Source organism: Marinomonas phaeophyticola, assembly GCF_026966905.1.
Classification (GTDB): Bacteria; Pseudomonadota; Gammaproteobacteria; order Pseudomonadales; family Marinomonadaceae; genus Marinomonas; species Marinomonas phaeophyticola.
Genome location: NZ_JAPUBN010000015.1, coordinates 173014 through 230684 on the forward strand (window position 1 = coordinate 173014; position 57671 = coordinate 230684).

Consider the following 57671-nt stretch of genomic DNA (forward strand, 5'->3'; position numbering starts at 1 on the left):
TTGAAGAATGCCCTATGATGATTGAGCACGTGGATGCGATTGTCGACATGCGTCGTTACCTTACAATGGAAAAAGGCCGTACTCCCAATAAAGGCGCAGAAATACTCGATAACATCATAGCGACAGATAATCCTAATGGCTATGCCCCGGCCAATCGTATGAATTGGGCGGCGGATCAGAATTTAACCTTGTTGAGTGATTGCCAAGAAACAGACGTGCTATTTTGGGTCTCAGACGGGGCTTTTGATATGCGTAGTCAGCGGATTCTTCGATCTTTCGTTACCTTACTTAAAGCGGCGAAAGTTGAGTTTGCGGTTTTGGGGGTGAGGAATTGGATTGTGGCGATGTGGCCCGTCGTTTAGGCGACGATGCCACCTTTCAGAATTTAGCAAAACGTAACCTAGAAACGTTATCTAAGTACAAATTCAAACGCATCGTTACAACAGACCCTCATGCCTTCCATTGTTTGAAAAATGAATATAATGATCTTGGTTATGATGTGCTTAAAGATGTGCAGGTGATGCACCATACCACTTATCTAAATGAGCTGGTACAGCAAGGTCGTTTTACCCTAGATTCATTCAAGGGCGGTACAGTGACTTACCATGATCCGTGTTATTTAGGTCGATACAATGGTGAATACGAAGCACCTCGGGAACTGTTGCGCTCATTAGGCATCGAGATTGCTGAGATGGAGCGTTCTGGTTATCGATCTCGATGTTGTGGCGGTGGCGGTGGCGCTCCAATTACCGACATTCCTGGCGAGCGTCGAATTGCTGACATGCGTGTTGAGGATGCCAAAGCGACAAATGCCGATTTAATTGCCGTTGGTTGTCAACAATGTACCGCTATGCTTGAAGGGGTTGTTGAACCAAGACCTGAAATTAAAGACATTGCTGAGATTTTGGTCAATCAATTGGTTGAGGAGGTGCACTGATGTCAAATCAAGAGGACGACACTATTGTAAGGCGTGATCCACGAGCCGAATGGATCGCTCGAAATCGTCTGCATCCATTACATACGACGATTACGCATTCGCAAACAGCCGATGTCCGTGGACCGTCAGGATTGATGCGTAAAAATCCACATAATGTTGGCTTTATGGGGCCAAATGGCATTAAGCGCATTGATCGTCTGAAAGGTAATGGTCATCAAGTTAAAGGACGAGCAAGCAAAGGTGGTGGATCTAAAGAGGTGCAACTACCTTTGCATCAAGTTACTCAACCAGACTTTTACATTGTGGTGGTGGCTGACATGGTCGGTGGCCGTTTAACCGGTCATGATAAAGACGTTATTGGTCAGGCACATAAGCTAGTTCGAGAGACCCAACTTAATGTTTCTGATCAATCAGGTGCCGTGTTGGTGGTAGGCTTTGGTGAGTCGAAAGAAAACCACTTTGATTTATCTGGTGCTGACCGAGTATTAATTTTAGATACTGAAGCATATCAAGGCTATTGCCCAGAACAGCAAATAGCGGCTTTAGAACGAGTAGAACAAACCTATCAGCCTAAATATTGGTTATTTCCTGATAGTGTTCAAGGGGGGCTGAAATAGGTTCTCGATTAGCGGCTCGTATTGGTGAACGTCCCGTGGTACAGGCATGGCAAGTGGATACTCAGACGACGATTAGCCGTGGTGCGGGTGGTAGCGTGGATATTACACGTAAAACACCAAGAGTATTATTGTTAGCGGAAGAGTGTGCCGATCAAATTGATGAAACACGACATGAAGCATTAGCGATAGCACTGGATTCGGTCGGGCAAATCACCCGTCAAATACACGATGGCGGTCGAGTGGAAGTTGATCCAAATGCTATTCCTTTGGCGGAAGCCGAATTTATTCTGTCAGCAGGTAATGGTATACACAATTGGGATCAATTCCATCTTGTTGCCAAAGCGCTAGGGGCTACAGAAGGGGCTAGTCGTGTTGCCGTAGATGATGGCTTTATGCCGCGGTTTAGACAAGTTGGTGCGACGGGAACCTGGGTTACCGCAAGAGTTTACATCGCTGTCGGAATTTCCGGTGCGGTGCAGCATATGCAAGGTATTGGTCAATGTGACAAGGTGATCGCGATTAACACGGACGCGGGTTGTGACATGGTGAAACGTGCCGCCCTCAGTACCATAGGTGACAGTGAAGCCATATTAGAACATTTGCTTGTCTTGGTACATAACTATAAAGAACAGCAAGCAATAGAGGAGGATAATCAAGATGCCGCCTGATTCCAGCACGCAATCCTTAGCGATCGTTTCATTAATCTCGATCGGTAAACACCCTCAGTCTGGCCGCGAACGTAGAGCAGATCAAGATGCGCGAGCGGTTGAACTGGGTTTATCCTTATCACCAAATAATTTAACTGTCTTGCATGTGGGAGATGCGAAACAACAAGCATTACGACAGTACGCAGGTATGGGGGTAGGTGAAATTCATGTACTGGAAGCACCCGTTCAGGCGGATGCAGTGGCATCATTAACGGATTATTTTCAAGAAAATGCACCAAGTATTATTTTGACAGGCGTTCGCGCAGAAAGTGGAGAATCTTCCGGAATGGTACCGTATCTTTTGGCTGAAAAAATGGGTTGGCCTATGGTGTCGCGTATTGCCAATATCGTTTCCATTCAAGAGGGCGTTGCTGAAGTATTACAAGCACTACCACGGGGGCAGCGTCGAGTCATAAAAGTCTCTCTACCCTTTGTTGCTAGTGTTGACAGTGCGGCACCAGAAGCACGTCAAAGTGCCTTTGGACCGGCCTCTCGAGCCGCATTATCGATACAAACTTGCGCAATAGAAAAGGATGACGTGTCGGAAAACTGGACTGAAACCCCAGCTCGAAAACGACCAAAGCGTCTAAAGATTATTAAAGCTAAAACAGCTGCAGAACGGTTTAAAGCAGCAACAGCTAAGCCTCAAGGAGAATCTGGAAAAGTGATGGTAAAAGAAAGTAACCAAGAGAAAGCAGAGGAAATTTTTAACTTACTTATTGAAGAAAAAGTGATTCGATAAGGTTCAGTTAAATGCAAACTAAAAGGCGAAATGTAGAATAATAAGTTTCGCCTTTTAATTTTACTAACATGAAAGGATTCATTAAACGACAGGATCTCGAGACATATCGGAGTAAGGGTAATGGTTAGCATCGTTTAGCTTGGTGATGAGCTCTGAGATACCAAACTCTTGTGCATAGTCCATTTCTACTGGAAATATTTGGATGGGAGACATGATTCCAAACTTATTATCGGCACCGCCTGTCATTGCAAGAACGATGAAATATTCGCCCTCTTGATCTGCCTCTTCAGCTGGAAACTCGATAATGGCTCCAGAATCGATTTGTGTATGGGATGAATATTGTGCAATTTTATTAAGTGTATTGGCTATATTGACAACTTCTTGCTGCTCCATGGCGATTACCGCTTCTGGGTCTAGATTAGTATACATAGCTAATTCAAAACTTTTGTATTCGTTATTACTGACGCAGGGTTTCGTTACTTGAGATAGCTGTTTAGTAACAATGGCGGTACCAAAAGGGCTATCTGGGTAATAAAATAAATTTAAATTACCTCCAATTTCATAAGGTATTAGAGAAAAATAGCTTATTGAATGGGGTTTTCCCAGCATGTCTTCTAAAATGGTGTCTTTTTCCTTAGACCAGTTTTCTTCTATTTCATTTTCATCGAAAGTATTGTCTTTTGTGAGCTCTGCTTTTGAATATTCGTCTGTCGTAGGCTCCTCTTGCTCCTTTTTAGGCGTATGTTTCGATTTTGGTTGTTGCTGGAATGGCGGTGCGTCAGTTTTTGAATCATCTAAAAACGCGTTAGTCATTTCACGTTGTTTCTCGATTAATTCTCTTTCTAGTGTGTCATCCTCTTCTTGATCTACGGCTTTTTTAGGAAACAATTTGTCTAATATTCTTCGCACTTTAACGCCTCTAAGTTCATCCTGACTAATTTAGTAACCATGGTGGCTGATTAACATGGAGTAGCAGTATATTAAATTGCTTAGGCAAACTCTATAAACAGAGATTACAGGGGTGATTGAATGACTTTTAGATGAAAATGCTGATTGGGTTAGAGTAAAGTTATTGCTGTTATCGCTATCGCAATACAAGGTTATAAAAAAGCCAGATTACATCTTTCGATAATCTGGCTAAAAAAGGAACCTTGGAAAAGAGGGAGCGCTTTTGCTAATTTAATTAGTTAGCAAAATGGGCGGCATTAAATATAGTTTGAAGTTCTTCGTACTTGTCGTTGTAAGCATCGGCTTTCTTAGTGAAAGTGTTTGCGCCTTTTAGGTTAACGTCAGCATTATATTGAATGCCTTTTGCATCAAGAGTATTAGACAAGGCTTCTACACTAGAGATGCTGTTACGGTAAGTTTCGTAAGCCGAATCATCTGAAGAACCTGATGCGGCAAAAGCAGACGTTGCGATTGCAGAAGAAGTCAAAAGAACCAATGTTGCTTTAGTAAATGTGTTCATAATAAATCTCCAAAACGTATTACGTTTAATAAGTAGGTGAACCGCTGTTGCGTTTCGATGGAGTGATTATTACCTAAGTTTTATATTAAGAATAGCCTTTGGGAGCCGCTTCCGCGGTTGTTACTTTATGTGGGCTTTATTAGTAGAAATTAAGAATTTTAAGGATGGAATGTGCATCTAAGCAATTATTTTCTGACGTTTTTATTTGATAAAATATACAAAAATCATTATTTTTTTAAATGGCATCATTACTGGCTAGAGCGCTAATGCTAGATAGTAGATATACAAAAAGTGATAACATGATTGAAGCTGTGATTTTTTATATGGATGAAATTTTGAGTGGCTCTGAACTTATGTGGAAAGCAGTACTTTCTTCCTTAGGTGCTGATGTAACACAAGCATTTATGGATAACAAGTTTGACATTGTTCATATGACAATTGGAAGCTTATAGGGGTTCACCGAAGAGCACCTTTCAACGTTAGTGGAAGAACAATGTAATACCATTCTTCCACCCTGATTTTACTTATTTTAGTAGTTGCTGTGTGGCCGCCTTTAGCAATGCCCGACTGTATATTTGATGAAATTTACTGAGTAAATGAAATACAGCACCAAATGACACTTGGCCATTTTTTGTAATTGTTTTAGGTATAACGACAGAGCCAAAATACAGTCGAGTCATGGGTGTTTTAGTCGATGTTAACCTTTGTACCATAAGCCAGGATTTGGTCTTGCCAGTAAAGTCGGCCAATAGGATTTGATTATCTCGTCTGCTCTCAACGGACCAAATGGAATACTTATCTGCTAGACCCAATGACAATTCAACAGCATCTTTATCTGAAGCAGATTTTAACGTGGCAATAGATAAAACAGTTCGTTCCAGTTTAAACAAAGTCGTCGTATAAAAGGACTGAATATATTGTTCTAATGAAATATCCTTTGGAAGGTCTATGCAGTAACAGTCAATAAAAGCGCCGCGCTCTCGATACTTTGCGGATAACGCGGTCACTGGAACTTCAATTTCATTGATATTCATCATCCACGTTTCCTTAATTCAAACTAATCAGTAGGGTAGGCTAGCGCTGCTCAGGTTTGATCTCTTTCGTCTTCATGGAGAAAGTTTGTAATTCGTTGATTTGGTATTTTGTATTAACCCTTTTTGTTGATGCAGGCTGATACTCAAGGCTTAAACCCGGGCGTCTTGCTATTTTCGGTCTAATTGGTCTTGGTGCAAAATTGCCTCCACAATTAGGGCACACATTTTCTAGAACATCGCTTACACATGTCGTGCAAAACGTGCATTCATACGTACATATCATGGCTTCTAATGAGTCGGGAGCTAGGTCTTTATCACAATACTCACAATTAGGTCTAATTTCTAACATTATGCGGGCTTCTACTCTAATGATGTTGAGCTTTAATAATAGAGCATTACGTTGATTAGACTAATGATTATTTTCAATAAAAAAACCAGAGTATCTTTCGATAATCTGGTTAAAAAAGGAACCTTGGAAAAAAGGGAGCGCTTTTGCTAATTTAATTAGTTAGCAAAATGGGCGGCATTAAATATAGTTTGAAGTTCTTCGTACTTGTCGTTGTAAGCATCGGCTTTCTTAGTGAAAGTGTTTGCGCCTTTTAGGTTAACGTCAGCATTATATTGAATGCCTTTTGCATCAAGAGTATTAGACAAGGCTTCTACACTAGAGATGCTGTTACGGTAAGTTTCGTAAGCCGAATCATCTGAAGAACCTGATGCGGCAAAAGCAGACGTTGCGATTGCAGAAGAAGTCAAAAGAGCCAATGTTGCTTTAGTAAATGTGTTCATAATAAATCTCCAAAACGTATTACGTTTAATAAGTAGGTGAACCGCTGTTGCGTTTCGATGGAGTGATTATTACCTAAGTTTTATATTAAGAATAGCCTTTGGGAGCCGCTTCCGCGGTTGTTACTTTATGTGGGCTTTATTAGTAGAAATTAAGAATTTTAAGGATGGAATGTGCATTTAGTTATGTATTTCAGCCACATTTAAGGTCCTCTTTCCTTTAATTCTTATGACACTTTTTTATTAAAGGTAATAATATACGAGGATTATATTTATTAGGTTATTATGAATTTTATATTATTTTTATACGAAGTTTAAAAATGAAATTAAACAGTCTATAGGTTACTTTCTAGAATGAAGTTTGTATTATCGAAAATAGTCCACCTTTATGAATAATAATGTAAGTCGAGATAAATCCAGACTTACATTTAGTGTTAGATGAGGTTTATGTGCAGGCAAGTTTGCATTAAATGGTTGAGCTGTTGTTTAATAGTGGGCAGCTTATCAGCGTCCAATTGATATTGGCTTTGTTTTGCGAGGTTATCGTCAAGGTAGGTCGCTTGAGACAATTCCAACTGAATGGCGTGAATGCCCTTTTCTGGTTGCCCAAAATGACGAGTAATATAACCCCCTTTGAAGCGCCCATTAGTGACTTGGCGGTAACGAGAGTCTACCGTATGCTCCAGGGCTTGAACCAATCTTGTATCACAAGACTCACCTGCGTTGCTGCCCCAGTTAAAATCAGCCAGAGTCCCTTCGAACAACATAGGCACTTCGGCCGCTATACTGTGGGCATCAAATAAAATGGCGTAGCCAAACTTTGCTTTTAAACGAGCTAATTCGGTGGCTATGGTTGAATGGTAGGCGTGCCAAATTTGTCGTTTATACTGTGCTTTATAGTCTTGGTTTGGTTGCTTTCCTGTTTTGAAAACGTCACTTTCATCAAATAAAATATCTGGAAACAACCCTGTCGTTTTACTTTGATAAAGTGGTTTATCGTCGACAGGACGATTTAAGTCAATGACATAACGGGAGTAGTTCGCTTGAATACAGCCTACACCTAGGGTATCTAAGCAATCATACAGTTCTGGAATGTACCAGTCTGTATCTGGCAGCTTTTTTGCTTGATCTGTTAATCCTTGTTCAACTTCGCTTGTCAGTAGCAATCCAGAGTGCGGCATACTGACCAAAAGTGGTGTATCGCCCTGATGAAAATGAAAAGGATTTGCAATATCTTGCACTATCAGCGCTGTCATTTGCTTATTTCTCCATGTTGAACGCGTTGCTTCATTAATTGTCCACCTAACCAGTAGCTGAGTTCTCCAGGGCTTTCTACATCCCAACAAACGAAGTCCGCTACCTTACCTACTTCCAAGGTACCATGAGATTCTGATATCCCCAATGCTTTAGCCGCGTAAATTGTGGTGCCTGCCAATGTTTCCTCTGGGGTTAAACCAAATAAAGTACATCCCATGTTCATCATCAAACGCAATGATAATGCCGGCGAGGTACCTGGATTTGAATCCGTTGCAATGGCCATGGGTACTTGATGCAGGCGTAATAAATCAATAGGGGGCCTTTGCGTTTCTTTGAGAGTATAAAATGCGCCTGGTAATAACACGGCTACCGTACCGGATTCTTTCATCGCGATCACATCCGCTTCTTCTATAAACTCGATGTGATCAGCTGATAAGGCTTTATAAGAGGCCGCCATACGCGTTCCTCCTAGGGAGGAAAGCTGCTCGGCGTGAATTTTTATATCCAAACCTAATGCTTGGGCTTTTTCGAAATAACGCTGTACCTGTGCGGTGCTAAAGGCAATACCTTCACAAAATGCGTCTACCGCATCGGCCATACCTAACATGGCGACTTTTGGCAGCACTGTGTCACATAGGAAATCAATATAGGCATCTTTATCGTCGAATTCTGGCGGCATGGCGTGTGCGGCTAAGCAGGTGCGCTTTATAGTCACGGCTAAATCGTTGCTTAACGCGGTGGCTACTCGCAGCATTTTGAGTTCACTTTCTAACGATAATCCATAGCCAGATTTGATCTCAACGGTAGTGACGCCATCGTTCATCAAATGGATGAGTCGACGCCTAGCGCTGGCCACTAAATCGGCTTCGGAAGCCTCTCGGGTTGATCTAACGGAAGACGCAATACCACCACCTTGTTTGGCTATTTCTTGGTAGCTAATACCATTAAGGCGCTGCTCAAACTCTCCCGCACGATTACCACCAAACACGAGGTGAGTATGGCTATCGATGAGTCCTGGTGTGATCCAACCACCACCAAGATCGTGCTCAGATGTGGTTTGATAAACGGGTAGATCACAGGCTTTACCTAGCCATGCGATCCGTCCCCCTAAGACACCGATGGCGGCGTCTTTGATCACGTTATAATGACCATTGATCATGGTTGCTACATGAGCACCGTACCAAAGGCTATCGAGTATAAGAGGAGAGTTTAAGCGAGTCATATATTACTCCGCGAAACTGGGTAGTAAGTTCTCTGGCATAATGCTGTTGTGTACCGCTTCCATTAAAAGCGTATTGGCTTTTTCAATGTCAGTCGCAAAGTAGCGATCTTTATCATAGAAAGGCACACGAGCACGTAACTCTGCACGGACTTGTTCCAGTAGTTCGCTGGATTTAAGCGGTGCACGGAAATCCAAGCCTTGAACCGCTGATAAAATTTCGACAGCCAAAATGCCACGCGTATTCTCGGCCATGTCTTTTAACCGACGAGCAGCAAAGGTCGCCATAGATACGTGATCTTCTTGGTTAGCTGAAGTGGGTAAACTGTCAACTGACGCTGGATGCGCGTAGGTTTTGTTTTCACTGGCTAGTGCGGCGGCCGTTACTTGCGCAATCATAAAACCAGAGTTTACACCGCCATTATCCACAAGGAATGGCGGTAATTTGCTTAGATTACTGTCAATCAATAGCGCCATACGACGTTCAGAAAGGCTACCGATTTCTGCAATCGCTAAGGCTAAGTTATCGGCGGCCATTGCAACAGGTTCAGCGTGGAAGTTACCGCCTGAAATGATGTCTCCGGACTCTGCAAAGACTAATGGGTTATCGGAAACCGCATTGGCTTCAACGCATAACACACTGGCTGTATTACGAATTTGAGCAAGACAAGCGCCCATTACTTGAGGTTGACAACGAAGAGAGTAAGGGTCTTGAACTTTTTCACAACCTTCGTGGGAATTACCTAATTCACTGGTTGGGCCTAATAGATGACGGTAAGCGGCGGCGGCATCGATTTGGGTCTGATGGCCACGAACTTCATGAATACGAGCATCAAAAGGACTGCGGCTGCCTAATGCGGCTTCTACAGAAAGTGCGCCACAGGTTACCGCTGATGCGAATAAATCTTCGGCTTCAAATAATCCCTCTAACGCAAATGCAGTAGAAGCTTGAGTGCCGTTAAGCAGTGCTAAACCCTCTTTTGGTGCTAAGGTTATCGGTGCTAATCCTGCAATGGCTAGAGCCGCTTGGCCGGATAACACTTCACCTTTATAGCGAGCTTGACCTTCACCTAGTAATACCGCACTCATGTGGGCTAATGGTGCTAAATCACCAGAGGCACCGACAGAACCTTTTTGCGGAATACATGGGTAGACTTCTTTATTAATCAAGGTGATGAGCGCTTCAATGACTTGTAAACGAATGCCGGAAAAACCACGAGCTAGACTGTTTACTTTCAATGCCATGATGAGCTTAACGGTTTTGTCTGTCATCAAGGCGCCGATGCCCGCGGAATGCGATAGTACGATACTGCGCTGAAGCTCTTCTAGATCTTCTGCGGCAATACGCGTATTGGCTAATAATCCAAAACCGGTATTAATGCCATAAACCGTACGATCTTCTGCAATTACCTCGTTTACCACATCCGTGCTGGCTTGAATCGCAGGGATCGCGCGCTTATCCAGGCTCAGCTGTACGGGTTGACGACTAATTTGACGTAGGTCGTTTAATGTTAATTGACCTGGTTTGATGATTAATTTAAACATGGTTAGCCTCTAATTAACGGTCTTTAGGACCGAAGCACTCTCTGGTAGAGGGTGCTTTTTGTCATGGTTTATAATGGTAGTTTATCGTTGCACTTAGGCGGTAAATCTACTTACTTTTTTGTGGTAATCATAGGTAAATGCAGATTTTGCTCTTTCGCACAGTCAATCGCAATTTGGTAACCCGCATCCGCGTGACGCATCACTCCTGTCGCTGGATCATTATGAAGCACTCGAGCGATACGTTCAGCCGCATCATCACTACCATCACATACTATGACCATACCAGAGTGCTGAGAGAAGCCCATGCCTACTCCGCCACCGTGGTGAAGTGATACCCAAGTTGCACCTGAAGCTGTGTTCAATAAAGCATTCAATAACGGCCAATCGGAAACGGCATCGGAACCGTCTTGCATGGACTCTGTCTCACGATTGGGACTGGCTACCGAACCGGAATCCAGGTGATCTCGGCCGATCACAATCGGTGCTGACAATTCACCACTACGAACCATTTCGTTAAAGGCCAGCCCCAGTTTTGCTCGCTGGCCAAGACCGACCCAACAAATACGGGCAGGTAGACCTTGAAATTGAATACGTTCACGGGCCATATCTAACCAATGATGTAAATGAGCATCATCAGGGATCAACTCTTTTACCTTAGCATCGGTTTTGTAAATGTCTTCAGGGTCTCCAGATAAGGCGGCCCAACGGAATGGGCCAATGCCGCGGCAGAATAATGGGCGAATGTAAGCGGGTACAAATCCAGGGAAGTCGAATGCATTTTCAACCCCTTCTTCCATCGCCATTTGACGAATGTTGTTACCGTAATCAAATGTTGGAATGCCCATTTTTTGGAAAGCTAACATGGCTTCAACGTGTTTTGCCATGGATTGCTTTGCTGCCTTGACGATTTCAGCTGGATGCGTTTTGCCTTTCTCTCGGTATTCTTCCCAACTCATACCTGTTGGTAGATAGCCATTCAGTGGGTCATGGGCCGAGGTTTGGTCGGTTACCATGTCAGGACGAATACCACGACGAACCATTTCCGGTAGGATGTCGGCGGCATTACCACAAAGGCCAATGGAAATCGCTTTGCCTTCTTGCGTGTATTTTTCGATGCGAGCTAATGCGTCATCCAAATCCGTTGCTTGCTCGTCTAGGTAACGGGTTTTTAAGCGAAAATCGATACTGGTTTGCTGACATTCGATATTTAAAGAGCAGGCACCGGCTAAAGTCGCCGCCAATGGTTGTGCGCCACCCATACCACCTAAGCCGGCAGTTAATACCCAACGGCCAGTAAGATTACCATCAAAATGTTGACGGCCCGCTTCAACGAAGGTTTCGTATGTACCTTGAACGATGCCTTGGCTACCAATGTAGATCCAAGATCCTGCTGTCATTTGGCCATACATAGCCAAGCCTTTCGCATCGAGTTCGTTAAAATGTTCCCAATTGGCCCAATGAGGTACAAGGTTGGAGTTAGCAATCAAGACACGCGGTGCATTACTGTGTGTTTTAAATACTCCTACAGGTTTGCCCGATTGCACTAAGAGGGTTTCATCTTCTTCTAGGTTAGTCAGGGTTTCAACGATTTTGTCATAGCTTTCCCAATCCCGTGCCGCACGACCAATACCACCATAAACCACCAATTCTTCAGGGTTTTCTGCCACTTCTGGGTCAAGGTTATTCATCAACATGCGCATTGGGGCTTCGGTAAACCAAGATTTTGCGGTCAGTTTTGTGCCCGTTGCCGCTTTAACAACACCTTGACGATAACGTTTTTGAGCGAGAGTTTGTTTTGACATTGAAATCACCTGTATTGAAATTGGTTATTGGTACATGTATATACAACCTAAAGATAAATTCTCATTTCTTCTTTTGCAAGCCTTAAATAAAATTTTTTGAATTTTCTGCCTTTTAATTAGTAAGAAAGTCTTTGCAAGAAAGCGGATGATCTTTAGGTTATCACCAAAAATAAAGCGAAATAAATGAAACTGAAGTAGTAAAATCGACTTGTATATACAATGTGTATTCTATTACACTCAAGCCTTCTTTATGACTTTTGGAACGGATAGATGAGCTCATATAACGCGTCTTTTTATTTTGCGAAACAGGCTTTGCTTGATACTGGTTGGGAAGATAATGTGTTGTTTGAAGTGCGTAATGGCGCGTTTACCTCTATTCAGCCGAATTGCACTGTTTCTGATGACCTTCCTGAAACGACGGCCATTTTAAATGGCCCTATGCTGCCAACACTGGCGAATGTTCACTCCCATGCATTTCAGCGAATTATGGCCGGAGCGGCCGAAGTCAGTTTGAATCCGAACGACAGTTTTTGGAGTTGGCGTGATCTGATGTATAAGACTGTGCAAAAGCTTTCCCCAGAAGACGCGCAAGTGATCGCGACGCAACTCTACATTGATATGCTAAAAGCGGGTTATACTCAGGTTGGTGAGTTTCACTATTTGCATCATGCTCAGCAAGGAAAGCCTTACACGCAAAAAGCAGAAATGTCTTTACGTTTACTCGATGCTGCTAATCAATCTGGCATAGGGTTAACCCTACTCCCCGTGTTGTACTCTTATTCAGGGTTTGGGGGTCAGTCTCCGAATATAGGACAAGCACGTTTTATTCATACAACAGACTCCTATTTAGCGCTTCAACAGGAATGTAAAACGGCGTTTGCTTCTCGCCGTTTGAATGAAGATAACAAACACAAACTGGGAATTTGTTTCCACTCTTTAAGAGCTGTCACTAAACCGCAAATTGAGACGGTTTTGCAAGTGCTTGAGCAAAACAAAGTCGTGCATATTCACATCGCTGAACAGCAAAAAGAAGTACAAGACTGCTTAAGTTGGAGTAGACAAAGACCGGTGGAATGGTTGCATAATGAAATCGGATTGAGTGATCGTTGGTGCTTGATACACGCGACTCACCTAGATTCACAGGAACTCGCGACGATTGCATCTAGTCAAGCCATTGCTGGTTTATGCCCAACCACGGAAGCGAACTTAGGGGATGGTATTTTTCCTGCTGTAGATTTCGAACAGGCTCATGGTCGCTGGGGTATTGGTTCTGACAGTCATGTGAGCTTATCTATTGTAGAAGAGTTACGGACTTTAGAGTATGGTCAGCGTTTGCGTGATCAACAGCGAAATAGATTACACCGACCAGAACAAAATAGGATAGGGGATAACCTCTTTACGCAAGCCCTTTTAGGCGGCAACCAAGCCTGTGATGTATCGCTTGGTTTAAAAGTAGGCTGTCGTGCCGACTTTATGTTGTTGGATGACTCCCATCCTTTTATCGCGGCCAGTCAGACGGCTGATGTACTGAATCGCTGGTTATTTGCGTGTAATGAAAACTTAGTTAAAGATGTGTTTGTAGCTGGAGCCCCCGTCATTACGAATTTCCGCCATCGTTTAGAAGAGAGCAGCCGACAAGCATTCACACAGGTTATTAAAAAGGTTATGTACGATGAGTAGCTCCACGGGATACCGCATTCTAAATCAACCTCAATATCTACGTATGCCATGGAAAAATGGCCTTGGTGAGACTTTAGAAATAGCCTCGGCTAGAGATGAAGCGGGTTTACGATTTCGAATCAGCCAAGCCGCCGTCGTAGAAAATGGGGTTTTTTCCGATTTCACTGGACTGCACCGCACCTTGGTTTTATTAAGCCATACTGGCATGAATTTAACTCATGAAAGCCAGGGTGAGAAAACGCAGAATCAGCTTCTTCATGCGTTGGATATGGCTCGCTTCGATGGCGGCGCATTCACTCGGGCAAGCTTAATAGATGGACCTATTGAAGATCTAAATATAATGGTTCGGCATGAAGATGCTCATGCTAACGTAATGGCTCTTAACCATAATCAATCAGTAGATATAACGCTAAGTGAAGACTCTTTTCTCTCTGCTTTTTATGCCAATCAAATGAGCCATATCACGTTACTTATTGAAGGAGAAACGCATCAAATTGAGATGCTGGATAATAGCTTTTTGATATTCGAGCAAGGCGGTATTCTTTCGATAGAGTGCGGCAGCGGTATTTTTATTGATATTAGGGCACGGTGAGACGACGGTTAGCGCCCAAAGTGCCCAAAAAGTTGGAATCTAGAGCCTGGATAGACTAAGCGAGCGGCGGTGACGATGTCATCACCAGACCAAGTACGGCGCTTTATTTGTAGGCAAGGTTCTTGTGTTGTAATTTGGAGCCGTTCGCATTCCTGTGTAGAGGGCATAACGGCTTCGACTAGATGTTCGCCTTCTGTCATTGGTGCAACGCTCATTAGGTATTCATAAGGCGTATGCTGAGTGAAATCTTGTTGGTTGTACTCCGGAGCCAAGACGGCGTTGACGATACGTTCTTCTATTTGAATGGGTAGGTCATTTTCAAAATGTAGGACGACAGAGCGAAAAATAGTATGGCTGGTTCGAATACCCAGCATCATGGCTTCTTCTACGGTCGCTCGGCCGGATTCAATGATCAACAACTCCGCTTTATGTTGATGCCCTCGAGCGGCAATTTCATCGGCAATATTGTGTACCTCGAACAAAGCTGAATGTGCTTTTTTCTTAGCAACGAATGTTCCTAGTCCCTGTTGTCGAACCAGTAAACCTTCTGCTGTTAGCTCTCGCAGCGCACGATTTACCGTCATCCGACTGACGCCTAATGTCTTGACGATTTCAGACTCAGAAGGCACGCGTTGATTTTCTTTCCATTCATCCGAAGCAATTTTTTGGCTAATGGCTTGCTTTAACTTTGCGTAGATAGGTTGTGGTGTGCTCGACAAATCATTAAATAAATTGTGCAGCATTGAGATTTTTTTATCGGTCACGGACATACCATTAATGAAAAGATGTGGCGAAATTATACAGTGAGTCAGGTTTTTTAAACAACTGCTAGGCTATTTTCCTTGAATAATGAACTCTATGAAGAATGGCGTGTCTCAATTGAGTTAACCTATTTTTGTTCGTTACCCTATTCAATTCAAGGAGATATTTATGAAAAAAATCATACCAGCGGCATTGCTTGCTCTGTCTATTTCGGCACCCGCTCTGGCGGTAGATGGCATGATCAATGTTCAAAGTAACCACTCAGTGAAAGAGACGGCTGATCGTATGGAAGGTGTCTTAAAAGAGAAAGGCATGACGGTGTTTAATAGAATAAAGCACTCTGAAGGGGCAAAAAATGTGGGTATTGAATTAAGAGACACGGAATTGGTTTTATTTGGTAATCCAAAAGTCGGTAGTCCTTTGATGCAATGTGCTCAGAGTATTGCGATTGAATTGCCTCAAAAAGCATTAATTTGGGAAGATGAAGCCCAAAATGTTTGGATTTCCTATAATGATCCAAAATACTTAGAGCAAAAGCACAATCTAGTTGGCTGTGAAGCGGTTATTGAAAAGGTCGGCAATGCATTAGCTGGTATTACGAAAGCGGTTGCCTCTTAACGCCTTCATGATTAGAGGGTAATCAAAGCCCAATAAGTGCGGTGGTTGCCGTAGTGAGGGCTTTGATTTTGACAAAGTCGGCTAAAGGTCGCTTTTGTTGCTAAGCGTTGGTGCCCAATCTTTAGCCCAATCCCCTAGAGGCTCTAAATGCTTAAAGAGGGCTCTACCATCCTCGGTTAGACTATAGCCATCCGCGGCTTTTTCAATTAAATGTGCGGCCCTTAACTCCTTTAACCGCGTATTGAGTACACTCGGGGAAGCCGAGCCGCAATGAGTTTGCAGGTCTCTAAAAGTACGATTGCTTCCACTTAAGCCCCATAATATTCCCATAGCCCAGCGACGCCCCAATAAATCAAATAAGACCATGATAGGCTGACCGCTTTCGGAGCCTCGAACTGGACTGCCCACCGTCGGTAATGCCGTTTTCTCTTTCATGGTATTCGAGTTCTGACTATTGGCCATAATGTCTCTTTTTGAAAGTACGTTCTTTGAAGCAGGGTAGTCTAAAATTTGCTACTAAATTAGTAGCAAAAGTAGTGATCAATATGTATGCTACTAATTTAATAGCGCTCTAAAGGACTACTATGTCAAACAAATCATCACTAATCAACGTCTTACTGTGGGTGATACTGGCCTCTATGTGGGGTTCTTCCTTCGCGATGATTAAACTTGGTGTGGCCAGTTTAGACCCCGTTGTGATTGTGGCTGGCAGAATGTTGATTGGCGCCGTGTTGATTTTTTGTGTCTTGATATGGGCTGGGCAAAGGCTCTCTTCTAATGCAAAAGTATGGCTTTCTTATACCATAGCTGGATTGTTAGGAAGTACGATTCCTTTTGTCATGATTACTTATGGCGAGCAATCTGTAGACAGCGCCTTAGCGTCTATTTTAATGGGGGTTGCTCCTGTTGCCACGGTTGTATTAGCGGCGACGGTATTGCCAGATGAAAAGTTAACCAAACGAGTCGTAACTGGGCTGGTGTTTGCCGTGATGGGAGTGGTGATTTTGGTCGGCCCAAGTGCATTACACTCTTTAGGAGATGACTTTATTGGCCAACTATCGATTATCTGTGCGGCACTTTGCTACGCCGCGAACACGGTTTATGTGAAGTGTTGTGTTAGGCGTCCGGCATTAGAAATGGCGTCTGGTTCTACCTTGGTTGGTGCGTTCTCCATTCTTCTTGTCACTTTTTTCATGGGGAAACATGAATTTATTATTGAGCCTACTATGATGTCCATTGGTGCCGTTGTGTATTTAGGTGTGTTTTCCACTGGTTGCGCCAATCTGATCTATTTTTATCTGGTACCTCGAATTGGTGCTACCCGCATGTCACAAATTAATTTTGCCGTACCTGTTATGGGGAGTTTAATTGGTTTCTTCTTTCTTAATGAAATGTTAACCCTGCGACATCTGCTTGCTTTAGCTGTTATTGTGTTTGCGGTTTATCTCGTATTATCAGGCGCTAAACCCTCAGCGGGGAAAGCGCACGCTTCTCAGTGAATGTTTAGATAATCGAGCCTAATTCAACTAATAGAAACAGCACATTGCATAAAACGGATCGTTTGAAGAGTGAACGTTCTGTTTATTTATCGGAAAAACTGTCCGCAATCGGTTTTGTACTGACCCCGTGAATAAAGACACTGAACAAAATCGTTGTCATTGCTACGGTCGCAATGAACGATTTACCTTCTATTTGAGTATCAATCACCATTAAAGTAAAAACGATAGAGGCCAGTCCCCGTGGTCCAAACCAAGCAAATGTGAACCTTTCTTTTAGGTCTAAAGCCGTAAAACTTAAAGAAAGCATAACCGGAATGATGCGAATTAAGGTCGTGCTTAATAATGCATAAAGCACAATGGTCAGATTGATTTCTGGAATAACAAGGTAAGCAACCACAAAACCAAATAAGCACCAGATGAGTAAAGAAATAAAGTTCGCGATATGCTCACTGTCTTCGATCAAGGGCTTACTCATGTGCTTGGGTGCAAATTTATCAAACAATAAGCCAGCAACAAAAGCGGCGATAAAACCGCTACTATGCAACGTTTGAGCTAATGAAAAGACCAAGACCGCAAAGCCTAGTAAAAGGTAAGGGCTAGAATGATTCGCAAAATAGCGATGGGTCATAGCGAAGCGCAAAAGTGCAATAAAAGCAAAGGTGCTGATTAGGGCAATAATGACGGCGCCCCCTAACTCTCTGGCAAAAATGGTAGCGATTTCTAAAGAGCTTAGCGTCGTGTCTGGATGGTTGGCGAGCAGAATAAAAATTAGGAAAAGCGGTACACATAAGCCATCGTTTAGCCCGCTTTCGGTATTAATGCCTTCACGAATTTTGGCTGGCACGGACATGTTTTCTAGCAGACCTTTGCTTAATGCCGCATCTGTCGGAGTCAGAATAATGGCGATGAGCGCCGCTTGAATTAAGGTCAAATCAACAAATAAGAGTAAGGCGGTGCCTATGCCTAATAACAGGGTGAGTGGTAAAGCAACAAAGAGTAATAAGCTCGGATATTGAATACTGTGCTTAAGGACGCTCAGTTTCGCCTTCGCCGCATCGGTAAACAAAAAGACGCTCAAAGTCATCTCGATTAAAGGCAAAGCATAATCCAATCCACCCGCCAAATTAGCCCCTTCATTAGGGACAAAATACGCAATCAAGACTCCGCCGAGCACAAAAAACATCGGCCCGCTGATGTCTTTTCTAGACAAAGGTCGAATCGAAATGGAATAGATTAAAAACAATCCACTAACAACGGCCAATACCGCGTATAACATCTTTACCTTCTCCCTAAATAGTATGTGTTTTACTGAGTCAAATTGAAGGAGAGTATTAAAACAGAATACAGTAAAGGATGCTTCGGTTGTTTGTTGACTGTGTGATTTTAGATCTCGTAACAGAGATGCCATGTAACCAATAGGTCAACGGCTGAACGCTTGCACTGATTTTTTCGGTGGTACGAAACTCATGGAAGCCATTGTATCTAATGAAAAGTAGGTCTTTCGATGGATGACTTACTATAAGGGTTGAATGATATTCTCTCTTACCCCCAAATCACTTGATTGCGGCCAGCGGCTTTTGCTTCGTACATGGCTTTATCGGCTCGTTGGAAGCATTTTTTAAAGGATTCATTGAGCCTAATTGTGGCTATGCCTGCACTAAAGGTTAGGCGTTTGATAGGAGGAAATTCTGTTTTCGATATTTGTTGGCGTAATGTTTCCATATAACTGTAAGCCGTATCGGGTTCGACGTCAGGAATTAGGATGACAAATTCTTCACCACCCCATCGGCAAACAATATTATCATTATCACTCGTTAGTTCATTTGCGAGGCTACACAACACATCATCGCCAATTTCGTGCCCGAACTGGTCGTTTACTTCTTTGAAATGGTCGATATCTAACACAACGAGAGAGACTGGGCGTTTGTTTTTCTTGGCGCGAGAGGTTTCTTTGTCGACCAAGGTGTTGAATGCTCTGCGGTTGTAAAGTTTGGTGAGAGGGTCTTGAGAGGCAATTTTTTCGAGCTTGTTATTTTGCTCTTTGAGTATGATGTTCTTCTCGGAAACTTCCTGTGTGCGTTGATCCACCATTTCCTCTAAAAAAGTAGTATGAGTTTGTATGGTTTTAATCGTATCGTAGAAAGCCTTAGAAAGTTGGCCTATTTCATCTTTAGAATCAATGACTTTGACGTTATTGTGATCACTCTTAACGAAGGCTTTTACTTCCTTGGTAAGCTGTCTTAGTGGCGAGGTGATTTTGTTTGATAACTTGATGATTAATAATAAAAAAACCACCATTAATATCAGTGCAGTGATGAGCACGTTGTATAATATTTCATAAATGTTATGGAATATTTCAGACTCTTTGGTGGTGACGAATAAAGTCCAATCTGGCAGGTTTTTTATCTTAGAGAAGGTCACTATTTTTGACTCATCGATACTGGCATCTTCGTAATGGCCATATCCATTATCCTGTACCTTGGTTTGTTTCACTATGTCCCCAAAACCTGGATAGCTTTCGCTGTTCTCTGTGGACAATTGCACCGTCATAATAAAGTCCTTATTCGGATGGGAGACAACGGTTCTATTGGAATCAGCGAGCCATGCATAACTGCCTTTCGTGAGTTTAATAGCAGAGAGTTTTTCATTGAGAACGTTCAGAGGAACGGCCACGGCGATGGTGCCAGCCCAAGCTTTCTGATCATTCCAAATAGGGACGGCGACTATGATCACGGGTTCTTTTTCAAACTTACTTAATACAGGGACTGTAATATTGTGCTCTTTGCCTACCCACTGTTCACCTTGAATAAAGGAAGGATGGGTGACCTTGTTAGTATTGCCTTTTGAGTCGGTTAAGATGAGGTTTTGATCTATATATATGGCATTGATAAAGTCGCCATCTCCTACCTCCATTAATCTATTTAACTGTGCATTAATGCTTTGCTTATTTCCTTGTCTTATTAAAGGGTTGTCACTAAGCATTTTTAACATGGCAATGTATTGACTGAATTCTTGACTCAGTATTTCCGCATGCATGGTTGATATTTCAGCGGATTTTACTAGCTCCAACTCCAGCACACGGTTACGCTCATTTAGAAAGGTCGTGAGCAGTAGGGTAGAAATAAAAGCGATTATCACTAAAGAGTATGTGGTGATGATCTTGGTTTTTATTGTTTTTAACATGCCACTCCTCAATAAATAATAGCCAAAAATATAGGAATAAGTCGCGCCTGTTGCATCGCCTTGTATGAGTATGTTTCTAACGTCCTCTACTAGAGACCTGACGGCAAGCGTTACTTTACGTGATGCGTTTAGCTTTAAAGATATGGTGTCAGTATAAAGCTAAAGGAGGTATTAATTTGTTGTTTTTTGTATGTTTGGCAACTCAACATAGTCAGTCTGAATACAAGCTGCACTAACTAGACTCATTATATTGTCTTATTTTAATACATTTTTGCTTCAAGATGGGAGAATTAAAGGCATTTTTGTCGATTGGCATGTAATTGCTCTGTTTTCAGACTTTTATGCATCAGAGCGTTATAAACCTGCTTTATAAGAGGGTTTTTAATAACGAATGAAGCAAGGTAATGCTTTGGAAGTTATTTCTATCACAACCTAATAGTCTCATCATTAAAAATAAAACATCGTTCTAAAAAAAATGATTTACCGTGTCTGATTATTGTTATGAAGGAGGAGATCGTTTAAAGTGCGTCTTCTATAGGAGGAATCATGACAAGAAAGACGTCAGCTTTTTTAATCATTAAAGTGAGTGATATGTATGCAAAATATGTTTGATTTGAGCAATAAAGTTGCCATTGTGACTGGGTGTAATACCGGACTAGGTCAAGGTATGGCATTAGCTCTTGCGAAGGCGGGCGCCAATGTTGTTGGAGTGAATCGAAGAGTGCCGGCAGAAACCATGGAGCTGATGGAAAAAAGAGGATACCAGTTTCATAGTGTGATTGCGGACATGAGCAAAATAGCAAGTGTAAACCTCGTTATTAAAGAGGCGGTCGCGGCGTTTGGTAAAGTGGATATCTTGGTCAATAATGCTGGCATTATTCGTCGTAATGATTCGATTGATTTTACAGAAAAGGATTGGGACGATGTGATGGACCTCAATGTTAAAGCGGTTTTCTTTATGTCTCAGGGTTTTGCTAAACAGGTGATCGCTCAAGGCACGGCGGGTAACATTATTAACATCGCCTCTATGTTGTCTTATCAAGGCGGTATTCGAGTGCCTTCTTACACCGCATCCAAAAGTGGTGTCATGGGAGTGACTCGTCTACTGGCAAATGAGTGGGCCCAAAAGGGAATTAATGTGAATGCCATTGCTCCAGGTTATATGGCGACAGACAATACTACCGCGTTACGAGAAGATGAAGTTCGTTCTAATGAAATACTGGGTCGTATACCCTGTGGTCGTTGGGGAACGCCCGATGATATGGCTGGACCGATTGTGTTTTTGGCCAGTGAAGCGTCTCGCTATGTGAATGGGTATACTATTGCGGTGGATGGCGGTTGGCTAGCTCGGTAGCAATAGCCAGATATTGTCGCTACATGAAGAGCGATCGTTAATATAACGACGGTTTCTTCTTTTGTGAGGGCTGCGGTCTCGCATTATCTCTTTGTTTATTACTTTCTCTCAGACTGACTTTTATGATGTTGGGATGTATCTCATTAAGAAATTATTCTACAATTACAAAATAACATTTCAAAAAAAATGAAACTTATTATGAATGAAGAAAATAACCAACAAATTGAGCCAGTATCATCGGTGATGAAAGTGTTTGCCATATTGAATGCATTGGCAGAGAAAAAATCTTTAGGTGTTACCGAGTTATCTCAAATTGTCATGACATCCAAGAGTACGGTGTATCGCTTTTTGCAAACGATGAAAATGCTCGGGTTTGTCCGTCAAGAAGGAGATGACGATCGCTATTCCCTGACCTTGAAATTGTTTGAGCTGAGCTCTCATTCACTGGAACATGTGGATTTAGTTTCTTTAGCCGAGCCTTACATGGCGACGATAGGGGAACAGACAAAAGAAGCGCTTCATCTTGGAATTCGTGATGGCGATAATATTGTTTATATTTTTAAAGTAGACGCTCAATATAATTTACGTATGCAATCCCGTATTGGTGGTCGCAATCCACTCTATTCAACGGCCATAGGTAAGGTATTGTTGGCGGAAAGGTCTGAAGAGTATGTACGAGAAGTGCTCGCGCAGACGGATTTTTTGCCCTCAACAGCCAAAACACATCTTTCTATAGACTCTTTTTTAGCAGAGTTAATCGAAGTAAAAGCCAAGGGCTACGGCGTTGATAACGAAGAGCAAGAAGAGGGTCTTCGTTGTATTGCGGCACCCATTTATGATCGCTTAGGTAATGTTATTGCTGGGCTCAGCTTGTCTTTTCCGACACTACGTTACACTCCTGAAAAGTTTGAAAACTATGTTGCTCTATTGCAGGATGCCGCCGGAAAGATATCCAGAAAACTCGGTTGTATGAATTCATAGCTTGTTCACCTCTCTTATGAAGCTGGGAGGATTACCCTCCTAGCTTTTCCTCTCTTGTCTCCTTTGAGTGTTCAATGTACTTGGCAGCCGCCGCTTCTTAAGTGGGGTGGCCATCTAGATGGCTATCTCTAAAAGAGGTTCTTTTTACATATAAAATAAATGAAACGCTTTTTCATAAAGTATTGAACGGTGTTTTTAAATACTGCTATACTGTGAATCTCTAAAATAATAATGCAAAGAGTTGTCTTATGTTTGTCTACAGTAACGAAGTTCCTCTGGAAAACCTGGGTGGTGGTGTATCACGTAAAATCATGGCGTACTCAGATAATATTATGGCCGTGGAAGTGCACTTTGAAAAAGGCGCTATTGGTCCGTTGCATAATCATCCGCATGAACAATTAACCTATGTGTTATCTGGAAAATTCGAATTCACCATTGGTGATGAAACCAAAATAGTAGGCCCAGGGGATACTCTATACAAAGAGCCAAATGTGATGCATGGCTGCGTGTGCTTAGAGCCAGGTATCTTACTAGACAACTTCACTCCTGTGCGCAAAGACTTTTTATAATGCGTCTAACTTTTATTTAGCACCAATAAAATTACTTGAATTTCGATAATAAAACTCTGGAGAGCATTATGAAAATTGCACTAATGATGGAAAACAGCCAGGCGAGCAAAAATGCCATGATTCTTGAGCAGTTAAATGCCGTTGCCGTACCTCTTAAACATGACGTTTATAATGTGGGGATGAGCGACGATAACGATCACCATTTAACCTACATTCACCTAGGTATCATGGCCAGTCTGCTGTTGAATTCAAAAGCCGTCGATTTTGTTGTGGCTGGTTGTGGCACAGGCCAAGGCGCGATGATGTCGTTAAATCTCCATCCAGGTGTTTTATGTGGTTATTGTCTTGAGCCTTCCGACGCCTTTTTGTTTAATCAAATCAATAACGGCAATGCGATTGCTATGGCCTTTGCTAAAGGTTTTGGCTGGGCAGCTGAATTAAATGCCCGTTACATTTTTGAAAAAGCCTTTACCGGTCCACGTGGTGAAGGCTATCCCGCTGAGCGTAAAGAACCTCAAGTGCGTAACGCCGATATTTTAAATCAAGTGAAAGCCGCGATTACAAAAGACAATTACCTCGATACACTGAAAGGCATTGACCAAGAATTAGTCAAAACAGCCGTGACAGGCGAGCGCTTCCAGAAGTGCTTTTTTGACAACAGTCAGAGCCCTGAAATAGAAGCGTACGTGCGTTCGTTACTATAAGCGTTATTGGATCAAGTGGTGCCACCGTTCGTGTGGCATTATTTGTTTTGCCAGTCTGCGAACGCAAAAGCAGACTGGTCTAAGGATGATTAAAAGAAGTCAATTATGTGGATTATTTATGCTCTATTAGCTGCTCTATTTTTCGGAATGAGAGGGATCATGTATCAATGGACATCCCAAAAAAATCTCAATCGCAATTTAATGCTATTTGGTGTTTTTTTTGTGGGTTTTGTTATCAGCGCTCTGGCTATGTATGTATTAGGGCAACAATGGTACGCCTGGACAGATATTTGCGTCGGGCTCGCATTAGGTTTTGGTTCCTTCGCTGCCAATGCGGCTTTACATAAGGGCTTTTCAGTAGGTAAAGCCTCTCTTATTAGCATCTTGTCTGGTCTACCTCCCTTGTTTGTTGTGTTGCTGGCTTTTTTATTCTGGAACGAGACCTTAACCACTCAGCAATTAATTGGGTTTATTGTTATTTTTGTTGGGCTTTACACTATTCGCTATTCCAATGATATTTCGTTTCGTAATCTACAAGGGGCGCAATGGGGGTTATTGGCCGCGCTGTTTTTTGCGTTCAATGACTTATTAGGCAAACAATCAACTCGTCTTGATGCGGATATGTTTGCCACGCTCACATTGATGTTTGGGTTTGGCAGCGGCTTGTTTGCATTTAGCTGGCTTAAAAATCGTCAGGTTGTCTCTCATGATGATGAGGGTACCCATCCGCGCTGGTCAGAGATGAGAACCTTCGTTTGTGGATTAGCAGTTGGTTTAACAAATGTGGCTGGCATGATGGCTATCTTATCTGCCTTTGCTCTGGGCGCAGCGGGATTGGTTTCGGCTGTCACCGCGATGAATATTTTAATCATTTTATTGTATTCACGTATCTTTCTAAAAGAGTCCTTTAGTCGACAAGAAATTTTGGGGCTTACCGCTGCTTTAGTGGGTATTCTTATTTTGCGCTTAAGTCAGTGAGACGCTTCATTAAATTACCTATGAAAGCCTAGTAGTGATCAGCGGAGAGCGTCCTTTATCATGCAAGATGATCAGGACGGAACCGCTGTTTTTTTATACTTTCTTCAATAGTGCCATACACTTCTACCGTACTTTCCTCTATCTACGATGACTTTTCTCTCTCTCATTCGTATGAGTAACCACTAGCTACGCCAATAAAGATGATGTGGGTTGTCGACGAAGATAGTCTGGCGTATTTTTTCATCTGGCATCCAGCTCATGACAGTATCAAGCAATTCCACATCATTGGGTGCGGCTTCTGGAGAGCCTGAGACATGTGGCCAGTTACTTCCCCAAATGACCCGCTCTGGGGCATGCTCAATGACTCGTTTGGATAATTCTGCAAGGTCACTGTAATCCGGCCCTCCGGTGACAGAGCTCTCATAGCAGGCCGCTATTTTATAGTAACAATTACCCTTATCTATCAGCTTGAGTAATTGTGAAAATGCTTTTGAATCCGGTGACACAGGAGGTAAAAACTTACCATGATGGTCAATGACATAGTCACCTTGTACTTGTTTTAATAGGGGCGCGCGGTCGAGCATTTCACGACCATTAAATTGCACTATACAAGTCCAATTAAGAGATCGGACTTTGGCATTAACTTCCAATAGATCTTTAATTCGTACTGCGCCTAACGTGAGCTCCATAATGCGAGCGCCACGAGCGCCTTTTTCATGCCATTCTTGCAGGCTGGCTTCATCGGTACTGGTGGTGACGGCGACGACACCACGCCCCCGATCGCCTAATGTACTGAGAGCGTCCAACATCACTGTGTTGTCTGTTTGATAGGCATTAGGTTGTGTAATCACCACTTTTTCTAAGCCTAGCCACTGTTGTACTTGGTGATAATCGATAATATTAGCGGCATCGGCTGGAAGGTTAGGTCCACCAGGTAAGGCAGGATGCTTTGCATCGTAGACATGAATATGAGTATCCACACTGCCTTTCGGTAAGGCAATACGTGGTGCTTTTCCGGTTAATATGCGAGCCATGTTTTTTCCTAATCTATTGCTGAGGGGCGTGTTTAGCTAATTCTTCTCGGATGATGTTAATGCCTAGTCCGTGTCCATTCGGTACGTTTAAATACCCATGATCTAATGTAAATGGCGTTGTTACTATGCTGGAACGGAAAGGGTTATGAGTTTGGTCAAACTCAAAGCGAGGAGATGCACTACCAGGTGATGGCGGGCTAGGTGGAATAATGGCGTGAAAATGTAAGGAGGCCGCGAGTGCAATACTGGTGCCCCAAACATGAGGTACACAGCGAACACCGTGTACGTCGCAGAGGGTCAGAATTTTCTTCGCCTCACTTAAACCACCGACACCACAGACGTCGGGTTGTAGAATATCTACGGTGTTTTGCTTCAGTGCTTCATTAATTCCCCAGCGGGAATGCCAGGTTTCTCCTCCTGCTAGAGGGATTGGCTGCGTGGTACGTAACTTGTTATAGCTAGAAAGGGCTTCAGGTACGACCGGTTCTTCAAACCACAGAATATTGCAATCGCCAACTTGATTGGCCACTCTGGCGGCGTCAATATGATCGTAGCCATGATTGGCGTCTATCATCAGTTCAATATCAGGACCTAGAGATTGGCGAACGGCTTTGATGGATGCTACGTCTAGATCCACACCAAAACCGATCTTGATTTTGACCGCTTCGAAACCTTGATTTTTATAACCAGAGACCTCGTTTATCAGACTTTCTATACGGTCTTCTCCGATCATTCGAAAACCGCCAGTCGCGTAGGCAGGAATGCGGGTACGGAAGGCACCGCCCATTAGTTGATACGTTGGGCATTGGTGGAATTTACCAGCAAGATCCCAAAGCGCGATATCAATACCACTGATGGCGTTGATGGTGGCTCCTCGTTGACCTTGATCCCGAAAAGTGTGGTAAAGCATTAGCCAAATGGGCTCGATATCGAGGGCATTTTTACCTATTAACAAGGGCGTCATGGCCTTGATGAAAGCGTCATTTACAATACGATTACCTAGGCATTCACCCCAGCCGATGAGGCCATTGTCACAATGTATTTCAACTAAGAGATGCTCTCGAGAAGTAAATGTCATTGAGGCTGACTCAAATGGCTTTTCGAGAGTGTGGGATAGGTGATGTGTTGTGATTTGCGTGATTTTCATCGTGACTACCTTTTGTTTGCTTTTATTATTGTGACTAAAAAGAACATATCATAAGTAGTAGGATAAAAACCACAAATTCATACTATGACTTCCCGCGCTCTATTTCCCGCATCAATTTTCTATAGCGTTCACTGCCATTATTTAAATGCACTCTTATCGCGTGTTGGGCCGCATTGGTATCACGTGCTTCGATGGCGTCTAAGATGGCTCTATGCTCATTGTTGAGAGACGTTTCTACTTCGGGGTCTCTTGGTAACCCGGCTTCTTCTCTAAGTCTTGCCCGTGGAATAGTGCGGCGCCCCAACACTTCTAAAAAATCAATAAAATGTTGGTTATTAGTGGCTTTGGCAATGGCAAGGTGAAACTCAAAATCTTCTTGTTCTGCGTTTTCTCCCTTATGCACTTTTTTCTCGTAGGCGTCGAAGCAGCGATATATTTCCGCCTCTTGTGCAGGTGAGCAGCGAGCAACGGCAAGGGCTATGGCTTCTAGCTCTACAGCGGTTCTAAGCTCTAGAGATTCTATGGTGTCTGTCAGGGTTCGAGTGTTTTTTCTGAGAGACGATAATATGTCTTGTTTTGGCTCTGAAACAAACACCCCTATGCCTTGTTTGGCTTCGACTAAACCCTCAGCCTTCAATGTGGCAATGGCTTCTCGTAATACGGTTCGGCTGACAGAAAGTTCCTCCATCAAATTAGGTTCTGTGGGGAGTTTATCTCCTGGCTGTAAGCCTTGATCGTGAATCCGATCGCGCAGTTTTTTTGCTGTTTTCTGCGGTAGGCTGGTTTTCGTTTTTTTCGGTGCCGACATGTTTTTGGGCCTATTTCCTTACACTCTGTGTGCTGAAATGATCATTCTTCCGCTAATATAGCACATACTATGACCTCTAATTAATAGGCGTTTTTACTAACTAAATAATGTTTTTTATGATATTCATAGTATGACTGTTGTCATTGTGTCTTGTTGTATGGTACAAATAAAAAACGTTAAGCCTGTTCAATTTTTTTGAAAAGCTGTTTCTTAATGTAAAATCGAGCAAAAATATAAAAATCTGGAGAGATAACAATGATAATAAAAAATTCTACCAAAAAGCTTGGAAAAACCCTCGCTCTTGCCACTGCCGTGTCCGCTGCTGTCTTTGCCTCTACGGCTCAGGCTGATTGGAAAGGCTGGAATATACATAACACAGGTTACCCCGTTACTGTGGCGATGGAGTCGTTTGTTAAAGAAGTGGATAAGATAACAGATGGCCGTGTGAGCGGACGAGTTTATAACGGTGCTGTGCTTGGCAGTCAATCGGATGCGATTCAAATGCTGCAGGTGGGTGGGATTCAATTTGCTGGATTCAATTTGGGCCCAATGGGTGAAGCGGTACCCGAAGTCAACGTTGTGTCTCTGCCTTTTATTTTTAAAAACCTCGACCATATGCATCGTGTGATGGATGGCACGGTTGGCGATCAATTAAGTGATGCGATGGCGGAAAAAGGCATTATTTCCCTGGCTTGGTATGATGGTGGTGCTCGTTCTTTTTACAATACCTCTAAACCCATTCAAACGCCTGCGGATATGAAGGGCGAAAAATTTCGTGTGATGAATAATGAGCTTTACGTTGGTATGGTAGAAGCGCTTGGAGGCAATGCAACACCGATGGCGTATTCTGAAGTCTACCAGTCGTTGAAAACCGGTGTTGTTGATGGTGCGGAAAACAATTGGCCATCGTATGATTCCAGCAACCATTTCGAAGTGGCGTCTTATTATTCTTTGACTGAGCATTTGATTTTACCTGAGTGTTTATGTGTCAGTGTGAAAGCGTGGAATGATTTGTCTGAAAACGATCAAAAGGCCGTTAAAAAAGCCGCTCGTGATAGCTCAACATTACAGCGCAAATTGTGGGCTGAGCGTGATACTGAGAGCCGTAAAAAAGTGCTGGCTTCTGGCGTCAAGTTTAATGAAATCAAAGACAAGTCGGCTTTCCAAAACGCGATGAAACCTGTATATGAAAAAGCGGTGAAAGACAATCCATCTCTTAAAACCTTTATCGATCAAATCCAGAATACTCAGTAGTTTTCCCTGTATTTTAGGTAGTGTTTACTTGGCTAGGGTCGTTAGGTAAACACTCTTCGACAACTGTTAAATAATGGGTAGCTTGATGGATTCTTCCTCTTCTAAACAAATGGCTGTAAAGAAATTTCTGGATGTGCTGGCGTATGCTACAACGGCTCTATCTGGGGTTTTTATGGTCGTTCTTGTGGCGAGTTTTGGTTGGTTAGTGTTTGGCCGTTACGTACTGAACGATACACCAACTTGGGTAGAGCAAATGGCATTGCTTTTAGTGACCAATATTACGTTTTTAGCGGCGGCCGTAGGGATTCATGAACGTAGCCATTTAAGTGTGGATATATTATCGCTGTGTGTGCCGAAGCGAGCGAGTCAATGTATTAACATTATTATTGATATGACGCTTTTTGCATTTGGTTTGACCATGGCAATTTATGGTATGGAATTAGTCGATTTTGCCTGGTTTCGGGTGATATCTCTATTAGGTATATCCGATGGCATTCGCTATTTCCCTGTTGTGGCTTCGGGTGTGCTGATGTGTCTGTTTTCAGGTTATCGAATTGTCACTGACATAATGGCGTTGTTTATCTATGAATCCGTATCGGCTGATTCGATTTCTTCTGATGTAAAAGGGGACCAATGATATGGGATTAGCCATTTTACTTGGGTTATTTGCTCTGTTGACGTTTGTAGGTGTCCCTGTCGCTTTTGCTCTGGGTATGGCCGCGATTTCTGCTTTTTGGTTTGAAGGCATGCCTTTAATGATTGGCTTCCAACGTATTGTAGCAGGTACGTCTACTTTTTCTTTATTGGCCATTCCATTCTTTATTTTTGCTGGGGAGCTGATGTTGCATGGCGGGATTGCCGCTCGCTTAATTCGTCTTGCCTCTTCGGCTGTAGGTTGGATGCGTGGTGGTTTAGGTCAGGTAAATGTGTTCTCTAGCATGTTGTTTGGAGGCATTTCAGGGTCCGCCGTCGCCGATGTTTCTGCTCTTGGTTCATTACTGATCCCTGTCATGAAAGAGAAAGGATACGATGACGATTATGCGGTGAATATCACGGTAACGTCATCGATAGCCGGCATTATGATTCCACCTAGCCATAATATGATTTTGTATGTAGTGGCCGCTGGCGGAGGTATGTCTGTTGCTAGCTTGTTTATGGCGGGTGTTGTTCCTGGTATTTTGATGTGTCTCTTGTTGGGGGTGGTTGCGCGCTGGATTGCGATTCGCAAAAATTTTCCAACAGAAGAGTTTGCCGGTTTTAAGGTGATTTTCTTTGCTTTCTTAGCGTCATTTCCAGGTTTAGTGACGGCTATTATTGTTGTTGGTGGAGCCTTATCTGGCGTCTTTACTGTTACCGAGTCCGGCGCCATTGGAGCGATCTACGCTATTTTTATTACTGGATTAGTGTATCGATCTTTAAGTTTAAGAGATTTTTGGATCGCGGTGATTCGTTCTGTCAAAACGACGGGTCTAGTCATGATACTTGTGGGGTGCGCTTCGGCTTTTGGCTATATGTTAGCGCTATATGAAGTGCCCAAAGTTTTAGCGGTTGCTCTAACGTCGATGTCAGATAATCCGATCGTGATCTTGTTGATGATGAATCTGATCTTGCTGGTTTTAGGTATGATCATGGATATGGCCGCGTTAATTTTAATTTGTACGCCGATTTTCTTACCTGTTGCGGTTGGCCTTGGTATGGATCCGATTCATTTTGGTGTAATGCTGATGATGAACTTAGGCTTAGGATTATGTACCCCACCTGTTGGCGGCTGCTTATTTGTTGGTTGTGCTATTGGTGGTGTGTCGATACAAAAGGCGGTGAAAAGTATATGGCCGTTTTATTTAGCGATTTTGGCCGCCTTGATGCTAGTGACTTTTGTCCCTGCCGTATCAATGGCTCTGCCTAATTGGATTAACGGCTAAGCTGTATGATACCTCGATAAAAATGTTAAGGGGAAACGAATGAAACGAGTTTTATTAACAGGCGCGGCTGGAACACTCGGTACGGCCATGCGAAAAGCGTTAGCCGGTTGGGCTGATGAGCTTTTATTGTCAGACTTGATCCCTGTTGACGACGTAAATGCAGGAGAATCATTTGTCGCATGTGATTTAGGGGACTTGGACTCCGTTATAGAACTTGTACGTGGCTGTGACGGCATCATCCATTTAGGAGGGCAGTCGGTTGAAGGCACCTTCGATAGCATCCTGAATGGCAACCTTAAAGGCACTTATCATATTTATGAAGCGGCTCGTCAAATGGGTGTGAAGCGTGTCTTTTTTGCGAGTTCGAATCACGTTGTCGGTTTCCATTCTCGTGAAGAGCGTTTAGATGCGAAAAGCCCAATGCGCCCAGACAGTTTATATGGTGTATCAAAAGGCTTTGGCGAGCTGATGGCGCAGTACTATTTTGACAAGTTTGGCGTCGAGTCCGCGTTAGTCAGAATCGGCAGTTGTTTACCTAAGCCGATTGATCGGCGCATGTTATCCACTTGGTTAAGTGAAGGCGATATGGCGGACTTGATTAAGAAAGTGTTCATGGTTAATCGTTTAGGTTGCACTGTGATTTACGGTGCGTCTAATAATCCTTGGTCGTGGTGGGATAATCGCCATGCGAACTTTGTTGGTTGGCAGCCAAAAGAATCGTCGGCCACCTTTGAGCAAGAGGTGTTAGCAAACGACCCCCTTTTGGATGACGACAACCCTCTACTGTTATTTCAAGGTGGTGTTTTCGCGACAGCTGGCCATTTTGAAGACAAGTAACGGCATATCATCTAAGTGATGAATTAATTCCTAGGTCCTAGTTCGACTCGGGCCATTTTTTACGAACAACATTGAAATTCATACTCAATTTTTGGGTAGGGATTTCTTTTGCCCAAATTTGGGTATTTTGACAAAATGAGGACCATCCTATGGCACTTTCTATTGATAATATCCGATCGTCTTTGAGCGACGGTTTGCTTTCATTCCCTATTACGGATTTTGATGAAAACGGTAAATTCCAAGCGGATACTTACAAGCAACGAATTGAATGGTTTATTGAGCACGATGTGTCATCGGTTTTTGTAGCCGGTGGAACAGGGGAGTTCTTTTCACTTGATCTAGAAGAATATAAGCAAATTTGTAAAATTGCCGTAGACACTGTAGCTGGACGAGTGCCGGTGATTGCCAGTGCCGGTCGCAGTGTCGCTGAGGCGAAAACCTTTGTTAAAGCGGCTGAAGAAGCGGGTTGTGATGGTATTTTATTGATGCCTCCATTTCTAACCGAATGTCCAGAAGATGGCATAGTGGAATACGCTTCGCAAATTATGCAAAGTAGCCCCATCCAGTTTATCTACTATAACCGCGGTAATGGCATTTTAAGGGCGGAAAGAGTGAAGCAGTTAGCGGCTCAAAATCCGAATTTGATTGCCTTAAAAGACGGTGTAGGTAACATCGCCGCGCTGAATGACATCGTTAAAACAGTGGGTGATCGCTTAGTGTATATTGGTGGGGTTCCTACTGCAGAAATCTTTGCAGAAGCGTACATTTCAATAGGGGTAAACACTTACTCTTCAGCTGTATTTAACTTTATGCCAGATATGGCAAACCGTTTTTATAAGGCATTACGAGCTGGTGAAAAAGAGACCGTTACCGCCATTATAAAAGACTTCTTCATTCCATTCTGCCGCCTTCGTGATGAGAAAAAAGGTTACGCGGTGAGCTTGATTAAAGCGGGTGCGACAGCAGTTGGTCGTTCTGCTGGAGACGTGAGAGCGCCATTAACCATGCCGACGGCAGAACAAGAAGAGCGTTTGAAAGCCTTGATCGCAGCGAATAAGTAAAGCGTTTCTAGAAACGTCAAAGCGCCGCTCTCTGTGGCGTTTTGTCTTTTTATAACCACTCACGCAATAATATCGTGGAGAGAATCATGCAAATATTAGGACATATGTTGATTGGACAGCAATCCATTCAGGGTCATAAGAAAGCCATACACGCTCTAAATCCAGTAACAAATGAGTGTTTAGACCCTGCGTTCTTGGGTGGAGATCAACAACACGTCGATCAAGCCGCGGCCTTAGCATGGCAAGCTTTTGATGCTTATCGGGCTGTTTCTGTTGAACAGCGCGCGGCTTTTCTTGAATGCATCGCCGATGAAATTCTAGCGTTAGGGGATGCTCTAGTTGAGCGTGCAATGGCGGAGTCAGGTTTGCCAAAAGCACGCATCGAAGGTGAGCGTGGTCGTACTATGGGCCAACTTCGAATGTTTGCTTCCGTCGTTCGCATGGGGAAATTTGTTGACGCACGTATTGATCCTGCGATTCCGGATCGTGCGCCATTACCTCGTTCCGATCTCCGTTTTCAAAAAATCCCATTAGGGCCAGTGGCGGTATTTGGCGCAAGTAATTTTCCATTGGCTTTTTCTGTTGCTGGTGGCGATACGGCGTCAGCGTTAGCCGCGGGTTGTCCGGTTATTGTCAAAGCGCATTCAGCTCATCCAGGAACCTCAGAATTAGTGGGACGCGCTATTCAAACGGCCATCAAAAAATGCGCCTTACCAGAGGGTGTTTTCTCGTTGTTATTCGGCGCGGGTGCTGATGTGGGTGGCGCTTTAGTTGCCCATCCTTGCATTAAAGCGGTTGGTTTTACTGGCTCTCGTTCTGGTGGTATGGCTCTAATGAATATCGCCGCCAATCGTCCTGAGCCGATTCCGGTGTATGCGGAAATGAGCAGTATCAACCCCGTTTTTGTGATGCCAAGTAAACTGGCTCAACAAGCTGAATCCATCGCTTCTGGCTTTGTGGCTTCCTTAGCAATGGGCGCGGGGCAGTTTTGTACTAACCCAGGTCTAGTCGTGTTACTGGATGGGGAGGGCACCGATGACTTCCTTGCTCAAGTGGCGAAAGATACGGAAGCCTTGTCTACACAAACCATGTTAACCCCTGGTATTTATCAAGCCTATTGCGATGGTGTAAATGCCTTGGCGATGAATGATAAGGTGACGCTATTGGCAAAAGCCAAAACTTCCTCTGCACCGAATCAGTGTCAGACGCATGTGTTTGTTACGGATGCTCCCGCTTTCCTAAACGATAAAAGTCTGGAAAATGAAGTGTTTGGTTCTAACTCTCTGATAATAAAATGCCAAACTATAGAAGAATACCGTGCCGTGGCAGAGCACTTGGAGGGTCAGTTAACCGCCACCATTCAGATGAGCGAAGAGGATGTTGACGCGGTCGCAATACTTTTACCCATTCTTGAACGCAAAGCTGGTCGCCTACTTTGTAATGGTTACCCAACGGGTGTTGAAGTTTGTCATTCTATGGTTCATGGTGGACCTTTTCCTGCTACATCCGACAGTCGTTCAACCTCTGTCGGCAGTGCTGCGATTGATCGCTTCGTACGTCCTGTTTGTTATCAAGACTTTCCAGCCGCGTTATTGCCAGTAAGCGTTCAAGATAACAATCCTTTAACGATTCCTCAATTAGTGGACGGTGTACTGTGTTAACTCAGTAGAGAAGAGCTGCGCTCTATGCATGTAAAAGGGGGAGATAGAAATATTTCCCCCTTTTGTGTGGAACCTGAAGCAAGCTAAAAAAGCTCTAGGTTCCCAATACTCTTTATAATGGAATACAAGACGCCTAGGAGTGCTTATTAGTGGTAAAATTTACTCGATTTCTTGAATTTTCTCATTGAGTAGCGGCCTAGAGCCTAACAAACTCAATAAGTTATCGAAAAGAGATTGTTCAAAAATGCCTATTCTCCCACCAAACTGCCCACCACTTGCCTATGGCTTTTACTAAATCTTAGTGGCGCTTCTTGGTTATGAGTACGGAAAAAAGTGTCATTTTTATGCTGCGGTGAGGGTTAAAACATAGCTGTTTTGAAAGGCTTTATCGAGCACGATTGCCGTCAACATAGTCTAGCTATTTTTTACTGGTTCTATGCGATAGTGATGAGTCAGCAGAAAACTCACCTAGCCTGAAATAGACATTATGATGTCCATTTTGATAGAAATAAGCTCAATATGGATACTATGATATCCAATAGTGATAAGTCAGAGTGTCGAATGGTAGATATTCAGGTCTACAAATTGTTACTCATAAGGTAACTCTGTGTAGACCTCATGCTTCTAGACAACGCGCTTTTACCATCTCTGTGGTAAATACTGCGTGAAATACAAAGGCATCACGATATTGGTTTGCTCTAATGCGGATGAGCCTTGTGTGCCCGTTAACTTAAAGGTTTTACTTGGAGTACATTTTTCAACGTAGGATGCCAACGATTTTGCTCTTGTACGTTTACCACTTTTGACTTCCACAGGGACGATATCGCCTCCATCGGTCGCCAAAATAAATTCGATTTCGGCGCGGGCATCATTCCATGAATAGCTTGGGTCAACGCCAATAGCAGTGAGCTCTTGTTGCACAAAGTTTTCAGCCACATAGCCTTTGTATTCATAGTTTTGTTGCTTAATCTCTTTATAACTGCTGCCCAGCATATGATTGAGCAGGCCCACATCAAACAGAAACAGTTTCACCATATTTTCTTTTTTATAGGCCGCCAACGGAGATTTCGGCAATCCTTCAATAGGGTAGTTTGGCAAAGCTAAGCGGCAGCAGTTAAGCCAATGGATCGCGGTTTCAAAGTCGCTATAGCGAGATTTCCGTTCATGCACATGCTTAAATTTAAAGCGTTTAACAGACTCATCGCTCACAAGTGATAGCTGCGCTGGAATGCTATTAAACACAGATTCAATCAGTGTGGCATCGACTTTGCCCGCGTACTTACCGAAATCGCGGCGATAACCTTCAACTAAATCGGCATGAATTTTTGTGACTTTTTCAACACGCTCTAGAATGCTGGAATCTTTAAACTGATACCAAGCAGAAACGGCTTCCGGCATACCACCGGTAAAAAAGTAGTCTGTTAGTTTATCCATCAATTTAGTGTGTACCGCCGGTGTGCTTGCTTGACTATCAAACGCTTTGATCAGTGCTTGCTCGTTGGATGCGTAAATAAATTCTTGGAAGGTCAGTGGTCGTAAATTGTATTGTTCTACCTTGCCCACAGGGAAGGTGTTGAGCAAACCAATATTCGAGCCGCTGGCTGCGACAAAATAGGACGGTGCTTTTTCGGCAAAATACTTAAGCGCAGTAACGGCACGTTCGCATTCGCCAATTTCATCTAATATCAGCAGGTCGGTTTCTGGGTTGAACGCTTGATTGGTTAACAACTCAATGTTCATTACTAACTCGTCAGGTGACAGTGAGCCATCGAACGCCTCTTTGTAGGCAGGGTTTTCAAGGAAGTCGATACGAAGGATGTTGGCAAAGGTGTTCCCAAACAACTCTTGCAGCAGATAGGTTTTACCGGTTTGTCTTGCACCATCGATCAATAATGGCTTGCGCACAGGTTGATTTTTCCATGCTATTAGGGCGTTGAGTAAGTTGCGCTGCATTGTCATTTCCCGCCAATTAAAACTGTTAACTGCCTGTAGCATAACTCATTCTACACTTTTATGCGCATAAAAGTGTGAAGTATTACATTTTTATGCGCATAAAAGTGTTGTGTCGTTCTCGTTGAGCAATACTTTCCCGTTTGAGAAGGCTTTTGGCACTTATCCCTTGGGCTTTTGGGATAATCTGGGCAAAGCCTTAATTCACGTCATTTAGCCATACACCAACCCTGCCCATACGGTATTTGTTACTTGGGGCATTATGTCAATTCTGGGGCAGGTTGTTAGCAATACCCACAGAAAGCTGCACGATCTGAGCATTTATCTGCCTACTGCGTCCGTTTAACTCTTTAATACTAGCGGGGCAAACTCCTAAGAGAACTTAACAGATCAGTGAGGCTTATTTTGAAAAAGTAGAAACGATGGACCCAACTACACAAACACAGTACACCCAGCGCGTCAGCAGCGGGTTTTGCGCTTGCCCGAGGTAAAGGCCAAAACAGGCTTTGGCCTCAGTACTATTCATACTTTATTCTGACTCGATTTCTTATAATAAAGTTATTATTTTCTCATAACAGCTAAGTCAATAATCGATGTTATGATTTAACGAACTACCAGCATAAAAGGAATATCATGCAACAAGTTGGAATTTATGAGCAGTTAATTACGCAGCTTATTCGTAGTCGTATTGATCGAGAGCGGTTTTATGTTGGCGAACGTGAACTCAGCAGTAATGAAGCTTCAGTTTGGTTATCTCGTTTTCTCTCAAACATCCTTGAATATGCCATAGATGCTATACCTGAAGGTGATGATCGGCTTCAACATCAAATTGCGTTGTCTAATCAGTTGTTACTCTGGCTAAAAACACAAATTCAAGATCACGATTTTATTGAAGACAACTTACTTGCTAGTCAAGGCAAAATCCTTACTGCGCTATACGAATTAGAAAATCCTGTCTCAGCCGATTTAAAAAATTATATTAACGACATTTTTCCTTTAACCGGACTAAGTCAAAGCGAACTGTTTTGTGGCAGCAATGCAGGATTGTCACTTGAATCGGAATTGAAGCGAGAAATTTTGTCTGCGGATAAAATTTACTGGTTAGTCTCATTTATTAAGTGGGCAGGGATACGAATTTTCCGTAAAGAGTTAGAAGAGTTTACATCTAGTGGCCGAGAGCTAAAAATCATTACTACCTCATACATGGGAGCGACAGATGCAAAAGCGGTGGAATATCTGGCGAGCTTACCCAATACCGAAGTGAAGCTGAGTTACAACACTGAGCGGGAGCGGTTACATGCCAAGAGCTATCTATTTTTACGCAACACGGGTTATCACACTGGTTATATCGGCTCTTCCAATCTTTCCCATTCAGCGTTAACTAATGGCTTAGAGTGGAATTTAAAAATCACCTCGCAAGAAATTCCACACATCATCAATAAATCATTGAGCACCTTTGAAACCTATTGGGCTTCTCATGATTTTGAACACTTTAGTGGTGACGCAACAAGCAGTGAAAAACTCAAAAAAGCCTTGAACCAGCAGCGCGGAGATTTTGAGGCCAGTCCAACGTATTTCTTTGATATCTCGCCGTTTCCTCACCAAAGTGACATTTTGGAACAACTGGCCGTTGAGCGCAGTGTTCACCAGCGCTTTCGCAATTTAGTCGTAGCGGCAACCGGCACCGGAAAAACCCTGATCTCAGCCTTTGATTTTGCGCGCTTTGTAAAAGACAAGCCGCAAGCTAAGTTCCTGTTTGTCGCTCATCGAGAAGAAATCTTAAAGCAAGCTAGATCTGCGTATCGTGAGGTATTGCGTAATGGTGCTTTTGGTGAACTTTGGGTTGGCGGACATACACCGGAGCACTATCGGCAGTTGTTTGTTTCCATTCAAACACTGAACAATCAGCTGGAACAGCTTAACCTAACTACTGACTATTATGACTACATTGTGATTGATGAGGTGCATCATATTGCAGCGGCTAGCTATCGCGCACTGCTGGAGCACTTTTCCCCAACTATATTACTCGGGCTTACCGCTACACCTGAGCGCCATGATGGTGGGGATATTCTAACGGATTTCGGTGGCGTGATTGCCGCTGAAATCCGTTTGCCGGAAGCCATTAATCGTCGTCACCTTTGCCCATTTCAGTATTTTGCTATTGATGATGATACCGACCTTCGCAACATTGCATGGAGTCGTGGACGTTACGATATCGCTCAGCTGACCAATCTCTATACCCACAACCAAGTCCGCTTTGACAAGATTTTGCTGAGTATGCAAGAGATCATCACTGATATAGGCAAAATGAAAGCATTGGCCTTTTGTGTGAGCAAAGAACATGCACAGTACATGACACAGCAACTCTTATTAAAAGGCATTAAAGCGGATGTGTTGACCAGTGATAACAGCCACGAGCGGCAACAAAAGCAGCAAGCTATTCGAACTGGGGACATAAATGTACTTTGTGTGGTCGATATCTTCAACGAAGGTGTCGATATTCCCGAAGTGGATACGTTATTGTTTTTACGGCCGACAGAAAGCCTCACGATTTTCTTGCAACAGCTTGGCCGAGGTTTGCGTTTATCTGACGGTAAGGAGTGCTGTACCGTGTTGGATTTTGTTGGCAACTCACGTCCTGAATATGATTTTGCCAATAAATTTAGAGCTTTAGTGGGGAAAAGTCATCGAGCGATCAGTGATGAAATAAAGCTAGGCTTCCCCCACGCGCCACTGGGTTGCCGCATTGAGTTGAGTAAACGCACGCAAGAAATGGTACTGAGCAATATCCGTCAAGCCTCATTAACGTTGAAGCGCCTAGTCGCGATGATCCGCCAATATCCTCAGCATTCCACACTGCCGTTAACATTGTCGAATTTCTTAACCTTAAATCCTCATATTGACTTGAATGAGCTTTATAAGCGAGGGAGTTGGTCGCAGCTGGTTCAACAGGCTAAAGATGAAATCAACGAAAATTCAGCTGATGAAGATCTGCTGAAAATGCTTAGAAAGTCCATTCATAACCGAATTTTAACCTGCGATGATCATGCCTATTTGAGCTTCTTAAAACAGCTTTGCCAAAATAACTTTATTGTTGAAAATTCTAGTCAACGTCATGCCTTGATGTGTCATTACGATTTCTGGCAAAAAACGGGATCTGAATGTGGATTTGATTCCATTGAGCAGAGCTTAGCAAAACTAAATTCTGGCGAGTTAAAAGCAGAATTATTCGATGTTTTAAACTGGCAACTCGCTCAAACCAAGCATGAACAATCCATAATGCAGGCTTTGCCTGAGGTTTCACTGAGGCTGCATGCACGTTATGCGCGTGAGCAAATATTGGTGGCATTTGGTGCGACCACGTTTGAGCGCCAGCCGCCAGCACGCGAAGGTGTGTTTGTACTTAAAGATCAAAATATTGAACTGATGTTTGTCACCTTGGACAAAAACGAAAAGCAATTTTCGCCAACCACTATGTATCACGATTACGCGATTAATGAACACCTCTTTCATTGGCAGTCGCAAAATAGTGCACGGCCAGATAAAGGCCGTGGTTTGGAGTATATCCAACACCAAAAAATCGGTAAGCGTCTGTTTTTATTTGTGCGTGAACAAAGCAAAGATGAATACGGCCGCACCATGGGTTTTGTGAATTATGGTGAAGTTGAGTATGTGTCACATACGGGGTCACAACCAATGAGCATTACTTGGCAGTTAAAAGAGCCAATGCCACACTTTATGTGGCAACAAGCTGCGAAGTTGGCAGTGGGTTAGTCGAGATGACAGTGGTATCACCGGCCGAAAAGTACGTTTTTTCAGAAATTTAAGCAGCATATTGCGGAGGGAATTTGCTATTTAGTGTTGGCGTCTACCTCAGAGACCCAAAGTTCAACCAAGCAAATTGACAAACTTTAGCCGGTTAAAACGCGACACCATTACCGAAGAGCAAGCGGATAAGAAATTAGGCTCTGCTGATTCATGTTATCTATAATTATATATCAAAATACACTGAAAGATATGTGATAACTAATCACTCTTGAGGTATTCGGATTAGAATGATATGTTTTTGTATATAATTATTCTTAATTGATATGTTTAGGTATATCGAAATGAGCTATGTAACAGAGCAGATACTAGTAAGTCTTCGAGAAGCTCGGGCACGTAAAGGTTTTAGTCAAAGAGAGCTGAGTGCGCGTTCGGGGGTGCCTCAAAGCCATATTTCGAAAATCGAGTCTGGCGGCGTTGATTTAAGAATGTCCAGTTTGATTGCACTTGCTCGTGTACTCGACCTAGAGCTATTTGTCGCACCAAAAAAATCTGTACCTGCCATTAAGTCGATCATTCGAAGCAGCCAAGGTCTAAGCAATAACGGTATCGACGAAGGTGAGGCAATGTCGCCCGCATATCAGTTAGAGGAAGACGACGATGACTAATCATGTCTCTACGCTCAACGTGTTGCTCTACGGTGAGCCCATCGCAACGATCACTAACGTGGGCAATGACAGAACACTTTTTGCTTTTATGGATTCGTACATTAATAACGACTTACGGCCAGTGTTAGGGCTTGGTTTTAAAGATGCACTGGGTGGCTTACTGACTAACTTTAAACCGACCCAAACCAAGTTAACGCCGTTTTTCTCTAACCTTTTACCAGAGGAAACCATGCTTCATTACCTGGCAGAGCGTGCCGGAGTGAACCCAGCACGGGAATTTTTTCTATTATGGGTGCTAGGACAGGATTTAGCCGGTGCGATCACGGTTGAACCGGCCGATGGTGAAGCGCTGCCGCCTAATGTGCATCAAGACATTGACGATGAAACGAAAATGGTAGCCCCAATGCGCTTTTCATTGGCGGGAGTGCAATTGAAGTTTTCAGCTGTGCAGCAGGCAAATGGCGGTTTGACGATCCCAGCAACCGGTCAAGGTGGCTCTTGGATTGTAAAATTACCGTCGTCTCGATTTGACGCTGTGCCAGAAAATGAATATTCAATGATGGAACTGGCTCGAATGTTGGGAATGGATGTGCCAGAAACGCAGCTACTCCCTATTAATCAGATTTCTAATATCCCAGATGGTATTGGTAAATTTGGCCGCTCTTTTAAAAACGCTCAGGCGTTTGTGATTAAGCGCTTTGATCGTGCAGATGTTCAAGCTGTGCATATTGAGGACTTTGCGCAAGTGTTTGGCGTTTATCCTCAAGATAAATACAAAAAAGCCAGTATGCGCAATATTGCTCAGGTTATCGGCATCGAAGGTCAACACGAAGACATCGCAGAATTTACACGCAGATTGGTGTTCAATACCCTAATTGGCAATGCTGATATGCATTTGAAAAATTGGTCTGTGATCTACAAAGACCAGCGCACTGCATCCATTGCGCCTGCTTATGATTTTGTCTCGACCATCCCTTATATCCCCGATGATAGTGCGTCGTTAAAGGTTAGTCGTAGCAAAAAATTCAGTGATTTCACGCTGGATGAGTTATCACACCTAGCCGCTAAAGCCATGCTGCCAGAAAAATTGGTCTTAGATACGGCCAAGCAAACCGTAGCAGGCTTTCATGAGGTATGGGCGAAAGAAAAATCGCATTTACCGCTTACCAAATCAATGATTGAAGCCATTGATACGCACTTACGAAATATACCGCTACGCTAAAATGAGAACCGACGCGTACAAAAATGCAGAGGCGTCGTCATATTGAGTTAAAAACTTCTGAACGGATAACTGTTCACCCAACAACCTATTCTATATTCTGGATCTGCTCCCTCATTTGCTCGATCAAAACCTTCAATTCCACGGCGCTTTGAGTGGTTTCAATGACAATAGATTTAGAGGATAGGGTGTTGGCTTCGCGGTTGAGTTCTTGCATTAAGAAATCTAATCGACGGCCGATGGGGCCTTTTTGAGCGAGTTGGCGGCGGACTTCTTTGGTGTGGGTGGCGAGACGGTCCAGTTCTTCGGCGACGTCGGCTTTTTGCGCGAGTAGGACGATTTCTTGTTCGACACGCATGGGGTCAAGGTCCACTTTTGCCGCTTCCAGTTTGTCTATCAGGTTTTGTTTCTGTGCCGTTAGGATGGTTGGGAGCTGGGTTTGAACCTGTGCGACAATGATGTCTATGTCATCTAGCCGCTGGTGGATCAATTGGTTCAGAGCTTCACCTTCCCGTAAACGAGCTTGAATTAGGTCTTGAACGGCGTCGTTAAAGAGCTCCACAATGCTTTTTTTCATAACATCGGCGTCTATACTGGAATCCGATAAGATACCAGGGTATTGCAAAATATCTAATGTGGTCGGTTGTGTGGCATGAGGAATATGTTGGCTAATTTGTGTCAGTGCTTGGGCTAGATTTTGGGCGTTGCTCTCATTGATTGTTAGTCCTGTTGCCGCTTTATCGGTACTTTGAAAACGCAGCTGGCATTCGACTTTTCCGCGATTTAATTGTTTACGCAGGGTGTCGCGGAAAGTGAATTCAAGTTCTCGAAAACTTTCTGGCAGGCGAAAGTGTGGTTCAAGATAGCGCTGATTTACCGAGCGAATTTCCCAACTGATAGTTCCCCAGTCGTAGGCAGTTTCTTTGCGGGTAAAGGCGGTCATGCTTGCTGTCATAAAGTATTTCCAATCAGTATTGTGTGTATTGTGTGATGACGCGGTAATGAAATAGTGTAACTCAGTCAAAGAATGAGGAACAGTGACCAAGATGGGTGCGCTTTTGTCTGAGTCTTCGCTATAATGCGAGTTTTATAGTCCTGAAGATAGAGAGATACCTATGCGACCAAGTGGCCGAGCTACCGATCAGTTACGAGAACTTAAAATTACCCGTAATTTTACGAAACATGCCGAAGGGTCTGTATTAATTGAATGTGGTGATACTAAGGTGATTTGTACTGCCACACTGGTACCAGGCGTACCGCGTTTTCTGAAAGGCAAAGGCCAAGGTTGGATTACAGCGGAATACGGTATGTTGCCTCGTTCTACTGGCAGTCGTATGGATCGTGAAGCGGCACGAGGTAAACAAAATGGTCGTACGGTTGAGATCCAGCGTTTGATTGGTCGCTCTTTACGTGCTGCGGTGGATTTGAAAAAGTTGGGCGAACATACCTTAACGATTGACTGCGATGTTATTCAAGCGGATGGTGGCACTCGTACAGCGTCTATTACCGGTGGTTTTGTTGCTCTTGCGGATGCCGTTCGTAAATTGGTTGAGATGAAAAAAATCAAAGAGAATCCAATTGTATCGCAAATTGCTGCCATTTCAGTGGGGATATACAAAGGTGAACCTGTCTTGGATTTGGATTACCCAGAAGATTCTAATGCAGAAACAGATATGAATGTCATTATGAATGATAAGGGCGGTTTCATAGAAATTCAGGGTACAGCTGAAGGTGCTGCCTTTGATGATGAGCAGATGATGGGCATGTTGAAAGTAGCTCGTAAAGGCATTAATGAAATTTTAGAATTACAACGCAAAGCCTTGTTTGACGCATAACCATCGGTATTGTAAGCCTATTGCCAAGTGTTTGAGAAAGGCTAAATAAAATCAAGATGCCCTCATTGTTGTTTGCTGAAACGGTGAGGGTATTTAAAGTGAATACTTGTATAATAAAAGCGGCTTAAAATTTGTCTTAATGAAGACTCTCTCAGCTTAATTAAAAAATACTGGAAAAATGGTATTTAAACAAAGGACTGGCCACGGTACATATCATGCAACATAGTTATAAAAGATACATTGCTTGTTTGGTATTGTTGTTATGTAGCCCACATATTAGGGCACAGACCATCACTTTGAGTGCGATGCACTTTCCTCCACATGTAGTAGACTCTACTATTATCCCTCAGTTAGTGTCTTTTGATGAAAAAAACACAGTATATGGTCTTGATGTTGATTTGATTCGTGCTGCATACGCTTCTCAAGAAGTGTCGATCAAGATTGAAATTATGTCTTGGAAGCGGATCATGCGTAATATGAAGGCGGGTCTGACTTTAGGTGCGGTTACCTGCCGCCAAGTTTCTCCTCGTTCGGCGTTTTCGTTTTTTTCAGAAAATATCTCATCTTCCGTAGTGGCTTTGGTAACGGGAAAGCACTTGTTAGATAATAAAGAAATCACGTTAGAAGGTTTAAAATCGTATAAAAATGTTGCTGTAGAAAGCTGGTCACAAACAAACATGTTAGATGACGCGAATGTGGCCTATAAGTCGGTCAGTAGTGTACAACAAGGGTTGAACCTTATCTTACGACGTGGGCAGGAAGTACTTGTTGTTGAACGAGATAATGCTGATTATATAGCGAAAAAGTTAGGAATAGAGAAGAAGCTTAGCTTTTATGATTTACCAAGTATTGAAAGTCATTATTACTCAGTCTGTTTTAGTAAGAAGTACCCAGACGCAAGAAAATGGAGAGATTTATTGAATAAAGGGCTTGAGACAATTAAATTAAATGGCGTTCAAGAAAGAATATTTCAGCGTTATGGTGTCTCTTATGATTCAATAAATCAATCACAAGCTGCCAAGGAGTAGGGTAAATGCTGGCATTGAAAGATCGCCTTTTTTATAAACAAGCTAAATATTCACTTATTCTTATCCTATTGTATAGCTTGTTGTTCAGTCTCTTTCAAATGTCGATGGATTGGAAAGAAGAAAAAAAGTATAGAGGGTCAAACGTGGTCTACCCTGCATATTATTCAAAATGCAGCAACGGTGGCCGCTTATACGTTAGATAGCCATTTAGCGGACCAAGTTGTATCGGGTTTAATGCGAACAAAAAATTTCCATCATGCTCAAATTTCTGATGATCTAGGTAATTTATTAGCCCGTAATAATAGAGCTGTTGAACCCTTGTTCCATCAATGGATTATTGACAGTATGTTGGATGGCCTGACACGAAAGTATGTTATGCCTTTACTACAAGAGGGTCGAACGGTTGGTGAATTGTGGGTCGCCATAGATGCGGCTGAGGTCCTTTCTAATTTTATAAACAGAAACCTCTTTTTAGTAACCACGGTATTCATCAGTGCTTTCTTGCTGGGAGTCGCGATGTTGGTGCTGTTCTTCTTGCAAACATCACAGCCTCTCTTCCTTCTCATAGAGCAACTTGCTGATTTAGAAAAAAATGCGAATGAACCCAATCAATTAGAATTTCAATCCGCCTCACGGAGTGATGAGTTTGGTGTTTTGTCACGTACTTTTACCGCGCTCTGGCATAAGCGCAAACGTGTTGAGAATCAGTTGGCAAAAAGCGAAGCCTACTTTAAAGCCGTGTTACACCAATCAAGTGAATGTATGTTGCTTTCAGACTTGAAGGGACGCATTCATGATTGTAATGATGAGGCCTGTCGTTTGCTTAATTACGATAAAAGCAGCCTGTTGAAGCTGTCCTTGCAACAAATTGATTCTCAACACCCTTTGCAACGTTTAAATGAATGGTCTCAGGCCGTTCAAGGGGAGGCTAAAATTTTTGAAACACAGTACCTACAAAGCAATGGCAATGCTTTCCCTGTTGAGGTTCGCGGCAATATTATCACACTAGGTAAAGAGCGATTTTTTCTGGCATCCGTTCGTGATATTACGCAACGTAAGAAAGATCAGGAGCAGATGAATTTTTTAGCTTATTACGATGCTCTTACATGTCTACCAAACCGTCGGTTTTTAAATAAACACCTTGATAATATGGTTGAACTGGCTCGTGAAAAAGGTTGTATAGGGGCTTTGTTATTTATCGATTTAGACCGTTTTAAAGCCATTAATGATTCTATGGGGCATTTGGTTGGCGACAACCTGCTTGTAGAAGTAGCGAAACGTATTCTTGAGCCTTTGTCTCAAACGTCTATAGCCGCACGTATCGGTGGGGATGAGTTTGTGGTTTTGCTACCTGAGATTGCAGATACGCTAACTGAGGCTCAGGAAAGAGTGTCGACGTTAGCCGAAATGCTGTTACGGTCATTAGAGCGCGTTTTTATGATTGATGGTGCCGATTTATTTATATCCGCGAGTATTGGTATAAGTTTGTTTCCATTATCGGATAAAAATGAAATAAATATTTTACAGCGTGCTGATACCGCCATGTATCAAGCGAAAGAAAATGGGCGTAACGGCTACTTCTTTTACCATATAGACATGCAACAGCAAGTGAATGAAAGAGTACAGATAGAGCATGCCTTGCGGACAGGGTTAGATAATAATGAATTTTATATGGTTTACCAACCTCAAGTGAACGACTTAAATCAAACCATAGGTTTTGAAGCCTTATTACGTTGGGATAGTCATGAGCTAGGGTTGGTATCACCGGATCGATTCATTCCTATAACAGAAGAAACTGGCTTGATAGAGCCATTAGGCTTGTGGGTGATGAAAGAGTCCTTTGCTCAGCTGAAAGTATGGCAAGATATGGGTATACCTTCCTACTTTCAAGGTGTGGCGATTAATATTAGCCCTTATCAATTTGCGAAAGAGGGTTTTGTACAGCAGGTGTTAGAGGCGGTCGAGAGCATTGGCGTGGATCCGCATCTTATTGATTTAGAAATTACAGAAGGTATGTTAGTAAAAAACATTCCTCTAGTTACCTCCAAAATGCAGGCACTAATAGATATAGGCATTCGTTTTTCTATTGATGATTTTGGTACGGCTTACTCCTCATTACGCTATTTACAGTATTTCCCATTAGATCAGCTGAAAATTGATCAATCCTTTATTCGAGATTTGACGGATGACCCCGCCAGCCAAGTCATTGTGAATACGATATTATCTATGGCGGGCCATATGCAATTGTCTGTGTTAGCAGAAGGCGTTGAAACGGATAGAGAGAAAAACATTCTGCAAACCTTGGGTTGTAAGCGTTTCCAAGGTTATTACTTTGCTCGTCCTTTAGATAAGGATATGGCTACCCGCTTCTTATTTGAAAATACAAGTCTTGTTGTCAATCGTCACGATTCATGAGACGTGATGTATTACGGTTGAAGGAACTATTGACCTTAAATGTTAGTAATATTGCTTGTTTTTGCGTCTTAACATCTTTTACTGCTGTGTCATGATATAGGTGAGAGACTTTGTTCTCGCTCTAATAAAAACAATAATGAGGAATGACCCAGTGAAAAAAACATTATTAATGACGGTGATGTTTACTGTCAGTATGAATACCTTAGCTACTGATTTCAATGGTACTTGGCAATTACAGAATGCCGATAATACTCAGGCAAAGTTGGATGAGGCGGTTGAAAGTGTGGCGAAAGAGATGAATTTTTTCATTCGTGCTTTAGCCCGCCCCGCTTTAAAAAAGCAAACTCAAATTTGTCATCAATGGTTGCTTCAATCCCAAGAAGATCAATTTCAGTGGCAGTGTGATACTGACGAAGCGATGGTAATTTCAATGGCTGCAAAAGGTAGCTTTTTGAAAAAGGATGAAGAAGGTGTGGAGATTTCAGGGACCTTCCAACGTACTAAGGATTCCATTGTGACCATTTTACAGTCTGAACGGGGTACTCGTACGAATACATGGAAAATGGTCGACAGCAATGAATTGTTATATAGCGTTAAGCTGGAGTCAGAAAAATTACCGAAGCCTATGACTTGGAAGCTGAACTACAAAAGAAATTAGCCATGTAAGATAGTCATTTCATAAGTGAATCCCATTACCTAGATCAACATAGCAACCAGTGTTGAAAAAAATGCCCTAGTGTGAGTTTACATTAGGGCATTTTTGTTATGGCTACTGGTTGTGTCTGTTAACGTTTCACAGAACCAGTAGGGGCAAAGTCAGCGCCTTTAATTGGAGAGTTCTTTTGGATGTACTCCACTAGAACGTCAGCATCAACATAACCTGAGTCGGTATAGTTCGGATGATCGGTTACTTTAGGGTAACCATCACCACCTGCAGCGACATAGTTATTGATCGCAATACGGTAGGTTTTATTGTTCATTAATGGTTTGCCATTTACTTTAATATTGCTAGCAACGCCATCTTTAAGCATTAACTCCACACCGGAGAACTGTGCGAATGCACCGGCACCTGCTTCTTTAGATGCAACGGCTGATAGGTAGTCCGTTAACTCTGCAGAAGTTAGGTCAACGTAAGAAACGCTGTTACCAAACGGCTGTACTTGTAGAACGCTCTTATAAGTTAATAGGCCTTTTGGCATATCATCACGAATACCGCCAGAGTTCATGATACCGATATCGGCATTCACTTTTTCTTTCATCGACAATGCAATTAAGTTACCAAGGTTGGTTTCTTGATTACGTACGATGTTACGTTCGCCAATAAAATCAGTGTCAGCCGAACCGATTTCAACGTTCAGTTCCGTTTGACCTTTTTCTTGATATGGCGTTAACAAGGCAAGCATTTCAGAGTTTTGAGGAATTTCTTCATCAATGAATACACGAACACTGTTACCTTCCGCATCTTTTACTTTTTTCTTCAAGTTAACTGGAACCAGTTCATACTCAGACCATACGACTTCACCGTTTTTGATCACAAGGTCAAGACGACCTACGTATTTGCCCCATTCGTGAGCCTGTAGAATTAAGGTGCCACTTTGCTCATCAGGTTCAAATAGAGGATTTTGTGAATGGCCACCTACGATGACATCAATACCTGGAACAGTGCGAGCTAAGGTGACATCGCCTGGTGCATTACCACCGTAGTTACCATTTTCATAGTGACCCATGTGAGTCGCGGCGATGACGAAGTCCGCTTTTTCACGTAATTCAGGAATTAAGTCTTTTGCTACATCGACAGGCTTACGGATTTCAAGACCTTTCAAGTATTCTGGGTTGCCTAGAATCGCTGTACTTTCAGTAGTAAAACCAACAACGGCAATTTTCAGATCTTCAATTTCAAAAATCTTGTAAGCGTCAAATAAAGGCTTACCCGTTTCTGTATCAATAATATTGGCCGATAGGAAGGGAAACCCTGCCCATTCTTTTTGTTGGCGCAGTACTTCAATTGAGTTATCAAACTCATGATTACCTAAAGCCATGGCATCGTATTGCAGCATGTTCATGCCTTTGAAATCAGGCTCCGCATTTTGCAAATCGGATTCAGGTACACCCGTGTTGATATCACCGCCAGATAACAATAATGTCGAACCATTTTCTAAGGCGACTTCTTCACGAATATTGTCGATCAAGGTCTTACGAGCGGCCATGCCATATTCGCCTTTGCTGTTTTGCCAAAAGCGACCGTGATGGTCATTGGTGTGTAAAATAGTGAGTCGATATTCTTTATCAACTTCCCAAGCGGGACCATGTTGTTCACTGATAACAGAACAACCTGCAATCGCCACGGCGACGCCAGTGAGTGCTAAATGGGTTATGTAACGAGTTGGCTTCATGTTTTCCTTCCTTTTGTATAAGTATTATCGTTATTTATTCTAAAATAGGGACTGTGCGTAAGAGCAGTTAGTCGTTTTGGTTATACAACCTAGTTCAATTATTACAGAAATAAGTTACAGTAAAAATATAACACAAGAATGACAATAGGAAGATGTCATTGCTTTCACTTGAAAGGGTTTTAGTAAATAAACGAAAATTAAGGCTGTTTTTGCGAAAAAAATGCATTAAGCGTCATCTTTTTGCAATCTGGATTCCATAATTTATTAAATAGAGTCGCTCGGTTTTAAGACGTTTCTTGGAGGCGGGTGCCATTTTATGGCGTTGTGGGTTTTTGGATCAAATAGGCTTTTTATGAGACATAAAAAAACCAGATTATCTTTCGATAACCTGGCTAAAAAAGGAACCTTGGAAAAGAGGGTACGCTTTTCGCTAATTTAATTAGTTAGCGAAGTGAGCGGCATTAAATAGGGTTTGAAGTTCTTCATATTTGTCGTTATACGCATCGGCTTTCTTAGTGAAAGTATTGGCACCTTGTAGATTAACGTCGGCATTGTATTGAATGCCTTGCTTATCTAATGTGTTAGACAAGGCTTCTACACTAGAGATGCTGTTACGGTAAGTTTCGTAAGCCGAATCATCAGAAGATCCTGATGCGGCAAAAGCAGACGTTGCGATTGCAGAAGAAGTCAAAAGAGCCAATGTTGCTTTAGTAAATGTGTTCATAATAAATCTCCAAAACCGTTAAGTTTAATAAGTAGGTGAACCGCTGTTGCGTTTCGATGGAGTGATTATTACCTAAGTTTCATCGTAAAAATAGGCTTTGGCCATGGCTTCCGCGGTTGTTACTTGATGTGCGTTTTATTGATACCAATTAAGAATTTAAAGGATGGAATGTGCAGTTTTAGCTGTATTTCCAGCACATTTTAGCAGGGCTTTTCGCGTTTCAAATACACGTTCGCCGATAACTTGTTTTACGTTTGCTTGCTAGCGTTATGCGGTGATGTCGATAATCGTGCCAAGGGTTTTATTTGCTGTTTCCAATACTTTCGCGTTTGCTTGGGCATCGAGTTTACTGCTTGTGGCGGCGACTAAACTGTCTTGAATAGAGGCTGTATTTGTATTGTGTGCACCTGTCATGGATGCCTGAGCGACGTTATTACTTGCCTCTCCTAAGTTTGTTTGACTGGTTGTAAAGCCAGTGATGCCGTGCTGGAAGGCGGAACCATTAATTTGCATAGAGGACTTACCTATTTGCTGTTATCAAAATAAGAGTAGATAGCTGCGTGGCTAAAAGCAATAGATTTGTATATTCTGAACGCAGGCGGCGCCTTTTTCTATAGACCACTCAATGGAGAGGTTTAAGCATGAGTCGTTGTATTGTAGACATCATTTGTAATGGAGAGTACCTAGATGAAAGTATTTGCTTTTGGCGCTAGCGGTAGTAATACCTCAATTAATCAAAAACTGGCCTTATTTGCCGCCAATAAACTTCCCTGTTCCACTGATATTGAGTTATCTACTTTGACAGAGGACGATTTTGACCTCCCTTTATTTACAGCTCAAAAAGAGCAAGAGCTAGAACAAACTTTTGGTAATAAAGCCCACCCAAAAGCTCAGGCCTTCCTAGACAACATTGCGGCCGCCGATCTCGTAATTGTTTCCTTTGCTGAACACAATGGGAATTATTCTGCCGCATTTAAAAATCTTTTTGATTGGTCGACTCGGATTGAGCAAAAGATTTTTCAAAATAAACCAACGCTTTTATTAGCCACTTCTCCTGGTGTTCGTGGAGGGAAATCGGTACTAGAAATCGCGGAGAAGTCGTTGCCACGCTTTGGTGCGGCCTTAGTAGGTGCTTTGTCGATTCCTAGTTTTTTTGATGCTTTTGATGAAAACATGACACTACTGCGTAATGATGAACTGTCTTATAAAATGGATACTCTATTAAAGGATCTTTTGAGTTATGCAGAAAAAGCTTAAATTCAATAAAGGGTGGATTAAGTGGCGTTTATGGCCTTTGAATAGAAAAAAACCAGATTGCTATAGAAACAATCTGGTTTAAAAAGGAACCTTGTAAAAGGGAGAGCGGATCTTAAATTGTTGTAACTAACTTAGTTCGCAAAGTGGTTTGCATTGAAGATAGTTTGCAGTTCTTGGTACTTGTCATTGTAAGCGTCGGCTTTTTTAGTGAAAGTGTTGGCGCCTTTTAGATTAACGTCGGCATTATATTCGATGCCTTGCTTATCTAATGTGTTAGATAAAGCTTCTACGCTGGAGATGCTGTTACGGTAGGTTTCGTAAGCTGAATCATCAGAAGAACCATTTGCCGCGAACGCAGATGTTGCGATTGCAGAAGAAGTCAAAAGAGCCAATGTTGCTTTAGTAAATGTGTTCATAATGTATCTCCAAATTTGATAGGAATGTGAACCGCTGTTGCGTTTCGATGGAGTGATTATTACCTAAGTTTTGTACTAAAAATAGCCTTTGGAGTGTGCTTCCGCGGTTGTTACTTGATGTCGCTTTTATTGGCATCAATTAAGAATTTAAAGGATGGAATGTGCATCTTAGGCTATATTTTAAGCACAGTTCACAAGCGTAGAAAGGAAAAATAGCGTAAACTGTGAAACATAAAAAAACACTACTTCTCCCATCTCCTAGTAATCAACTTAATCGAGAAACCGCTTGAAACCTTTTAAAGTGACAGATTTACCGCAAACGATTAAATACCAAATGACTCAAATTTCCAGCGATGACGCCAGAGTTTCAGGAACGCCAGATAAAACGCCTTTTAATCGACAGGAAGCCTCAGAAGTACATTATTTGATTACTCGTTTCGCAAGCCTAAAGCGCTTAAAACTGAAAAAATCACTGGTTAAAGTGGCTGAAGTGATTCATAACGCCTTGCCAGAAGAGGCCCATACCCAGGTCGATGCTCTGAAATGGTTACAAACAAACTGGCATAAGTTTTAGTATTTGAAAGCCGTAGAGACTGAAAGCGCCCTAGAGTCAAAGGGGCCTTCATTTTATTGAATGTGATCTGTGATTACTTTATACACACATAAACTGAGTTAGTTGAAGGCGTTCCCTGGAAGGGGTTTTCAAATCTAATGATATGTGAGGTCACCTCCGTAAAAACCGTTCTTAATAATGCTTCAAAGTTTTTATCCGGTAGATTTTGTGACCACATAGCAAACACCCCTTTACTCTTAAGGTGTCCCGCCATAATGGCTAGATTATCCGTGCTATAAAAACTGGCATTGGCGGCATTTAAGAACTCAGTAGGGGAGTGATCAATGTCTAGTAAGATAGCATCGAACTTCTTTCCTTTATTCTTCGGATCGAATCCAGTCTCAGGGTCGGTTGCTAAATCAAAAAAACTCGCCAGAACATAGTGATTACGAGTATCTGCGTTGAGAATTTTTCCTAGAGGGACCAACTCATCTTTATGCCAACCAATAACGGTTTCTAACGCATCGACGACAAAGAGCTCAGAGATACGATCATCTTTTAAAGCGGCTACTGCGGTATAACCTAGCCCTAATCCGCCTACGGCCACACTCAGTTGATCGCCATGCACAGCGGCTAACCCAAGATCAGAGAGGGCTTCTTCGGCATCAACAAACATACTGGACATTAGGAATTCATCGCCGAGTTTTACTTCATAGATATCTCGGTCACCCAATGCGGGGATACGTCTTCGGCGCAGAGATATCTCACCTAATGAGGAGGCCTGACTATCAATTTCTTTAAACAATAGAGACATAAACGCTTTATCCTAAACTGATACGTTGGCGCTAAGGAGCCATATTACATGCTGCACTATGGCTGGAAGTGACGGATACATTGTTGGAAGTTATAGGAGACTGTCAAGCAGCGCATTAATTTCCATTTTAAACTCTTTGTCTGCTATTTTATTCGCACTAATTTTGGCGGCTTGAAGGTTTTTAATCGCGGCGTCTGTGTGACCTAACTCAAGTTGTAAGGTTGCCATAGAAAAAGCAATGGATGACATATAATCTTTTGAGTTGATCGCGACGGCTTTTTTTAGCGCTTTTTCGTAACCGGCAATAGCGTCTTCTAATTCTTCTGTGAAATCCGCTAAGGTTTCCCACTGCACAGGGTGGTCTTTATCGGTATCTTCATTATCAACACAAATCGCAGTTAATTCAGCGTAAAGGACGTCAAATTCTGTACGGTCTTCTTTATGGGAAGCCGCTAATAACTTCTCTGCTAGGGTATGAACGGCTTTGTATATCTTAGTATTCATCATGAATAATGGCCTTTTGCTATCACGAATTAGACAGTGTGCTAACGAATGAATGGCGGTAATCGTCGTAAATGGAGGTTTGTCTTGAAGTTTACCTTAGAAGTCTATTTGAGGCACTTAACTAACGTCAATGAATGAGAATAGTGCCTTATTTTGTGTTGTTATTATCGGTTGGAATGGCTCTAAGCTTTGTTACAAACAAGGTTCAGGCGCCACAAATTGACAATAAAAAAAGCCAACTCGAAAGTTGGCTAAAGCAAACAGGCTTCACTTCTCAGAGGAAACATCAAAATAAGCCCTATTGCAGAGAGTAGTCGGTAACTAGCCGTAAAGGGTTACACGTCGAGGCGAACACCTGTCTCTTGATCAAAGGCCACCGCTTTAGAAGTATCAAACATCATCTTGATATTGTCTCCCGGCTTCGCTGGGTACGCTGGGTGAGATCGACAATTGATTTCGTTCTCTTTAACTCGAGTTAGAATCATAGTGTCTGCACCCATAGGTTCGGTCACTTCAACATTAATTTCAGTGGTTATTACAAAAGGTTGCCCGTCTTTATGGGCTTGTGGCTCGGTAATCATCTCAGGTCGTAGACCTAACATAATGGTTTTACCTACATAGCTTTCTAGACATGCTTTATTAGGGAAAGGTAAAAGCGTCTTTTGTACAGCATCCAGTTCCAACATAGGGCCAGTGTCAGTGGCAACAACCTTTGTTGGGATGAAGTTCATTGCAGGCGATCCCATAAAGCCAGCGACAAATAAATTAGCGGGATTATCGTAAATTTCTTGTGGTGTACCTAATTGCTGAACTTCTCCATCTTTCATGACGGCGATACGGTCTGCTAGGGTCATGGCTTCAATCTGATCATGGGTGACATACACAATGGTCGTCCCCAATTTTTGATGGAGCTTTTTGATTTCAGTTCGCATTTCTACACGTAATTTAGCATCAAGGTTGGAAAGAGGCTCATCAAAAAGGTATAGCTGTGGACGACGAGCAAGCGCACGGCCCATTGCAACACGTTGTCTTTGCCCTCCAGAGAGTTGGGCCGGTTTACGATGTAACAGATGAGTGATTTGTAACATCTCTGCAACCCGTTTCACTTCAATGTCACGATCTTCTTTAGGCACTTTACGCATTTCTAAACCAAAAGAGATATTTTGCTCCACTGTCATGTTTGGATACAAAGCATAAGATTGGAATACCATCGCGATATCACGATCTTTTGGGTTAGCGTAAGTGACGTCTTTATCGTCAATTAAAATACGCCCTTCCGTGACTTCTTCTAAACCCGCGATGGAATTCATTAGTGTGGATTTACCACAACCTGAAGGCCCAACCAGAATCAAAAACTCACCGGCTTCAATCGCAATATTGATGCCTTTTAATACTTCTGTTTGACCATAACGCTTGATTACATTATCGATGACTAAGTTTGCCATTTTCTGAACTCCGAGTATGAGAGTTAGACGTTCGTTTTGATAGAAAAGAGATCTGGACGAACGACTGACTCTGTCAATATGTGTTGTTATGTTGCTATTAAAAGGGTTCGAGTGCCTTTAGTGGTTAGCCTTTGACGGCCCCAGCGGTTAATCCTCGAACAAAGTATTTACCTGCTAATACATAAACAATCAGTGTTGGTAGTGCGGCCATAATCGCAGCGGCCATATCCACGTTATATTCTTTTCCGCCGAAGCTGGTGTTCACTAGGTTGTTTAAAGCAACAGTAACCGGTTGCGTATCGAACCCAGAGAATGCCACTCCAAATAAGAAGTCATTCCAAATTTGAGTAAATTGCCAAATGACAGTTACCACAATAATTGGCGTCGAAATGGGCAAAATGATGCGGTAAAAAATAGTAAAGAATCCAGCGCCATCTAAACGAGCGGCTTTCACAAGTTCACCGGGTACCGACTGGTAAAAATTACGGAAGAATAAAGTAGTGAATGCCACACCATAGACAACATGGACAAAGACCAATCCTGTAGTGGTATTCGCTATGCCTAACCAACCAAGCGTGCGTGCCATTGGCAGCAAAATAACTTGGAAAGGAATGAAACAACCAATTAATAGAGCCGCAAAGAATAAATCGCTGCCGCGGAACTTCCACATGGAAATAACATAACCATTAATAGCACCCAATACGGTAGAGATGATCACCGCGGGGATGACTATTTGAAATGAATTTAAGAAAAAGGGTGAAATGCCGTCACAGGTACTGCCTGTACAAGCAGATGACCATGCTTTACTCCAGGAATCAAAATGCAAACTTGCAGGTAAAGACAATAGCGTCCCAGTTCGTATTTCTTCAACATCCTTTAAGGACGTAATAAGCATAACGATAAAAGGCAATAAATAAATGGCTGCGACACTGATTAATACCAGGTACAAGGCAACACGTAACAATCTTTCAATAGCGGTTGTTTTACGGCGAATGGCTTTAATATTACTCATTGCGCTCTCCTCGTAATTCAGAATAGAGATAAGGAACGAGTATGGCCAGTACACAGCCCAACATAACCATGGCAGAAGCCGAACCTAGCCCAATTTGGCTACGAGTAAAGGTATGTGCGTACATAAAGTTTGCTGGTAGGTCGGAAGAATACCCTGGTCCACCATTCGTTAATGCGGCCACCAAGTCGAAACTCTTAATGGCGATGTGGGACAAGATCACCATAGCACTGAAAAAGACAGGCTTTAAGGACGGTAAAATAATGCGACGGTAAGTGGTAAAGGTGTTCGCACCGTCTAATTGTGCGGCTTTAATAAGGTCGCCATCGACGCCTCTAAGGCCGGCTAGGAATAATGCCATCACAAAGCCAGACGCTTGCCAAACCGCGGCAATAACGAGACAGTAAACCACTTTATCTGGATTCACTAACCAATCAAATGTGAAGTCCGTGAAGCCCATATCGATCATGAGTTTTTCAAAACCGTTGGTTGGGTTGAGCAACCATTTCCACGCGGTACCCGTTACGATAAAAGAAATCGCCATTGGGTAAAGGTAAATGGTACGAATTGCCCCTTCAGAACGAATTTTTTGGTCTAGGAAAATGGCTAAAATGACACCAAGTACCAAACAAATAAGAATGAATAAACCACCGAAGATGCCCAAGTTAGTTAGGGCAACAATCCAGCGATCATTGTTAAAGAGACGCTCGTATTGGCTTAATCCAACAAAATCATAGGATGGCAGCATACGAGAGTTTGTCATGGAGAGTACGGCAGTCCAAATCATGTATCCATACATGCAAACCAAGGTGACAATAACCGTCGGTGCCATGACAATTTTAGGCATCCAATCTGCTAACGTTAGGCGTGCAGGTCGGCCTGCCCGAGCTTTATTAGGCTCAGCGTTAATGGCGTTTG

55 protein-coding genes and 1 pseudogene (2 of these 56 only partly in view) are annotated in these 57671 nt (G+C 42.7%); 29 read left to right on the plus strand and 27 right to left on the minus strand.

What is annotated here, in order from left to right; all coding sequences use genetic code 11:
* The 4 genes and pseudogenes from O1D97_RS09890 to etfB all read left to right on the plus strand — a co-directional run.
* Positions 1 to 937: pseudogene (locus O1D97_RS09890) on the plus strand ((Fe-S)-binding protein) (it extends 988 nt beyond the left edge of the window).
* Positions 937 to 1554 (plus strand): hypothetical protein, encoded by a 618-nt coding sequence (locus tag O1D97_RS19620; protein WP_330221466.1) that lies wholly within the window; start codon positions 937 to 939, stop codon positions 1552 to 1554. Before O1D97_RS09890 ends, O1D97_RS19620 begins: the two are co-directional and overlap by 1 nt.
* 35 nt (positions 1555 to 1589) lie before the next feature.
* Positions 1590 to 2222, plus strand: a complete 633-nt coding sequence (locus O1D97_RS19625) for an FAD-binding protein (protein ID WP_330221467.1) — start codon at positions 1590 to 1592, stop codon at positions 2220 to 2222.
* A complete protein-coding gene (gene etfB / locus O1D97_RS09900) occupies positions 2212 to 3003 on the plus strand; it encodes an electron transfer flavoprotein subunit beta (RefSeq protein WP_269125173.1) in 792 nt (263 codons plus the stop codon). The genes O1D97_RS19625 and etfB overlap by 11 nt, the downstream gene beginning before the upstream one ends.
* 81 nt (positions 3004 to 3084) lie before the next feature.
* Here the strand turns inward: etfB and O1D97_RS09905 are convergent, their stop codons facing one another.
* Together O1D97_RS09905 and O1D97_RS09910 are read right to left on the minus strand one after the other, a co-directional pair.
* Complete coding sequence (locus tag O1D97_RS09905) at positions 3085 to 3912, minus strand: hypothetical protein (protein ID WP_269125175.1); 828 nt, start codon at positions 3910 to 3912, stop codon at positions 3085 to 3087.
* A gap of 274 nt (positions 3913 to 4186) precedes the next feature.
* Positions 4187 to 4471, minus strand: a complete 285-nt coding sequence (locus O1D97_RS09910; RefSeq protein WP_269125177.1) for a hypothetical protein — start codon at positions 4469 to 4471, stop codon at positions 4187 to 4189.
* A 299-nt stretch (positions 4472 to 4770) separates the two neighbouring features.
* Here O1D97_RS09910 and O1D97_RS09915 point away from each other — a divergent pair, with 299 nt between their 5' ends.
* Positions 4771 to 4923: a hypothetical protein gene (locus O1D97_RS09915; RefSeq protein ID WP_269125179.1), complete on the plus strand. Its 153-nt coding sequence runs from the start codon at positions 4771 to 4773 to the stop codon at positions 4921 to 4923.
* A 72-nt stretch (positions 4924 to 4995) separates the two neighbouring features.
* Here the strand turns inward: O1D97_RS09915 and O1D97_RS09920 are convergent, their stop codons facing one another.
* The 7 genes from O1D97_RS09920 to hutU all read right to left on the minus strand — a co-directional run bounded on the left by O1D97_RS09920 (position 4996) and on the right by hutU (position 12114).
* On the minus strand, positions 4996 to 5508 hold the full coding sequence (locus O1D97_RS09920; protein ID WP_269125181.1) for a hypothetical protein: 513 nt from the start codon (positions 5506 to 5508) through the stop codon (positions 4996 to 4998).
* Between the two features lie 37 nt (positions 5509 to 5545).
* Positions 5546 to 5854, minus strand: coding sequence for a DUF1272 domain-containing protein (locus tag O1D97_RS09925; protein WP_269125183.1), 309 nt, complete (start codon positions 5852 to 5854; stop codon positions 5546 to 5548).
* A 155-nt stretch (positions 5855 to 6009) separates the two neighbouring features.
* Positions 6010 to 6294, minus strand: coding sequence for a hypothetical protein (locus O1D97_RS09930; protein ID WP_269125185.1), 285 nt, complete (start codon positions 6292 to 6294; stop codon positions 6010 to 6012).
* A 431-nt stretch (positions 6295 to 6725) separates the two neighbouring features.
* Positions 6726 to 7547, minus strand: a complete 822-nt coding sequence (gene hutG, locus O1D97_RS09935; RefSeq protein WP_269125187.1) for an N-formylglutamate deformylase — start codon at positions 7545 to 7547, stop codon at positions 6726 to 6728.
* The gene (hutI, locus tag O1D97_RS09940; RefSeq protein WP_269125189.1) at positions 7544 to 8770 is read right to left on the minus strand and encodes an imidazolonepropionase; all 1227 of its coding nucleotides are present in this window, start codon (positions 8768 to 8770) and stop codon (positions 7544 to 7546) included. The genes hutG and hutI overlap by 4 nt, the downstream gene beginning before the upstream one ends.
* 3 nt (positions 8771 to 8773) lie before the next feature.
* Positions 8774 to 10312 (minus strand): histidine ammonia-lyase, encoded by a 1539-nt coding sequence (hutH, locus tag O1D97_RS09945; protein WP_269125191.1) that lies wholly within the window; start codon positions 10310 to 10312, stop codon positions 8774 to 8776.
* 110 nt (positions 10313 to 10422) lie between these two features.
* Positions 10423 to 12114 carry a urocanate hydratase gene (gene hutU, locus O1D97_RS09950; RefSeq protein ID WP_269125192.1) on the minus strand — a complete coding sequence of 564 codons (1692 nt, stop codon included), beginning with the start codon at positions 12112 to 12114 and terminating at the stop codon, positions 10423 to 10425.
* A 270-nt stretch (positions 12115 to 12384) separates the two neighbouring features.
* Between hutU and O1D97_RS09955 the strand changes: the two genes are divergently transcribed.
* Positions 12385 to 13794 (plus strand): formimidoylglutamate deiminase, encoded by a 1410-nt coding sequence (locus tag O1D97_RS09955; protein ID WP_269125194.1) that lies wholly within the window; start codon positions 12385 to 12387, stop codon positions 13792 to 13794.
* Positions 13787 to 14386 carry a HutD/Ves family protein gene (locus O1D97_RS09960; RefSeq protein WP_269125196.1) on the plus strand — a complete coding sequence of 200 codons (600 nt, stop codon included), beginning with the start codon at positions 13787 to 13789 and terminating at the stop codon, positions 14384 to 14386. Before O1D97_RS09955 ends, O1D97_RS09960 begins: the two co-directional genes overlap by 8 nt.
* An 8-nt stretch (positions 14387 to 14394) precedes the next feature.
* On the opposite strand, the gene hutC is transcribed toward O1D97_RS09960, so the two are convergent.
* Complete coding sequence (hutC, locus tag O1D97_RS09965; protein WP_269125198.1) at positions 14395 to 15150, minus strand: histidine utilization transcriptional repressor HutC; 756 nt, start codon at positions 15148 to 15150, stop codon at positions 14395 to 14397.
* A 166-nt stretch (positions 15151 to 15316) separates the two neighbouring features.
* On the opposite strand from hutC, the gene O1D97_RS09970 reads away from it, so the two are divergent.
* Entirely contained in the window at positions 15317 to 15766 is a 450-nt protein-coding gene (locus O1D97_RS09970) for a DUF302 domain-containing protein (protein ID WP_269125200.1), read from the plus strand.
* An 81-nt stretch (positions 15767 to 15847) separates the two neighbouring features.
* Here O1D97_RS09970 and O1D97_RS09975 read toward each other — a convergent pair whose 3' ends face one another.
* Positions 15848 to 16228, minus strand: coding sequence for a winged helix-turn-helix transcriptional regulator (locus tag O1D97_RS09975; protein WP_269125202.1), 381 nt, complete (start codon positions 16226 to 16228; stop codon positions 15848 to 15850).
* Positions 16229 to 16350: 122 nt separating this feature from the next.
* Between O1D97_RS09975 and O1D97_RS09980 the strand changes: the two genes are divergently transcribed.
* The gene (locus O1D97_RS09980; RefSeq protein WP_269125204.1) at positions 16351 to 17265 is read left to right on the plus strand and encodes a DMT family transporter; all 915 of its coding nucleotides are present in this window, start codon (positions 16351 to 16353) and stop codon (positions 17263 to 17265) included.
* A gap of 82 nt (positions 17266 to 17347) precedes the next feature.
* On the opposite strand, the gene O1D97_RS09985 is transcribed toward O1D97_RS09980, so the two are convergent.
* Together O1D97_RS09985 and O1D97_RS09990 are read right to left on the minus strand one after the other, a co-directional pair.
* Positions 17348 to 18541 carry a cation:proton antiporter gene (locus O1D97_RS09985; protein WP_269125206.1) on the minus strand — a complete coding sequence of 398 codons (1194 nt, stop codon included), beginning with the start codon at positions 18539 to 18541 and terminating at the stop codon, positions 17348 to 17350.
* A 266-nt stretch (positions 18542 to 18807) separates the two neighbouring features.
* Positions 18808 to 20448 carry a sensor domain-containing diguanylate cyclase gene (locus O1D97_RS09990; protein ID WP_269125208.1) on the minus strand — a complete coding sequence of 547 codons (1641 nt, stop codon included), beginning with the start codon at positions 20446 to 20448 and terminating at the stop codon, positions 18808 to 18810.
* A gap of 595 nt (positions 20449 to 21043) precedes the next feature.
* Between O1D97_RS09990 and kduD the strand changes: the two genes are divergently transcribed.
* The 5 genes from kduD to O1D97_RS10015 all read left to right on the plus strand — a co-directional run bounded on the left by kduD (position 21044) and on the right by O1D97_RS10015 (position 25034).
* Positions 21044 to 21802 (plus strand): 2-dehydro-3-deoxy-D-gluconate 5-dehydrogenase KduD, encoded by a 759-nt coding sequence (kduD, locus tag O1D97_RS09995; RefSeq protein ID WP_269125210.1) that lies wholly within the window; start codon positions 21044 to 21046, stop codon positions 21800 to 21802.
* Positions 21803 to 22000: 198 nt separating this feature from the next.
* A complete protein-coding gene (gene kdgR, locus O1D97_RS10000) occupies positions 22001 to 22783 on the plus strand; it encodes a DNA-binding transcriptional regulator KdgR (RefSeq protein ID WP_269125212.1) in 783 nt (260 codons plus the stop codon).
* A 248-nt stretch (positions 22784 to 23031) separates the two neighbouring features.
* Complete coding sequence (locus O1D97_RS10005) at positions 23032 to 23352, plus strand: cupin domain-containing protein (protein WP_269125213.1); 321 nt, start codon at positions 23032 to 23034, stop codon at positions 23350 to 23352.
* A 68-nt stretch (positions 23353 to 23420) separates the two neighbouring features.
* Positions 23421 to 24056: an RpiB/LacA/LacB family sugar-phosphate isomerase gene (locus tag O1D97_RS10010; protein WP_269125215.1), complete on the plus strand. Its 636-nt coding sequence runs from the start codon at positions 23421 to 23423 to the stop codon at positions 24054 to 24056.
* A 105-nt stretch (positions 24057 to 24161) separates the two neighbouring features.
* Positions 24162 to 25034 (plus strand): DMT family transporter, encoded by an 873-nt coding sequence (locus O1D97_RS10015; RefSeq protein WP_269125217.1) that lies wholly within the window; start codon positions 24162 to 24164, stop codon positions 25032 to 25034.
* A 182-nt stretch (positions 25035 to 25216) separates the two neighbouring features.
* Here O1D97_RS10015 and O1D97_RS10020 read toward each other — a convergent pair whose 3' ends face one another.
* The 3 genes from O1D97_RS10020 to O1D97_RS10030 form a co-directional block, all read right to left on the minus strand.
* Entirely contained in the window at positions 25217 to 26068 is an 852-nt protein-coding gene (locus tag O1D97_RS10020) for an amidohydrolase family protein (protein WP_269125219.1), read from the minus strand.
* A 13-nt stretch (positions 26069 to 26081) separates the two neighbouring features.
* Complete coding sequence (locus O1D97_RS10025; RefSeq protein ID WP_269125221.1) at positions 26082 to 27215, minus strand: mandelate racemase/muconate lactonizing enzyme family protein; 1134 nt, start codon at positions 27213 to 27215, stop codon at positions 26082 to 26084.
* A gap of 82 nt (positions 27216 to 27297) precedes the next feature.
* Complete coding sequence (locus tag O1D97_RS10030) at positions 27298 to 28023, minus strand: FadR/GntR family transcriptional regulator (protein WP_269125222.1); 726 nt, start codon at positions 28021 to 28023, stop codon at positions 27298 to 27300.
* Between the two features lie 255 nt (positions 28024 to 28278).
* Here O1D97_RS10030 and O1D97_RS10035 point away from each other — a divergent pair, with 255 nt between their 5' ends.
* From O1D97_RS10035 to O1D97_RS10060, 6 genes are all read left to right on the plus strand, one after another.
* Positions 28279 to 29277, plus strand: a complete 999-nt coding sequence (locus O1D97_RS10035) for a TRAP transporter substrate-binding protein (protein WP_269125224.1) — start codon at positions 28279 to 28281, stop codon at positions 29275 to 29277.
* A gap of 85 nt (positions 29278 to 29362) precedes the next feature.
* Positions 29363 to 29914, plus strand: a complete 552-nt coding sequence (locus O1D97_RS10040; RefSeq protein WP_269125226.1) for a TRAP transporter small permease — start codon at positions 29363 to 29365, stop codon at positions 29912 to 29914.
* A gap of 1 nt (position 29915) precedes the next feature.
* On the plus strand, positions 29916 to 31199 hold the full coding sequence (locus O1D97_RS10045; RefSeq protein WP_269125227.1) for a TRAP transporter large permease: 1284 nt from the start codon (positions 29916 to 29918) through the stop codon (positions 31197 to 31199).
* A gap of 39 nt (positions 31200 to 31238) precedes the next feature.
* A complete protein-coding gene (locus O1D97_RS10050) occupies positions 31239 to 32036 on the plus strand; it encodes an NAD-dependent epimerase/dehydratase family protein (protein ID WP_269125229.1) in 798 nt (265 codons plus the stop codon).
* Between the two features lie 149 nt (positions 32037 to 32185).
* Positions 32186 to 33097 carry a 5-dehydro-4-deoxyglucarate dehydratase gene (locus O1D97_RS10055; RefSeq protein ID WP_269125231.1) on the plus strand — a complete coding sequence of 304 codons (912 nt, stop codon included), beginning with the start codon at positions 32186 to 32188 and terminating at the stop codon, positions 33095 to 33097.
* An 86-nt stretch (positions 33098 to 33183) separates the two neighbouring features.
* Positions 33184 to 34758, plus strand: a complete 1575-nt coding sequence (locus O1D97_RS10060; RefSeq protein ID WP_269125233.1) for an aldehyde dehydrogenase (NADP(+)) — start codon at positions 33184 to 33186, stop codon at positions 34756 to 34758.
* A gap of 639 nt (positions 34759 to 35397) precedes the next feature.
* Here O1D97_RS10060 and O1D97_RS10065 read toward each other — a convergent pair.
* A complete protein-coding gene (locus tag O1D97_RS10065) occupies positions 35398 to 36711 on the minus strand; it encodes an ATP-binding protein (protein ID WP_269125415.1) in 1314 nt (437 codons plus the stop codon).
* A 630-nt stretch (positions 36712 to 37341) separates the two neighbouring features.
* Between O1D97_RS10065 and O1D97_RS10070 the strand changes: the two genes are divergently transcribed.
* The 3 genes from O1D97_RS10070 (at position 37342) to O1D97_RS10080 (ending at position 42363) form a co-directional block, all read left to right on the plus strand.
* Positions 37342 to 40482, plus strand: a complete 3141-nt coding sequence (locus O1D97_RS10070) for a DEAD/DEAH box helicase (protein ID WP_269125235.1) — start codon at positions 37342 to 37344, stop codon at positions 40480 to 40482.
* Between the two features lie 335 nt (positions 40483 to 40817).
* Positions 40818 to 41141 carry a helix-turn-helix domain-containing protein gene (locus O1D97_RS10075; protein ID WP_269125237.1) on the plus strand — a complete coding sequence of 108 codons (324 nt, stop codon included), beginning with the start codon at positions 40818 to 40820 and terminating at the stop codon, positions 41139 to 41141.
* Complete coding sequence (locus O1D97_RS10080) at positions 41134 to 42363, plus strand: type II toxin-antitoxin system HipA family toxin (RefSeq protein WP_269125239.1); 1230 nt, start codon at positions 41134 to 41136, stop codon at positions 42361 to 42363. Before O1D97_RS10075 ends, O1D97_RS10080 begins: the two co-directional genes overlap by 8 nt.
* A gap of 85 nt (positions 42364 to 42448) precedes the next feature.
* Here O1D97_RS10080 and O1D97_RS10085 read toward each other — a convergent pair whose 3' ends face one another.
* Positions 42449 to 43315: a YicC/YloC family endoribonuclease gene (locus O1D97_RS10085; protein WP_269125241.1), complete on the minus strand. Its 867-nt coding sequence runs from the start codon at positions 43313 to 43315 to the stop codon at positions 42449 to 42451.
* Between the two features lie 160 nt (positions 43316 to 43475).
* Here O1D97_RS10085 and rph point away from each other — a divergent pair, with 160 nt between their 5' ends.
* The 4 genes from rph (at position 43476) to O1D97_RS10105 (ending at position 48296) form a co-directional block, all read left to right on the plus strand.
* Complete coding sequence (rph, locus tag O1D97_RS10090; protein ID WP_269125242.1) at positions 43476 to 44195, plus strand: ribonuclease PH; 720 nt, start codon at positions 43476 to 43478, stop codon at positions 44193 to 44195.
* Between the two features lie 215 nt (positions 44196 to 44410).
* Entirely contained in the window at positions 44411 to 45223 is an 813-nt protein-coding gene (locus O1D97_RS10095) for a substrate-binding periplasmic protein (protein WP_269125243.1), read from the plus strand.
* Between the two features lie 180 nt (positions 45224 to 45403).
* Positions 45404 to 47638: a sensor domain-containing protein gene (locus O1D97_RS10100; RefSeq protein WP_269125245.1), complete on the plus strand. Its 2235-nt coding sequence runs from the start codon at positions 45404 to 45406 to the stop codon at positions 47636 to 47638.
* Between the two features lie 151 nt (positions 47639 to 47789).
* On the plus strand, positions 47790 to 48296 hold the full coding sequence (locus tag O1D97_RS10105; RefSeq protein ID WP_269125246.1) for a hypothetical protein: 507 nt from the start codon (positions 47790 to 47792) through the stop codon (positions 48294 to 48296).
* Between the two features lie 127 nt (positions 48297 to 48423).
* On the opposite strand, the gene ushA is transcribed toward O1D97_RS10105, so the two are convergent.
* From ushA to O1D97_RS10120, 3 genes are all read right to left on the minus strand, one after another.
* Complete coding sequence (ushA, locus tag O1D97_RS10110) at positions 48424 to 50031, minus strand: bifunctional UDP-sugar hydrolase/5'-nucleotidase UshA (RefSeq protein WP_269125249.1); 1608 nt, start codon at positions 50029 to 50031, stop codon at positions 48424 to 48426.
* Between the two features lie 439 nt (positions 50032 to 50470).
* Positions 50471 to 50755 carry a hypothetical protein gene (locus O1D97_RS10115; protein WP_269125251.1) on the minus strand — a complete coding sequence of 95 codons (285 nt, stop codon included), beginning with the start codon at positions 50753 to 50755 and terminating at the stop codon, positions 50471 to 50473.
* A 267-nt stretch (positions 50756 to 51022) separates the two neighbouring features.
* Positions 51023 to 51268 (minus strand): hypothetical protein, encoded by a 246-nt coding sequence (locus tag O1D97_RS10120; RefSeq protein WP_269125252.1) that lies wholly within the window; start codon positions 51266 to 51268, stop codon positions 51023 to 51025.
* Between the two features lie 174 nt (positions 51269 to 51442).
* On the opposite strand from O1D97_RS10120, the gene O1D97_RS10125 reads away from it, so the two are divergent.
* Positions 51443 to 52012 carry an NADPH-dependent FMN reductase gene (locus O1D97_RS10125; protein ID WP_269125254.1) on the plus strand — a complete coding sequence of 190 codons (570 nt, stop codon included), beginning with the start codon at positions 51443 to 51445 and terminating at the stop codon, positions 52010 to 52012.
* A 131-nt stretch (positions 52013 to 52143) separates the two neighbouring features.
* On the opposite strand, the gene O1D97_RS10130 is transcribed toward O1D97_RS10125, so the two are convergent.
* Positions 52144 to 52428: a hypothetical protein gene (locus O1D97_RS10130; protein WP_269125256.1), complete on the minus strand. Its 285-nt coding sequence runs from the start codon at positions 52426 to 52428 to the stop codon at positions 52144 to 52146.
* Between the two features lie 286 nt (positions 52429 to 52714).
* Between O1D97_RS10130 and O1D97_RS10135 the strand changes: the two genes are divergently transcribed.
* Entirely contained in the window at positions 52715 to 53002 is a 288-nt protein-coding gene (locus tag O1D97_RS10135; RefSeq protein WP_269125258.1) for a hypothetical protein, read from the plus strand.
* 73 nt (positions 53003 to 53075) lie between these two features.
* Here the strand turns inward: O1D97_RS10135 and O1D97_RS10140 are convergent, their stop codons facing one another.
* From O1D97_RS10140 to O1D97_RS10160, 5 genes are all read right to left on the minus strand, one after another.
* Complete coding sequence (locus tag O1D97_RS10140; RefSeq protein WP_269125260.1) at positions 53076 to 53795, minus strand: spermidine synthase; 720 nt, start codon at positions 53793 to 53795, stop codon at positions 53076 to 53078.
* Between the two features lie 90 nt (positions 53796 to 53885).
* Positions 53886 to 54302 carry a tetratricopeptide repeat protein gene (locus O1D97_RS10145; RefSeq protein ID WP_269125262.1) on the minus strand — a complete coding sequence of 139 codons (417 nt, stop codon included), beginning with the start codon at positions 54300 to 54302 and terminating at the stop codon, positions 53886 to 53888.
* 332 nt (positions 54303 to 54634) lie between these two features.
* Positions 54635 to 55744 carry an ABC transporter ATP-binding protein gene (locus tag O1D97_RS10150; protein ID WP_269125264.1) on the minus strand — a complete coding sequence of 370 codons (1110 nt, stop codon included), beginning with the start codon at positions 55742 to 55744 and terminating at the stop codon, positions 54635 to 54637.
* A 124-nt stretch (positions 55745 to 55868) separates the two neighbouring features.
* Positions 55869 to 56756, minus strand: coding sequence for a carbohydrate ABC transporter permease (locus O1D97_RS10155; RefSeq protein ID WP_269125265.1), 888 nt, complete (start codon positions 56754 to 56756; stop codon positions 55869 to 55871).
* A protein-coding gene (locus O1D97_RS10160; RefSeq protein ID WP_269125267.1) for a carbohydrate ABC transporter permease crosses the window boundary here: on the minus strand, positions 56749 to 57671 show its 3' portion. It continues 7 nt past the right edge of the window; the window shows 923 of its 930 coding nt (coding positions 8-930); its start codon lies off the right edge, out of view; the stop codon is at positions 56749 to 56751. Before O1D97_RS10160 ends, O1D97_RS10155 begins: the two co-directional genes overlap by 8 nt.

What these genes read in the sequence shown, in the direction of transcription:
- O1D97_RS19620 (WP_330221466.1), top strand. Translation starts at nt 937, where the DNA reads ATGTCAAATCAAGAGGACGACACTATTGTAAGGCGTGATCCACGAGCC.
- etfB (WP_269125173.1), top strand. Translation starts at nt 2,212, where the DNA reads ATGCCGCCTGATTCCAGCACGCAATCCTTAGCGATCGTTTCATTAATC.
- O1D97_RS09910 (WP_269125177.1), bottom strand. Translation starts at nt 4,471, where the DNA reads ATGAACACATTTACTAAAGCAACATTGGTTCTTTTGACTTCTTCTGCA.
- O1D97_RS09915 (WP_269125179.1), top strand. Translation starts at nt 4,771, where the DNA reads ATGATTGAAGCTGTGATTTTTTATATGGATGAAATTTTGAGTGGCTCT.
- O1D97_RS09920 (WP_269125181.1), bottom strand. Translation starts at nt 5,508, where the DNA reads ATGATGAATATCAATGAAATTGAAGTTCCAGTGACCGCGTTATCCGCA.
- O1D97_RS09925 (WP_269125183.1), bottom strand. Translation starts at nt 5,854, where the DNA reads ATGTTAGAAATTAGACCTAATTGTGAGTATTGTGATAAAGACCTAGCT.
- O1D97_RS09930 (WP_269125185.1), bottom strand. Translation starts at nt 6,294, where the DNA reads ATGAACACATTTACTAAAGCAACATTGGCTCTTTTGACTTCTTCTGCA.
- hutG (WP_269125187.1), bottom strand. Translation starts at nt 7,547, where the DNA reads ATGACAGCGCTGATAGTGCAAGATATTGCAAATCCTTTTCATTTTCAT.
- hutI (WP_269125189.1), bottom strand. Translation starts at nt 8,770, where the DNA reads ATGACTCGCTTAAACTCTCCTCTTATACTCGATAGCCTTTGGTACGGT.
- hutH (WP_269125191.1), bottom strand. Translation starts at nt 10,312, where the DNA reads ATGTTTAAATTAATCATCAAACCAGGTCAATTAACATTAAACGACCTA.
- hutU (WP_269125192.1), bottom strand. Translation starts at nt 12,114, where the DNA reads ATGTCAAAACAAACTCTCGCTCAAAAACGTTATCGTCAAGGTGTTGTT.
- O1D97_RS09955 (WP_269125194.1), top strand. Translation starts at nt 12,385, where the DNA reads ATGAGCTCATATAACGCGTCTTTTTATTTTGCGAAACAGGCTTTGCTT.
- O1D97_RS09960 (WP_269125196.1), top strand. Translation starts at nt 13,787, where the DNA reads ATGAGTAGCTCCACGGGATACCGCATTCTAAATCAACCTCAATATCTA.
- O1D97_RS09970 (WP_269125200.1), top strand. Translation starts at nt 15,317, where the DNA reads ATGAAAAAAATCATACCAGCGGCATTGCTTGCTCTGTCTATTTCGGCA.
- O1D97_RS09975 (WP_269125202.1), bottom strand. Translation starts at nt 16,228, where the DNA reads ATGGCCAATAGTCAGAACTCGAATACCATGAAAGAGAAAACGGCATTA.
- O1D97_RS09980 (WP_269125204.1), top strand. Translation starts at nt 16,351, where the DNA reads ATGTCAAACAAATCATCACTAATCAACGTCTTACTGTGGGTGATACTG.
- O1D97_RS09985 (WP_269125206.1), bottom strand. Translation starts at nt 18,541, where the DNA reads ATGTTATACGCGGTATTGGCCGTTGTTAGTGGATTGTTTTTAATCTAT.
- O1D97_RS09990 (WP_269125208.1), bottom strand. Translation starts at nt 20,448, where the DNA reads ATGTTAAAAACAATAAAAACCAAGATCATCACCACATACTCTTTAGTG.
- kduD (WP_269125210.1), top strand. Translation starts at nt 21,044, where the DNA reads ATGCAAAATATGTTTGATTTGAGCAATAAAGTTGCCATTGTGACTGGG.
- kdgR (WP_269125212.1), top strand. Translation starts at nt 22,001, where the DNA reads ATGAATGAAGAAAATAACCAACAAATTGAGCCAGTATCATCGGTGATG.
- O1D97_RS10005 (WP_269125213.1), top strand. Translation starts at nt 23,032, where the DNA reads ATGTTTGTCTACAGTAACGAAGTTCCTCTGGAAAACCTGGGTGGTGGT.
- O1D97_RS10010 (WP_269125215.1), top strand. Translation starts at nt 23,421, where the DNA reads ATGAAAATTGCACTAATGATGGAAAACAGCCAGGCGAGCAAAAATGCC.
- O1D97_RS10015 (WP_269125217.1), top strand. Translation starts at nt 24,162, where the DNA reads ATGTGGATTATTTATGCTCTATTAGCTGCTCTATTTTTCGGAATGAGA.
- O1D97_RS10020 (WP_269125219.1), bottom strand. Translation starts at nt 26,068, where the DNA reads ATGGCTCGCATATTAACCGGAAAAGCACCACGTATTGCCTTACCGAAA.
- O1D97_RS10025 (WP_269125221.1), bottom strand. Translation starts at nt 27,215, where the DNA reads ATGAAAATCACGCAAATCACAACACATCACCTATCCCACACTCTCGAA.
- O1D97_RS10030 (WP_269125222.1), bottom strand. Translation starts at nt 28,023, where the DNA reads ATGTCGGCACCGAAAAAAACGAAAACCAGCCTACCGCAGAAAACAGCA.
- O1D97_RS10035 (WP_269125224.1), top strand. Translation starts at nt 28,279, where the DNA reads ATGATAATAAAAAATTCTACCAAAAAGCTTGGAAAAACCCTCGCTCTT.
- O1D97_RS10040 (WP_269125226.1), top strand. Translation starts at nt 29,363, where the DNA reads ATGGATTCTTCCTCTTCTAAACAAATGGCTGTAAAGAAATTTCTGGAT.
- O1D97_RS10045 (WP_269125227.1), top strand. Translation starts at nt 29,916, where the DNA reads ATGGGATTAGCCATTTTACTTGGGTTATTTGCTCTGTTGACGTTTGTA.
- O1D97_RS10050 (WP_269125229.1), top strand. Translation starts at nt 31,239, where the DNA reads ATGAAACGAGTTTTATTAACAGGCGCGGCTGGAACACTCGGTACGGCC.
- O1D97_RS10055 (WP_269125231.1), top strand. Translation starts at nt 32,186, where the DNA reads ATGGCACTTTCTATTGATAATATCCGATCGTCTTTGAGCGACGGTTTG.
- O1D97_RS10060 (WP_269125233.1), top strand. Translation starts at nt 33,184, where the DNA reads ATGCAAATATTAGGACATATGTTGATTGGACAGCAATCCATTCAGGGT.
- O1D97_RS10065 (WP_269125415.1), bottom strand. Translation starts at nt 36,711, where the DNA reads ATGCAGCGCAACTTACTCAACGCCCTAATAGCATGGAAAAATCAACCT.
- O1D97_RS10070 (WP_269125235.1), top strand. Translation starts at nt 37,342, where the DNA reads ATGCAACAAGTTGGAATTTATGAGCAGTTAATTACGCAGCTTATTCGT.
- O1D97_RS10075 (WP_269125237.1), top strand. Translation starts at nt 40,818, where the DNA reads ATGAGCTATGTAACAGAGCAGATACTAGTAAGTCTTCGAGAAGCTCGG.
- O1D97_RS10080 (WP_269125239.1), top strand. Translation starts at nt 41,134, where the DNA reads ATGACTAATCATGTCTCTACGCTCAACGTGTTGCTCTACGGTGAGCCC.
- O1D97_RS10085 (WP_269125241.1), bottom strand. Translation starts at nt 43,315, where the DNA reads ATGACAGCAAGCATGACCGCCTTTACCCGCAAAGAAACTGCCTACGAC.
- rph (WP_269125242.1), top strand. Translation starts at nt 43,476, where the DNA reads ATGCGACCAAGTGGCCGAGCTACCGATCAGTTACGAGAACTTAAAATT.
- O1D97_RS10095 (WP_269125243.1), top strand. Translation starts at nt 44,411, where the DNA reads ATGCAACATAGTTATAAAAGATACATTGCTTGTTTGGTATTGTTGTTA.
- ushA (WP_269125249.1), bottom strand. Translation starts at nt 50,031, where the DNA reads ATGAAGCCAACTCGTTACATAACCCATTTAGCACTCACTGGCGTCGCC.
- O1D97_RS10115 (WP_269125251.1), bottom strand. Translation starts at nt 50,755, where the DNA reads ATGAACACATTTACTAAAGCAACATTGGCTCTTTTGACTTCTTCTGCA.
- O1D97_RS10120 (WP_269125252.1), bottom strand. Translation starts at nt 51,268, where the DNA reads ATGCAAATTAATGGTTCCGCCTTCCAGCACGGCATCACTGGCTTTACA.
- O1D97_RS10125 (WP_269125254.1), top strand. Translation starts at nt 51,443, where the DNA reads ATGAAAGTATTTGCTTTTGGCGCTAGCGGTAGTAATACCTCAATTAAT.
- O1D97_RS10130 (WP_269125256.1), bottom strand. Translation starts at nt 52,428, where the DNA reads ATGAACACATTTACTAAAGCAACATTGGCTCTTTTGACTTCTTCTGCA.
- O1D97_RS10140 (WP_269125260.1), bottom strand. Translation starts at nt 53,795, where the DNA reads ATGTCTCTATTGTTTAAAGAAATTGATAGTCAGGCCTCCTCATTAGGT.
- O1D97_RS10145 (WP_269125262.1), bottom strand. Translation starts at nt 54,302, where the DNA reads ATGATGAATACTAAGATATACAAAGCCGTTCATACCCTAGCAGAGAAG.
- O1D97_RS10150 (WP_269125264.1), bottom strand. Translation starts at nt 55,744, where the DNA reads ATGGCAAACTTAGTCATCGATAATGTAATCAAGCGTTATGGTCAAACA.
- O1D97_RS10155 (WP_269125265.1), bottom strand. Translation starts at nt 56,756, where the DNA reads ATGAGTAATATTAAAGCCATTCGCCGTAAAACAACCGCTATTGAAAGA.